Annotated in this window: 44 protein-coding genes and 2 pseudogenes (1 of these 46 running past the window's edge); 32 read left to right on the top strand and 14 right to left on the bottom strand. The window is 53.8% G+C overall.

Features of this window, described 5'->3' with window-relative positions; genetic code table 11:
* The 3 genes in view from urtC to urtE are tightly spaced (at most 12 nt apart) and all read left to right on the top strand, a layout consistent with a single transcriptional unit that may run on beyond the window.
* Positions 1 to 649 carry the 3' portion of an urea ABC transporter permease subunit UrtC gene (gene urtC / locus QQZ17_RS07065; protein WP_152404750.1) on the top strand. 425 nt of this gene lie to the left of the window's left edge, so only the last 649 of its 1,074 coding nucleotides appear in the window; its start codon lies beyond the left edge, outside the window; its stop codon occupies positions 647 to 649.
* A complete protein-coding gene (urtD, locus tag QQZ17_RS07060) occupies positions 649 to 1,446 on the top strand; it encodes an urea ABC transporter ATP-binding protein UrtD (RefSeq protein WP_152404748.1) in 798 nt (265 codons plus the stop codon). The genes urtC and urtD overlap by 1 nt, the downstream gene beginning before the upstream one ends.
* A 12-nt stretch (positions 1,447 to 1,458) precedes the next feature.
* On the top strand, positions 1,459 to 2,157 hold the full coding sequence (urtE, locus tag QQZ17_RS07055) for an urea ABC transporter ATP-binding subunit UrtE (protein WP_152404746.1): 699 nt from the start codon (positions 1,459 to 1,461) through the stop codon (positions 2,155 to 2,157).
* 34 nt (positions 2,158 to 2,191) lie between these two features.
* Here the strand turns inward: urtE and ydeE are convergent, their stop codons facing one another.
* Positions 2,192 to 3,379: an efflux MFS transporter YdeE gene (gene ydeE / locus QQZ17_RS07050; protein WP_152404744.1), complete on the bottom strand. Its 1,188-nt coding sequence runs from the start codon at positions 3,377 to 3,379 to the stop codon at positions 2,192 to 2,194.
* A 196-nt stretch (positions 3,380 to 3,575) separates the two neighbouring features.
* On the opposite strand from ydeE, the gene eamA reads away from it, so the two are divergent.
* The gene (gene eamA, locus QQZ17_RS07045; protein ID WP_152404742.1) at positions 3,576 to 4,475 is read left to right on the top strand and encodes an O-acetylserine/cysteine exporter; all 900 of its coding nucleotides are present in this window, start codon (positions 3,576 to 3,578) and stop codon (positions 4,473 to 4,475) included.
* A 33-nt stretch (positions 4,476 to 4,508) separates the two neighbouring features.
* Here eamA and marB read toward each other — a convergent pair whose 3' ends face one another.
* Genes marB through marR form a run of 3 tightly spaced genes read right to left on the bottom strand, consistent with a single transcriptional unit; the run spans position 4,509 to position 5,595 of the window.
* Positions 4,509 to 4,727, bottom strand: coding sequence for a multiple antibiotic resistance protein MarB (gene marB, locus QQZ17_RS07040; protein ID WP_152404740.1), 219 nt, complete (start codon positions 4,725 to 4,727; stop codon positions 4,509 to 4,511).
* Between the two features lie 33 nt (positions 4,728 to 4,760).
* A complete protein-coding gene (gene marA / locus QQZ17_RS07035) occupies positions 4,761 to 5,141 on the bottom strand; it encodes an MDR efflux pump AcrAB transcriptional activator MarA (protein WP_152404738.1) in 381 nt (126 codons plus the stop codon).
* Positions 5,142 to 5,160: 19 nt separating this feature from the next.
* The gene (marR, locus tag QQZ17_RS07030; RefSeq protein ID WP_046480788.1) at positions 5,161 to 5,595 is read right to left on the bottom strand and encodes a multiple antibiotic resistance transcriptional regulator MarR; all 435 of its coding nucleotides are present in this window, start codon (positions 5,593 to 5,595) and stop codon (positions 5,161 to 5,163) included.
* 258 nt (positions 5,596 to 5,853) lie between these two features.
* Between marR and QQZ17_RS07025 the strand changes: the two genes are divergently transcribed.
* On the top strand, positions 5,854 to 6,516 hold the full coding sequence (locus QQZ17_RS07025; RefSeq protein WP_152404736.1) for a MarC family NAAT transporter: 663 nt from the start codon (positions 5,854 to 5,856) through the stop codon (positions 6,514 to 6,516).
* Between the two features lie 33 nt (positions 6,517 to 6,549).
* On the opposite strand, the gene QQZ17_RS07020 is transcribed toward QQZ17_RS07025, so the two are convergent.
* Together QQZ17_RS07020 and ptrR are read right to left on the bottom strand one after the other, a co-directional pair.
* The gene (locus tag QQZ17_RS07020) at positions 6,550 to 7,746 is read right to left on the bottom strand and encodes a sugar transporter (RefSeq protein ID WP_152404734.1); all 1,197 of its coding nucleotides are present in this window, start codon (positions 7,744 to 7,746) and stop codon (positions 6,550 to 6,552) included.
* Between the two features lie 94 nt (positions 7,747 to 7,840).
* Positions 7,841 to 8,701 (bottom strand): putrescine utilization regulator PtrR, encoded by an 861-nt coding sequence (ptrR, locus tag QQZ17_RS07015; RefSeq protein ID WP_152404732.1) that lies wholly within the window; start codon positions 8,699 to 8,701, stop codon positions 7,841 to 7,843.
* A gap of 99 nt (positions 8,702 to 8,800) precedes the next feature.
* Between ptrR and sad the strand changes: the two genes are divergently transcribed.
* The 8 genes from sad (at position 8,801) to QQZ17_RS06975 (ending at position 18,141) form a co-directional block, all read left to right on the top strand.
* Entirely contained in the window at positions 8,801 to 10,189 is a 1,389-nt protein-coding gene (gene sad / locus QQZ17_RS07010; protein WP_152404730.1) for a succinate-semialdehyde dehydrogenase, read from the top strand.
* Between the two features lie 101 nt (positions 10,190 to 10,290).
* Positions 10,291 to 11,880 carry a methyl-accepting chemotaxis protein gene (locus QQZ17_RS07005; RefSeq protein ID WP_152404728.1) on the top strand — a complete coding sequence of 530 codons (1,590 nt, stop codon included), beginning with the start codon at positions 10,291 to 10,293 and terminating at the stop codon, positions 11,878 to 11,880.
* A 63-nt stretch (positions 11,881 to 11,943) separates the two neighbouring features.
* Positions 11,944 to 12,870: a glutaminase B gene (glsB, locus tag QQZ17_RS07000; protein WP_152404726.1), complete on the top strand. Its 927-nt coding sequence runs from the start codon at positions 11,944 to 11,946 to the stop codon at positions 12,868 to 12,870.
* Positions 12,870 to 13,229, top strand: a complete 360-nt coding sequence (locus tag QQZ17_RS06995; RefSeq protein WP_152404724.1) for a DUF4186 domain-containing protein — start codon at positions 12,870 to 12,872, stop codon at positions 13,227 to 13,229. Before glsB ends, QQZ17_RS06995 begins: the two co-directional genes overlap by 1 nt.
* A gap of 193 nt (positions 13,230 to 13,422) precedes the next feature.
* Positions 13,423 to 14,859, top strand: a complete 1,437-nt coding sequence (locus tag QQZ17_RS06990) for a GGDEF domain-containing protein (RefSeq protein WP_152404722.1) — start codon at positions 13,423 to 13,425, stop codon at positions 14,857 to 14,859.
* Between the two features lie 75 nt (positions 14,860 to 14,934).
* Complete coding sequence (locus QQZ17_RS06985) at positions 14,935 to 15,462, top strand: GNAT family N-acetyltransferase (RefSeq protein ID WP_152404720.1); 528 nt, start codon at positions 14,935 to 14,937, stop codon at positions 15,460 to 15,462.
* Between the two features lie 106 nt (positions 15,463 to 15,568).
* A complete protein-coding gene (locus QQZ17_RS06980; protein ID WP_152404718.1) occupies positions 15,569 to 17,020 on the top strand; it encodes a tagaturonate reductase in 1,452 nt (483 codons plus the stop codon).
* A 206-nt stretch (positions 17,021 to 17,226) separates the two neighbouring features.
* Positions 17,227 to 18,141 carry a bestrophin family protein gene (locus QQZ17_RS06975; protein ID WP_187696663.1) on the top strand — a complete coding sequence of 305 codons (915 nt, stop codon included), beginning with the start codon at positions 17,227 to 17,229 and terminating at the stop codon, positions 18,139 to 18,141.
* Positions 18,142 to 18,211: 70 nt separating this feature from the next.
* Here QQZ17_RS06975 and tam read toward each other — a convergent pair whose 3' ends face one another.
* Entirely contained in the window at positions 18,212 to 18,970 is a 759-nt protein-coding gene (gene tam, locus QQZ17_RS06970) for a trans-aconitate 2-methyltransferase (RefSeq protein ID WP_152406332.1), read from the bottom strand.
* Between the two features lie 91 nt (positions 18,971 to 19,061).
* Here tam and QQZ17_RS06965 point away from each other — a divergent pair, with 91 nt between their 5' ends.
* Complete coding sequence (locus QQZ17_RS06965) at positions 19,062 to 19,427, top strand: hypothetical protein (protein WP_152404714.1); 366 nt, start codon at positions 19,062 to 19,064, stop codon at positions 19,425 to 19,427.
* Positions 19,428 to 19,630: 203 nt separating this feature from the next.
* Here QQZ17_RS06965 and QQZ17_RS06960 read toward each other — a convergent pair whose 3' ends face one another.
* Entirely contained in the window at positions 19,631 to 20,884 is a 1,254-nt protein-coding gene (locus QQZ17_RS06960) for an enolase C-terminal domain-like protein (protein WP_284554126.1), read from the bottom strand.
* A 337-nt stretch (positions 20,885 to 21,221) separates the two neighbouring features.
* Here QQZ17_RS06960 and QQZ17_RS06955 point away from each other — a divergent pair, with 337 nt between their 5' ends.
* The 7 genes from QQZ17_RS06955 to QQZ17_RS06925 all read left to right on the top strand — a co-directional run bounded on the left by QQZ17_RS06955 (position 21,222) and on the right by QQZ17_RS06925 (position 41,510).
* Entirely contained in the window at positions 21,222 to 21,989 is a 768-nt protein-coding gene (locus QQZ17_RS06955) for an SDR family oxidoreductase (protein WP_284554125.1), read from the top strand.
* An 83-nt stretch (positions 21,990 to 22,072) separates the two neighbouring features.
* Positions 22,073 to 23,434, top strand: coding sequence for an MFS transporter (locus tag QQZ17_RS06950; protein ID WP_284554124.1), 1,362 nt, complete (start codon positions 22,073 to 22,075; stop codon positions 23,432 to 23,434).
* Complete coding sequence (gene idnD, locus QQZ17_RS06945) at positions 23,403 to 24,494, top strand: L-idonate 5-dehydrogenase (RefSeq protein WP_284554123.1); 1,092 nt, start codon at positions 23,403 to 23,405, stop codon at positions 24,492 to 24,494. The genes QQZ17_RS06950 and idnD overlap by 32 nt, the downstream gene beginning before the upstream one ends.
* 90 nt (positions 24,495 to 24,584) lie before the next feature.
* Positions 24,585 to 25,304: a FadR/GntR family transcriptional regulator gene (locus QQZ17_RS06940; RefSeq protein WP_178827004.1), complete on the top strand. Its 720-nt coding sequence runs from the start codon at positions 24,585 to 24,587 to the stop codon at positions 25,302 to 25,304.
* Between the two features lie 161 nt (positions 25,305 to 25,465).
* On the top strand, positions 25,466 to 38,149 hold the full coding sequence (locus tag QQZ17_RS06935) for an Ig-like domain-containing protein (protein ID WP_284554122.1): 12,684 nt from the start codon (positions 25,466 to 25,468) through the stop codon (positions 38,147 to 38,149).
* Between the two features lie 2 nt (positions 38,150 to 38,151).
* Entirely contained in the window at positions 38,152 to 40,338 is a 2,187-nt protein-coding gene (locus tag QQZ17_RS06930) for a type I secretion system permease/ATPase (protein ID WP_284554121.1), read from the top strand.
* Positions 40,335 to 41,510 (top strand): HlyD family type I secretion periplasmic adaptor subunit, encoded by a 1,176-nt coding sequence (locus QQZ17_RS06925; RefSeq protein ID WP_284554120.1) that lies wholly within the window; start codon positions 40,335 to 40,337, stop codon positions 41,508 to 41,510. Before QQZ17_RS06930 ends, QQZ17_RS06925 begins: the two co-directional genes overlap by 4 nt.
* A gap of 82 nt (positions 41,511 to 41,592) precedes the next feature.
* On the opposite strand, the gene QQZ17_RS06920 is transcribed toward QQZ17_RS06925, so the two are convergent.
* The gene (locus QQZ17_RS06920) at positions 41,593 to 42,204 is read right to left on the bottom strand and encodes a DJ-1/PfpI family protein (RefSeq protein ID WP_284554119.1); all 612 of its coding nucleotides are present in this window, start codon (positions 42,202 to 42,204) and stop codon (positions 41,593 to 41,595) included.
* Positions 42,205 to 42,415: 211 nt separating this feature from the next.
* On the opposite strand from QQZ17_RS06920, the pseudogene hipB reads away from it, so the two are divergent.
* The 6 genes and pseudogenes from hipB to qseC-like form a co-directional block, all read left to right on the top strand.
* A pseudogene (gene hipB, locus QQZ17_RS06915) lies at positions 42,416 to 42,577 on the top strand (type II toxin-antitoxin system antitoxin HipB); the annotation flags it as partial.
* A gap of 66 nt (positions 42,578 to 42,643) precedes the next feature.
* A complete protein-coding gene (locus tag QQZ17_RS06910; protein WP_001067855.1) occupies positions 42,644 to 43,348 on the top strand; it encodes an IS6-like element IS26 family transposase in 705 nt (234 codons plus the stop codon).
* A 51-nt stretch (positions 43,349 to 43,399) separates the two neighbouring features.
* Positions 43,400 to 44,308 (top strand): annotated as a pseudogene (locus QQZ17_RS06905) (IS481 family transposase); the annotation flags it as partial.
* Positions 44,241 to 45,266 (top strand): ExeA family protein, encoded by a 1,026-nt coding sequence (locus QQZ17_RS06900; RefSeq protein WP_077909719.1) that lies wholly within the window; start codon positions 44,241 to 44,243, stop codon positions 45,264 to 45,266. The pseudogene QQZ17_RS06905 and the gene QQZ17_RS06900, both read left to right, overlap by 68 nt.
* A gap of 193 nt (positions 45,267 to 45,459) precedes the next feature.
* Positions 45,460 to 46,128: a QseB-like response regulator transcription factor gene (gene qseB-like, locus QQZ17_RS06895; RefSeq protein ID WP_001572368.1), complete on the top strand. Its 669-nt coding sequence runs from the start codon at positions 45,460 to 45,462 to the stop codon at positions 46,126 to 46,128.
* Positions 46,104 to 47,453, top strand: a complete 1,350-nt coding sequence (gene qseC-like / locus QQZ17_RS06890; protein WP_001572371.1) for a QseC-like sensor histidine kinase — start codon at positions 46,104 to 46,106, stop codon at positions 47,451 to 47,453. The genes qseB-like and qseC-like overlap by 25 nt, the downstream gene beginning before the upstream one ends.
* 212 nt (positions 47,454 to 47,665) lie before the next feature.
* On the opposite strand, the gene QQZ17_RS06885 is transcribed toward qseC-like, so the two are convergent.
* The 3 genes from QQZ17_RS06885 to QQZ17_RS06875 all read right to left on the bottom strand — a co-directional run bounded on the left by QQZ17_RS06885 (position 47,666) and on the right by QQZ17_RS06875 (position 50,950).
* A complete protein-coding gene (locus QQZ17_RS06885) occupies positions 47,666 to 48,142 on the bottom strand; it encodes a WbuC family cupin fold metalloprotein (RefSeq protein WP_001572372.1) in 477 nt (158 codons plus the stop codon).
* Positions 48,143 to 48,218: 76 nt separating this feature from the next.
* Positions 48,219 to 49,838, bottom strand: a complete 1,620-nt coding sequence (locus QQZ17_RS06880) for a phosphoethanolamine--lipid A transferase MCR-9.1 (protein ID WP_001572373.1) — start codon at positions 49,836 to 49,838, stop codon at positions 48,219 to 48,221.
* Positions 49,839 to 50,026: 188 nt separating this feature from the next.
* On the bottom strand, positions 50,027 to 50,950 hold the full coding sequence (locus QQZ17_RS06875; protein WP_001572374.1) for an IS5-like element IS903B family transposase: 924 nt from the start codon (positions 50,948 to 50,950) through the stop codon (positions 50,027 to 50,029).
* An 83-nt stretch (positions 50,951 to 51,033) separates the two neighbouring features.
* On the opposite strand from QQZ17_RS06875, the gene pcoS reads away from it, so the two are divergent.
* Together pcoS and QQZ17_RS06865 are read left to right on the top strand one after the other, a co-directional pair.
* Positions 51,034 to 52,380 carry a copper resistance membrane spanning protein PcoS gene (gene pcoS, locus QQZ17_RS06870; protein WP_001572376.1) on the top strand — a complete coding sequence of 449 codons (1,347 nt, stop codon included), beginning with the start codon at positions 51,034 to 51,036 and terminating at the stop codon, positions 52,378 to 52,380.
* A gap of 217 nt (positions 52,381 to 52,597) precedes the next feature.
* Entirely contained in the window at positions 52,598 to 53,032 is a 435-nt protein-coding gene (locus QQZ17_RS06865; RefSeq protein ID WP_000723070.1) for a hypothetical protein, read from the top strand.
* Between the two features lie 257 nt (positions 53,033 to 53,289).
* Here QQZ17_RS06865 and QQZ17_RS06860 read toward each other — a convergent pair whose 3' ends face one another.
* Positions 53,290 to 54,405, bottom strand: a complete 1,116-nt coding sequence (locus QQZ17_RS06860) for a nickel/cobalt efflux protein RcnA (protein ID WP_001572377.1) — start codon at positions 54,403 to 54,405, stop codon at positions 53,290 to 53,292.
* A gap of 122 nt (positions 54,406 to 54,527) precedes the next feature.
* Between QQZ17_RS06860 and rcnR the strand changes: the two genes are divergently transcribed.
* From rcnR to QQZ17_RS06845, 3 genes are all read left to right on the top strand, one after another.
* Complete coding sequence (gene rcnR / locus QQZ17_RS06855; protein WP_000019951.1) at positions 54,528 to 54,800, top strand: Ni(II)/Co(II)-binding transcriptional repressor RcnR; 273 nt, start codon at positions 54,528 to 54,530, stop codon at positions 54,798 to 54,800.
* Between the two features lie 468 nt (positions 54,801 to 55,268).
* A complete protein-coding gene (locus QQZ17_RS06850) occupies positions 55,269 to 56,087 on the top strand; it encodes a DUF4942 domain-containing protein (protein WP_000193209.1) in 819 nt (272 codons plus the stop codon).
* Positions 56,084 to 57,289: a hypothetical protein gene (locus QQZ17_RS06845; protein ID WP_001572381.1), complete on the top strand. Its 1,206-nt coding sequence runs from the start codon at positions 56,084 to 56,086 to the stop codon at positions 57,287 to 57,289. The genes QQZ17_RS06850 and QQZ17_RS06845 overlap by 4 nt, the downstream gene beginning before the upstream one ends.
* A 273-nt stretch (positions 57,290 to 57,562) precedes the next feature.
* Here QQZ17_RS06845 and QQZ17_RS06840 read toward each other — a convergent pair.
* The coding region (locus QQZ17_RS06840; protein ID WP_131023897.1) for an IS3 family transposase at positions 57,563 to 57,671 on the bottom strand (109 nt) is incomplete at its 5' end.

Here is a 57,671-nt window from a genome sequence, read left to right as displayed (position 1 = left end):
CATCTTTGGCTATTTTGCCTTCCGCTCGAAAATTAAGGGCGTCTACTTTTCGATCATGACGCAGGCGCTGACCTTCGCCGGTATGCTGCTGTTCTTTCGTAATGAAACCGGCTTTGGCGGCAACAATGGCTTTACCGGATTTACCACTCTCCTCGGAATGCCGATCACCGCGACGACTACCCGCATTGGGCTGTTTCTGGCGACGCTATTACTGCTGATGCTGGCACTGTGGCTGGGATTTGCGCTGGCGCGCAGTAAATTTGGCCGGATCCTCACCGCCGTGCGCGACGCGGAAAACCGGCTGATGTTTTGCGGCTATGATCCGAAAGGCTTCAAGCTGCTGGTCTGGACGCTCTCCGCCGTGCTGTGCGGACTGGCGGGGGCGCTGTATGTGCCACAGGTCGGAATTATTAACCCCAGCGAAATGTCACCCACCAACTCTATCGAAGCCGCCATCTGGGTGGCGCTCGGCGGGCGCGGTTCGCTGATTGGCCCGGTCATCGGCGCGGTGACGGTGAACGGCGCTAAAAGCCTCTTCACCGTTATCATGCCGGAATACTGGCAGCTGTTTCTGGGGCTTATCTTTATCGGCGTCACGCTTTTTCTACCGCGCGGCGTGATAGGCCTGTTCCGCAAAGGAGAAAAATAATGCAGCCAGATGAAGGCCTTTTTACCCGCCAGGTTCCCGGCGATCGCTATCGCCAGCAGACGGACCCGGTGCTGCAACTGGAAAACATCAACGTCAGCTTTGATGGCTTTAAAGCGTTAACCGATCTCACGTTGAATATTGGCGTCGGCGAACTGCGCTGCATCATTGGCCCTAACGGCGCGGGGAAAACCACGCTGATGGATGTGATTACCGGGAAGACGCGTCCGCAAAGCGGCAAGGCGTTGTATGACCAGTCAACCGATCTGACCACGCTGGATCCGATCGCCATTGCCCGCCAGGGAATTGGCCGTAAGTTTCAAAAGCCGACGGTGTTCGAAGCGCTGACGGTGGAGGAAAACCTCGAACTGGCGATGAAAAACGACAAATCGGTGTGGGCGTCACTGCGCGCCAGGCTAAACAGCGAACAGCACGATCGCATCGATGAGATGCTGGGTCTGCTGCGCCTGCGGACAGAAAGAGGGCGTCGCGCCGGAATGTTGTCTCATGGTCAGAAGCAGTTTCTCGAGATCGGCATGCTGTTGGTGCAGGAGCCGCATCTGCTGCTGCTCGACGAACCCGCCGCCGGAATGACGGATGCAGAGACAGAATACACCGCAGAGCTGTTTCGCACGCTGGCGGGTAAGCATTCGCTGATGGTGGTGGAACATGATATGGGGTTTGTGGAAACCATTGCCGACCACGTCACGGTGCTCCATCAGGGACGGGTGCTGGCGCAGGGCAGTCTGCGCGACGTTCAGGCCAATGAGCAGGTGATTGATGTCTATCTTGGGCGCTAAGGAGTGCAGAAGATGCTACAGGTGAATGAACTGAATCAATACTACGGTGGCAGCCATATTCTGCGCGGCGTCACCTTTGACGCCAGGCCTGGTGAAGTGACCTGCCTGCTGGGGCGCAACGGCGTGGGTAAAACCACCTTGCTGAAGTGTCTGATGGGGTTGATCCCGGCACGTAGCGGAACGGTGACCTGGCAGGAGAAGAATATCACCCATCGTAAGCCGCACCAGCGGGTACAGGCGGGTATCGCGTATGTGCCACAGGGCCGCGAAATATTCCCGCGACTCACGGTCGAAGAAAACCTGCTGTTGGGGTTATCGCGTTTTTCGTCGCGTGAAGCCAAAACGGTACCGGAAGAGATCTACACGCTGTTCCCGGTACTGAAAGAGATGAAACAGCGACGCGGCGGCGATCTCTCGGGCGGTCAACAGCAGCAGCTGGCGATTGGTCGTGCGCTGGCGAGTCGTCCGCAATTGTTGATTCTCGATGAGCCGACGGAGGGCATTCAGCCTTCTGTTATCAAGGAGATAGGTCAGGTGATCGCCCAACTTGCCCGTCGCGGCGACATGGCGATTTTGCTGGTTGAGCAGTTCTACGACTTCGCGGCAGAACTGGCAGACAACTATTTGCTGATGTCGCGCGGCAGCATTATTCAACGCGGGCGTGGCGAAAATATGGCATCAGAAGGGGTACGCGGATTAGTGGCTATCTGACAATCGTGCAGGCCTGCGCCTGCACGACATCGGATCAGCACAGCGCCGCCTGGCCCCAGGGCCTGGCGCGCATGCCTTTAAGCATCAGCGCCCACGCGGCAATAATCGCTATCATCAGGACGACGAACAGCGTCCACGCGGGGAAAGAGGTCAGAATAACGCCGCTGGCCAGCGGGTTAACCGCCGCCCCCAACCAGCCCAGCGACTGCGCGGAGAAATAGCTGGCCTTCATGCCCGAAGGGGCGATGTTGTCGATCAGCATGTACTCACCTGGCGCGTAGATCACTTCGCCAAGGGTAAAGATCGCGGCGGATACACCCCATAACAGCAGGCTGTTGCCGGAGATCATGAACCCGCCGAGGCCAATGACAAAACAGACCGTGCCAAAGGCCATCAGAGGGCGAATGTTTCCCGGCGTCAGTCTGCGTCCCAGTGCGTACTGCAAGCTGACGACCACCGCGGCGTTAACGGGTAACACCACTGCCACCACTTTCTCCGCGAAGTTGCCGTCGGCAACGACCATAACGTACTGGGAGAGGCAGGATGCAAACGCGCCGCTCACAAACGAGGCCAGAAACGCTGACAGCGTAAACCAGAACAGCGCTTTATCATGCAGCAGCACGGAAGGCGACCAGGCGACGCTGTTTTCGCCGTCGACGGCGGCGACAGAGCGCTTGACCAGCAGTTGGATAAACACCAGCGGAAAGGCGGAGCAGATTGCCGCGAGCCAGAAGGGCAAGTTGATGCTCTGCATCACCAGCAGCGTGCCCAGCGGTGGGCCCACCGTCCAGCCGATATTCAGCACCGTATAGTTCAGTGAGAAGATTTTCGCCTTCGCGCCGGGTGAGAGATGGTCGGCAAACCATGCTTTCAGCACGGTGGCGAACACCGAGTATGCGCAATTAATCAGGGCAAAGAGCAGTACCACCAGCACCACGTTATGCACCAGTGGAATGGCGATAAAGCCAAAGGCAAAGGCGGAAATTGCCAGCAGCATGTAGCGCTTCTTGTCGAACTTATCCGCCAGAATGCCAAAACCGAGGCTAAAGACCACGCCGATGGTCAGCGCGATGGTCATGGCATAGCCGATCAGATCCACGCCCAGGTCGTACTGGCGATTCAGATAAATGGTCATGAAGGGCAGCGTTGCGCCGCGACCGATCGTCAACAACAGTGAGGAGGCGAGTAAAGCGAGGGTGGATCGTCTCAAAGTCTTGTTCATTTATCTGCCCGACAGTGCGATTCGTTATGTTTTTTTTAGATATGTAAAGGAATAGCACGGCAAAATTGTGATGTATAGCGGATAAATTGTTCTATTGTGCACTGTTATCCCTACCAGAATTTATGATCTGTTACGGGGAAGGGATTTCCGCTACTTTAACTTGTTTACAAAAATTTAAACTTCGCGGAGCCGTGGTATGACGCGCAAAGACGGGCTGTTGGCATTACTGGTGGTGGTGGTATGGGGGCTGAATTTTGTCGTCATTAAGGTCGGACTGCACGCGATGCCGCCGCTGATGCTGGCGGGGTTACGCTTTTTACTGGTGGCATTTCCGGCGATATTCTTTGTTGCGCGTCCGCGTATTCCGCTTTCGCTGCTGCTCGGTTACGGCCTGACGATAAGCTTCGGTCAGTTTGCCTTTCTGTTTTGCGCGATCAAATTCGGCATGCCGGCAGGGCTGGCGTCGCTGGTGTTGCAGGCGCAGGCCTTCTTCACCATCGTGCTCGGGGCATTTGCCTTTGGCGAACGTTTGCAGGGTAAACAAATTGCCGGGATTGCGCTCGCTGTCTTTGGCGTGCTGGTGCTGATTGAAGGCAGTCTCAATGGGCAGCATGTGGCGCTGCTCGGCTTTATGCTGACGCTGGCGGCGGCATTCAGCTGGGCCTGCGGCAATATCTTCAACAAAAAAATAATGGGTCATGCCTCGCGCCCGCCGGTGATGTCGCTGGTGGTCTGGAGCGCGCTGATCCCGATACTGCCGTTCTTTGCCGCCTCGCTGTTTCTCGACGGCGCGGCGCAAATCGTGCAAAGCCTTATCGCCATCGATCTGACAACGATCTTATCGCTGGTCTATCTGGCCTTTGTCGCCACAATTGTCGGCTACGGGATCTGGGGAACGCTGCTTGGTCGTTATGAAACCTGGCGTGTCGCGCCGCTCTCTCTGCTGGTGCCGGTGGTGGGACTGGCAAGCGCAGCGCTGCTGCTCGACGAAACGCTGAGCGCGCTGCAATTGTTTGGTGCGGTGCTGATTATGGCGGGTCTGTACATCAACGTGTTTGGCTTTCGCTGGCGCAAAACGGCGCAGGTGAGAGGGTAAAAAAAAGCCCTGCATGAGCAGGGCAAAAACGAATCACAGGCGGTGCCGGTTGTAATAAGGCACGCCCAGTTCGTCGGACTTATCGCTTCCCGCGCCCATATGGTTAAAATCAAACGGCGACTGTTCCAGAGAGGTGGGGACAATCATCGTGTCACGACTGTTCGTCGTGGTGGGCTGCGCGGATTGTTCCGCAACGCTCTGACCTGAGACAACAAGCAGCAGGGCCAGCATTGCAGAAGACAACAGTTTCATGATTTCCTCGATTACGTCGTTTACAGGCGATAGTTAGTTACAATGATTCAGCGGAAGCAAATAGCGCGATTCGCCGTGCATATTGGTAATACGGAATTTATGCGGCGGAACGTCGAAATAGTTTTTGAACGTCCGGGTCAGCGTCTGCTGCGACTCGAAACCGTAACGTTCCGCCAGATATAAAATCGGCTCGTTACTTTCTTTTAATTTTTGCGCTATTTCGGTCATTTTACGGCTGCGGATGTATTGGCCTAATGAATGGCCGGTCTCTTTTTTGAACATCCGTTGCAGGTGCCATTTGGAGTAACCTGAACGCTCAGACACTTTTTCCAGTGAGAGCGGCGATTCCAGGTTATCTTCGATCCAGTCCAAAATGCTATGAATGGTGATAGCGTCAGTATTGCGTCTGGACATCGTCATACCTCTTCTTGTTTTACGGCAGGACTTTCTTAAGCAAATGCTCAAGCGTTGCCACTTCGTCCGCCGTTAAGTTTTTTGTTAATTCCTGGTGCAGGTCTTGTCCTACTAATTGATGACATTGCTCACAAATTGCCGCGCCGTGCTCGGTGAGTTTCACCAGTACGCCGCGCTTGTCATTCGGGTTAGGAAGTCTGTCAATCCAGCCTTTGCAGACCAGACGATCGAGCATGCGCGTCAAGGCACCGAGATCGACAGACAGCACTTTTTTCAGTTCAACCGGGGTAATGCAGCCCGCACAGCGGATAGAGCAGAGCACTTTAAACTGTGCTGCTGTGATATCCAGCGGTGAGAGATAGTCGTTCAACAGACGATCTTTTTTCTGATTGACCATGTAGATCAAGCGCCCCAGTGGGATGATTTCATTGAATAAGTCACTGGTGCTTTTCACAATGGTTGCCCTGGCAAGTATTTAGTTACGGCAGATAATATTGCCCAGGCAACTATAAGTCAAACGAATGGATTTACCGATCACACGAATTGCTAAAAGGGAAAAGATGCGCCTTGCGTCACACTTTATTTAATTAATGATAATTACCGGTTATGCTTCTTACCGATAACGAATCCTTACAGCGCCAGAATGGCTAACTTCATGGTTTTACACTTATACTTGCCGCTAACACAGGGTTAAACAGGAATGGCAGTCAATATGATGGATTTGTTTAAAGCAATAGGACTGGGGCTGGTGGTGATTCTTCCTCTGGCAAATCCATTGACAACCATCGCGCTGTTTCTCGGCCTTGCCGGGAATATGAACAGTGCGGAACGCAATCACCAGTCGCTTATGGCTTCGGTTTACGTGTTCGCCATCATGATGGTGGCCTACTATGCGGGCCAGCTGGTGATGAATACCTTCGGCATCTCCATTCCAGGCCTGCGCATCGCCGGGGGCTTAATTGTGGCGTTTATCGGTTTCCGTATGCTATTTCCGCAGCAGAAAGCGCATGATTCGCCTGAGGCGCGGAGTAAGTCGGAAGAACTGGAAGACGAGCCGACCGCCAATATTGCCTTTGTGCCGCTGGCGATGCCAAGCACGGCGGGGCCGGGAACCATAGCGATGATCATCAGCTCCGCCTCAACGGTGCGTCACGGAACGGATTTTCCTGGCTGGGTGATTACCGTCGCGCCGCCGATCATCTTTGCGCTGGTGGCGGTGATCCTGTGGGGATGTTTACGCAGTTCCGGGGCGATTATGCGTCTGGTGGGTAAGGGCGGTATTGAAGCCATTTCCCGCCTGATGGGCTTTCTGCTGGTCTGTATGGGCGTGCAGTTTATTATTAACGGCGTGCTGGAAATTATTAAAACCTACTGAAAAAAAGCCCGGTCGTCGTGACCGGGCCGTCTGTCAGGAATGCTGTGGCTGCTCTTCCAGTGAGACTGGCCATTTACGAAAAATAATCACTGACCAGATAAGCGCAGCGAGGGCAGGAATGGCGCCCACATAACCAATCGTTGACATCGACCAGTGCAGACTCACCTGATTTCCCACCAGCGCGCCTGCGCCAATACCAATATTGAAAATGCCGGAGAACAGCGCCATCGCTACATCCGTGGCGTCCGGGGCCAGCGCGAGGACTTTTACCTGCATTCCCAGGCCAATGACCATGATGGCAATTCCCCAGAAGATACTCAGGACCGCCAGATGAGATTCACTGTCCGCGGCAGGTAACAGCAGCATCAGGCAGGCCAGCAGCAGTGCAATGGCAACGGTAATGAGCGCCGAAGCGTGGCGATTGCCAAGCTTACCAAAGATAACGCTGCCGATAATGCCTGCACCGCCCAGTACCAGTAACAGTACGGTGGCGAAATTGGCGCTTAGCCCGGCAACGGTCTGCACAAACGGTTCGATGTAGCTGTACGCGGTGTAGTGCGCTGTCACCACCACGACCGTCAACAGGTAGAGGCTCATCAGCGCCGGACGACGGAACAGCAGTGGCAGACTTTTCAGCGAACCCGAGTGTTCGCTTGGTAATTTTGGCAGCAGTTTGATCAGGCAAATCAGGGTGATTAGCGCTCCCATCCCGATAGCGAAGAACGTGGTTCGCCAGCCAAAATACTGGCCGACAATGCGCCCGAGCGGTAAGCCCAGCACCATCGCCAGCGCTGTTCCGGTGGCAAGTAAACTTAGTGCCTGAGCGCGTTTGCCCGCTGGGGCAAGGCGGATCGCTAGTGAGGCGGTAATCGACCAGAAGATTGCATGAGCAAAGGCAATCCCGATACGGCTTATCACCAGCACGGTAAAGTTCCACGCCAGGAATGAGAGCACATGGCTGACGATAAACAGTGCAAACAGGCAAATCAGCAAGTTACGCCGCTCAACCTGGCTGGTCAGCAGCATGAACGGCAGGGACATCAGCGCGACAACCCAGGCGTAGATCGTCAGCATGATCCCGACCTGCGCGGTCTGCATGTTAAAACTCTGCGCGATATCGGAGAGCAGGCCCACAGGGACAAATTCTGTGGTATTGAAAATAAACGCAGCAATAGCCAGCGTAACGACCCGTAACCATGCGACTTTGCGGGAGACCGTTTGAGTTGTCATAAAAATGAATCGGTTCGTTGCGAAAAAGGAGAGAAGGGGATCTTAAAACGTTTGCTGATGAAAAGACAACCGTTTTGTGACTCAGATCTCGTTTTCATTCCTGCTCAGCTAACAGCTCAATGAACGCTTCCAACTGTCGCATCATCGTACCGCGTCGCCAGACCAGCCATGTGGTCAGCCAGTGCCAGTTCTCGGCCAATGGCCAAGCTTCGACCTGCTGATGTCCGGGCATACTTTCAAGCATCGAGCGGGGGATCAGCGCGATACCGGCTCCAGCAATCACACAGGCCAGCATACCGTGATAGGACTCCATTTCGTGGATTGTGCCCGGCATCGCCCGATCGGCATGAAACCAGCTTTCGAAGTGGCGGCGGTAAGAGCAGTTGGCGCGAAAGGCGTAAATATTGCTGCCGTTGACCTCGCTGGCGCGAGTTACCGGCGCATGGCCGTGCGGAGTGACCACCATCATCTCTTCCTGATACACCGGCATCCCTTCAAGACCGGGGTGAGTAATCGGGCCGTCAACAAAGGCGGCGTTGAGATGACCCTCAAGCACGCCGTCCAGCATCGTGCCAGAAGGGCCGGTCGCCAGGGAGAACTGGATTTTGGGGTAGCGCTGATTGTAGCGGGCAAGCGTGGCCGGAATACGCACGGCTGCCGTACTCTCCAGCGCACCCAGTGAGAATAATCCCTGGGGTTCATCACCAGCGACGACCATCCGCGCCTCGTCAACCAGCGCAAGGATCTGCTGACTGTAGCGCAGAAAGTTATGCCCGGCGGGAGAAAGTCGCAGTCGCTGGTTCTCACGAATAAACAGATCGACGCCGAGGTCCGCCTCCAGTTGGCGAATACGGGTGGTGAGATTGGAAGGGACGCGATGCACCTTCGCCGCCGCCTGGGTGATGCTGCCCGTTTCGGCAACCGCGTTAAACATCTCTAGTTGGGTCAGATCCATAGCATTCTCTCATAGTGAATAGTTTCGTTAATATTATTCATTTTTCGGAAAGAGTAAACGCGTCCATGATGATGACATCAAGAACCACGGAGAGACAGTATGACGATTTCATCGGCAACCCATGCCATTTCCACCAACCCGCATAATGGCGAACACCTTTCGGCGCTGCCGTGGTCTACGGCTCAGGAAATCGAGCAGGCGCTACAGCGTGCTGCTGCGGGATTGCGCGGCTGGAAACTGACGACGCCAGCGCATCGGGCGCAGAAATTACGCGACATCGGCGAGGCCTTACGTGCGCGTGGCGAAGAGATGGCGCAGTGCATTACCCGCGAGATGGGCAAACCCATTAAGCAGGCGCATGCGGAGGTCGCCAAATCGGCGGCGCTGTGCGACTGGTATGCGGAACACGGTCCGGCGATGCTGGCCGCCGAACCGACACAGGTGGAAAACCATCAGGCGGTGATTGAGTATCGTCCCTTAGGCACCGTGCTGGCGGTCATGCCGTGGAATTTTCCTTTGTGGCAGGTACTGCGTGGTGCGGTGCCGATTTTACTGGCCGGGAATGGGTATTTGCTCAAGCCTGCACCCAACGTCACTGGCTGTGCGCAGATAATAAGCCAGGTCTTTGCCGACGCTGCGATCCCCGCTGGCGTTTACGGCTGGCTGAATGCGGATAATCAGGGCGTCAGTACGCTGATTCAGGATCCGCGAATTGCGGCGGTTACGGTGACCGGCAGCGTGCGAGCCGGGGCGGCCATTGGCGCTCAGGCCGGTGCGGCGCTGAAAAAATGCGTGCTGGAGTTGGGCGGTTCCGATCCGTTTATTGTGCTTAACGATGCCGATCTGGATCTGGCGGTGAAGGCGGCAGTGGCCGGGCGCTATCAGAATAGCGGACAGGTTTGCGCGGCGGCGAAACGCTTTATCCTCGAAGAGGGGATCGCGGAGCGCTTTATCGAGCGCTTTGTGGCGGCAGCGGGCGCGCTGAAGCAGGGCGATCCGCTGGCGGAGGAGACTGAACTCGGCCCAATGGCGCGTGCCGATCTGCGCGATGAATTGCACCAGCAGGTGCTGGCTACGATCGCCGAAGGCGCTCAGCTATTGCTTGGCGGCGAGAAGCCTTCCACCGGTGGGAGCTATTATCCGGTCACCGTGCTGGCGAATGTGACCCCAGAGATGACCGCGTTTCGTGAGGAACTCTTCGGGCCGGTTGCGGCGATCGGCGTGGCGAAGAGTGCCGAACACGCGCTGGAACTGGCAAACTGCAGTGATTTTGGTCTGTCCGCAACCCTCTTTACCGCCGATGAAGCCCGTGCACAGGAGATGGCTGCGCGTCTGGAATGCGGCGGTGTCTTCATTAACGGTTTTAGCGCCAGCGATGCCCGGGTCGCGTTTGGTGGCGTGAAGAAGAGCGGTTTTGGTCGCGAGCTCTCGCACTTTGGCCTGCATGAATTTTGTAACGTGCAGACCGTCTGGAAGAACCGACGCTGATCTTTCTGACGCCCTGCGGGGCGTCTTGTCACATTTCCGCCATAGTTTTGTCATTTACGCTTCGTAGACTCGCGATTAACGTGTTGATACTGAAGAATATTATGAACTTAACTCAAACTTTACGTCGCCAGGCGCGCCGTTTTTTACCGCAGCAGTTTGGCCTGTTGACCGGGATTTTTTGCATCATTGCGTTGTTTTCCGTACTGCAACTGACCTCGTCACTGATGCTGTCATTTTCAGTTAGCCAGGCCCGGGAAAATGAACAGCGTAACCAACTGGCGTTGCGTCAGCAGACAAAGGTCGAAGAGGCGCGGATTGCGCTACTGACGGCCAGCGATCTGCTCAACCGGGCGGGGGTCTACTTTATGCAGGACGCCGCCACGGGTTCTGAAGGAAGCTGGCAGCCGCTGATCGACGAAGCCCGACAGGCGTTAACCCAGTCGACAACCGCATGGCAGGCGTGGCGCGAGATGAACCCGCAGGCGGACGACGGGCTGGTCGACAGCTATCAGCGCTTTAGCGGCGGCATTCAGGAACAAGTGGCAGGATTAAGCCAGACGCAGTCGATTGATGCGTTCTTCGCCGTGCCCATTCAGGCATTTCAGGCCGACTTCAATGATAACTATGCCAGAGTGCAAAAGGTCAGCGCGCAGGCGCGGGAAAGCGGACGGCAGCAGTTGCTGGATCGCCTGTTGGATCTCCAGCATCTGTTTTTGGTACTGCCGGGGGTGCTGCTGGCTATTGCGGTTGCGGTCTGGTGGGGGATGTCGCGCTGGGTCATTTCTCCGCTGCGTCGGCTGATAGCGTTCATCGACATTCTGGCGGCTGGCGATCTTTCACAACCGCTTCCCGCAGTGTCCGGGGCGAACCGGGAAGTGTCGCAACTCCACGTGCGTATCGGTTCGATGCAGCAGGGACTGCGCGAGTTAGTCCGACAGGTCAGCAAGGCGACCACGGCGATGGCCGACAATATCGAAAGGCTGGCGCAGAACAATACGCGCCTGTATCAACAGTCCGAAAAACAGAACGAGGAGCTGAATAACGTTACCTCGCATATTTCTGTGCTGGAAACGCACGTTGAAGATAACAGCGGGTTTGCCCAACTGGCGAATCAGCGTGCGGAAGAAGCCCGTACCATTGCGGCTGGCGGTGACAGAATGATGGACACGGTGAATCGTTCGATGCAGGCGATCGTGACGCGATCGGCAGAGATGCGCGGGATTATTGCGCTGATTGATAACGTCGCCTTCCAGACCAACATCCTGGCGCTGAACGCGGCCATTGAAGCCGCCCATGCCGGTGAGCAAGGACGCGGCTTTGCGGTGGTGGCAAAAGAAGTGGGGCTGCTGGCGCGCAAGAGCAGTCAGTCTACGCAGGATATTCAGGCGCTGATCTATCATTCATTGCAGGGAATAGAAGAAGGGTCGAGTGCGGTGACGCATCTGGAAGAAAATCTGCAACAGGTGATCGCACTGGTGGAGAATTTGGGCGCCTCGCTGAATGATATCTCAGCCGCAACGCTGCATCAGGGAACCCGAATCCACCAGATGACGCGTCAGTTGCAGGCGCTGAATCTGGTTGCCCGCGACACCCGCGAGCTGGTGGATACCGCATCGGCCTCTTCACGGCAGTTGCATAATGAATCGCATCAGTTGATTCACGCCGTGGCGAGATTCCGTCTTCCGGCCTGACGCGAGGTATTTAGCTCTGCTATACTCGCAGCCCTTTTCAGACCGGCAGGCAAGGAGTGTGGTGTGGCAATCACCCTGGACAATTCAATTTTAGAGACCATTCTGACAGAGGTTCGCCCGCTGATTGGTCAGGGCAACGTGGCGGATTATATTCCTGCGCTTGCTTCGGTTGAGGGTTCCCGACTGGGTATTGCGATTTGCACCGTGGAGGGACAGCTCTGGCATGCCGGAGATGCGACAGAACGCTTTTCCATTCAGTCGATTTCGAAGGTGCTCAGTCTGGTGGTGGCGATGCGTCACTATTCAGAGGATGAGATCTGGCAACGGGTGGGGAAAGATCCGTCCGGCTCGCCGTTTAACTCGCTGGTACAGTTAGAAATGGAACACGGCATCCCGCGCAATCCGTTTATTAATGCCGGGGCGCTGGTCGTCTGCGACATGTTGCAGGGACGACTCAGCGCACCGCGTCAACGTATGCTGGAAGTCGTGCGGGCGCTGAGCGGCGTGGCCGATATCGCTTATGATGCGGTGGTGGCCCGTTCGGAGTTCGAACATTCCGCCCGCAATGCCGCCATCGCCTGGCTGATGAAATCCTTCGGCAATTTTCACCATGACGTCACGACGGTCCTGCAAAACTATTTTCATTACTGCGCGCTGAAAATGAGCTGTGTGGAGCTGGCGAAGACCTTTGTCTTTCTTGCTAACCAGGGAAAAGCGTTTCATCTCGATGAGCCCGTGGTGACGCCGATGCAGGCGCGACAGATCAATGCGCTGATGGCGACCAGCGGAATGTATCAGAACGCCGGAGAGTTTGCGTGGCGCGTTGGTTTACCCGCGAAGTCGGGCGTTGGTGGGGGAATTGTCGCGATTGTGCCGCATGAGATGGCGATCGCCGTCTGGAGCCCGGAACTGGATCCAACCGGTAATTCGCTGGCAGGCATTGCGGTTCTGGAACAACTCACTCAACGATTAGGACGCTCAGTGTACTGATGAACTCGTTTGATCCACTTTTTGCCCGTCTGTCGCGCTCAACGTTTCGTTCCCGTTTTCGTCTGGGAACAAAAGAGAGACAGTATTGCTGGGATAAAGGGGCTGAGGTTATCGACAGGCATGCTGCGGATTTTGTGGCGCAGCGGCTTGCTCCGGCGATGCCTGTCAATGATGGCAAGCAAACGCCGATGCGCGGTCATCCGGTGTTTATCGCCCAGCACGCCACGGCGACCTGCTGTCGCGGTTGTCTTGCTAAATGGCATAATATCGCGCAGGGACAGCCGCTGAGCGATGAGCAACAACGGTATGTGGTCGCTGTTATCCATCACTGGTTAGTTATCCAAATGAATAAACAGTAATAATTAAATGGTTACAACCGCCCCCTGAAAATACCCATTTAATAACCAGGGTTAATGGTGGGGGATTTAACAAAATAATAGGTTAACGCAGCGGGGGATGACTATCTTTGAGAATAATTCATGCTATTCTCTTAAATAATATAATCATTACCCAGAGATAATTGCCAACGGCAATTATATGGATAGATATTTAATGCACGCACTCCACATTCCGTCTTTCCGGTTGTTTCAGGAAGGCCATCCACTGCGTAACGCCAGCGCTATTTTTGCTTTAACGACACTGTTCTACTTTATTGGTGCGGAACTGCGTCTGGTGCATGAACTTTCTCTGTTCTGGCCGCTAAACGGCGTGATCGCCGGGGTTTTTGCCCGCTATGTCTGGCTTAATAAACTGCATTATTATGCCGTCAGCTACGTTGCGATGTTGGGTTATGATGCGATCACCACCGAATGGGGTTGGGTGTCGCTTGTCATTAATCTCTCCAACATGGTGTTTATCGTGGTTGTCGCCCAACTGGTGATCCGCGATAAACGACTGGGGAAAAATAAATATGAGCCCATCAGTGCCTTACGTTTATTTAATTACTGTCTGGTAGCGGCGCTGCTCTGCGCAATATTGGGGGCGATGGGGTCCGTTGGCATCGACCGACTTTCATTCTGGCCGCTGGTTGCTGACTGGTTTAGCGAACAATTTTCGACAGGGGTGCTGATTGTGCCCTGTATGCTGACGCTGGGTATTCCCGGTGCGGTCAAACGCTTTAAGCCTGAACAACTGATGCCGGTGGCGGCGTTAATTATCTCGGTACTGGCGTCGGTCATTATTGGCGGTGCCGGAAGCCTGGCTTTTCCGCTGCCGGCGCTGATCTGGTGTGCGGTACGTTATACGCCGCAGGTCACCTGTCTGCTGACCTTTCTTACCGGTGCCGTTGAAATCGTGCTGGTGGCAAATTCGATTATCAATATCGCGGTGGAGTCGCCATTGTCTACGCCGCAGATGTTCTCTGCACGACTGGGAATTGCCACGATGGCGATTTGTCCCATTATGGTTTCAGTCAGCGTAGCGGCGATTAATTCCTTGATGAAGCAGGTTTCCCTGCGCGCCGATTTCGATTTTCTCACCCAGGTCTATTCCCGTTCCGGACTCTATGAAGCGCTGAAGCGGCAGGAATATCCGCGCTCACAGCATATTACCGTCATGCTGCTGGATATCGACTATTTCAAGAGCATCAATGACAACTTCGGCCATGAATGTGGCGATCTGGTGCTGAGCGTGTTTGCGCAGCGTATTCAGCAGATTGTCGGTGACCGGGGACTGGTGGCGCGTATGGGAGGGGAAGAGTTTGTCGTCGTGGTACCTTCGACGCACCCTGAAGAGGGAATGCTTCTGGCGGAAAACATCCGTAAAGCGGTGGCGCAGCAACCCTTCACCTGGAACCAGCAGAACATCTATATGACGGTGAGCATTGGCCTGGGGAACGGCAGTATCGGCCCCCATTTGCTGACGGACGTATTTAACAAATTGATGGTTGAAGCGGATGAGTGCCTCTACCGTTCGAAGAACGAAGGCCGAAATCGTACCAGCGACCGCCGGTCCGGCAGTGCAGTCTTTACCGAAAGCGATCTGGCATAACAATATCCTATGTTATTCCCCGTTGTGTTATCACAATGTTAAGTGCATGGTGTTGTCTCAATTTAAGGAGACAACATGCCCCCATCAAAACCCTGTTATGTGCTGGACGTAGGAGCCATCGAGGCAAGAATTGATGAGCTCTGTGACGTCCTGATCGACTGCGTGACGCGCGGCGCATCGGTCAGTTTTGTTTTACCGTTTGAACCGTCAAAAGCGCGTGCGTTCTGGCATGGCGTCGCGCAAAGCGTGAGTAGAGGAGAGCGCGTCGTTCTTGCGGTCGACAACGCTTCTGGCGTAATTGTCGGTACGGTTCAACTCATTGTCCAGCAACCGGAAAATCAACCTCATCGCGCGGACGTCGCGAAACTTCTCGTTCACTCCAGCGCCCGTCGTCAGGGACTTGCCCGCCAGCTCATGATGGCGCTGGAAGCGAGCGCAGCACAACAGCACAAAACACAGCTGGTGCTGGATACGGCAACGGGAAGCGATGCTGAGTTGTTCTACCACTCTTGTGGCTGGCTCAAAGCGGGTGAGATCCCGAACTATGCGCTGATGCCTGATGGAAAGCTGACCGGCACCACGATTTTCTATAAATCTCTATAAATAGTCGTCATGAATTGATCAAAACAGGGTTTTACTCTCGTAAAGTTTTGCTAACCTGTTCTACCAATTTAATCAGGTTGTATGACTAATCGAAAGGGAACCCATTGTGAAAACACTTAACCGTCGCGATTTTCCCGGTGCTCACTATCCTGAACGCATTATTCAGTTTGGTGAAGGTAACTTCCTTCGCGCCTTTGTTGACTGGCAAGTAGATCTCCTGAATGAACATACCGATCTGAATTCTGGTGTGGTCATTGTTCGACCTATTGAAAGCACATTCCCACCGTCACTCAGTACACAGGATGGCCTCTACACCACAATCATTCGTGGTCTGAATGAACAGGGAGAAGCCGTCAGCGATGCCCGCCTGATTCGTTCAGTGAATCGTGAAATCAGCGTTTACGGTGATTACGATGCGTTCCTGAAACTGGCGCACAATCCTGAGATGCGTTTTGTGTTCTCTAACACCACGGAAGCGGGCATCAGCTATCACGCTGGCGATAAATTTGATGATGCGCCGGCGGTAAGTTATCCGGCGAAACTGACGCGTCTGCTGTTCGAACGCTACAGCCATTTCAACGGCGCGCAGGATAAAGGCTGGATTATCATCCCTTGCGAACTGATTGATTATAATGGTGATGCGCTGCGTGAACTGGTGCTGCGCTATGCGCAGGAGTGGGCGCTGCCTGCGGCATTTATTACCTGGCTGGATCGGGCAAACGTCTTCTGTTCTACGCTGGTGGACCGTATCGTCACCGGTTACCCGCGCGATGAAGCGGCGCAGCTGGAAGCTGACCTTGGCTATCACGATGGTTTCCTCGATACCGCCGAACACTTCTATCTGTTTGTCATTCAGGGGCCGAAATCACTGGCCGCAGAACTGCGTCTCGACAAATATCCGCTTAACGTTTTGATTGTCGACGATATCAAACCGTATAAAGAGCGCAAAGTCGCCATCCTCAACGGTGCACACACCGCGCTGGTGCCGGTGGCATTCCAGGCCGGACTGGATACGGTCGGCGAGGCGATGAATGACGCAGAGATCTGCGCCTTTGTTGAAAAAGCGATTTATGACGAGATCATCCCGGTTCTCGATCTGCCGCGTGATGAACTGGAATCATTTGCCAGCGCGGTAACCGGACGTTTCCGCAACCCGTACATCAAGCATCAGTTGCTGTCGATTGCGCTAAACGGGATGACCAAATTCCGTACCCGTATTCTCCCGCAGTTACTGGCAGGGCAGAAGGCGAACGGCAAACTGCCGGCTCGTCTGACATTCGCCTTAGCCGCGCTGATTGCGTTTTATCGCGGTGAGCGTAACGGGGAATCTTATCCGGTTCAGGATGATGCGCACTGGCTAACCCGTTTCCAACAGCTCTGGAGCCAGCATGGCGATCGCCAGATCGGTACTCAGCAACTGGTGAGTAACGTTCTGGCAGTAGAAGCGCACTGGGAGCAAGACCTGACGAAGGTGGCGGGGCTGGTTGAGCAGGTGACGGCCGATCTCGATGCCATTCTGACGAAGGGAATGCGCGAAGCGGTGAAACCGCTGTGCTAATACAGGACCCGGCTAAGGCCGGGTTTCTTAGCAGAACTATGTAGTTACAACATACAATGTAGTTAACTAATTATCCCGTCTGTAAGTCCTGCGCTGAAAAGAGCCCGTCCAGCATTAAGCCAGTGACAATGTCACTTTTAACTCGCTTGAATGTTTGATCCAGATCACGTTTAATGGTCAGATTCGTCTCTTTCCAGAACACCGTCATGATCGTTCGTCCACAACAGCACTGGTTACGCCTGATATTCGTCTGGCATGGTTCCGTGTTAGCAAAAATCTCTTCTCGTTTACTGCTCAATTTCCTGCTGTCTATTGCCGTGATCGTCCTGCTGCCGTGGTACACGATGCTGGGCATCAAATTTACTCTCGCACCGTTTAGCATACTCGGCGTGGCGATCGCTATCTTTTTGGGCTTTCGCAATAACGCCTGTTACTCCCGTTATGTCGAGGCGCGTCAACTCTGGGGGCAACTGATGATCGCTTCCCGTTCGTTGCTGCGGGAGGTCAAAACGGTTTTACCGGATGACCGCGAGGTAGGGCAGTTTGTCCGCCTACAAATCGCCTTTGCTCACTGCCTGCGCATGACGCTGCGGCGCAAACCACAGGCTGGGCCGATAGCGAAGTATCTTAGCGCGGAAGATCTGCAGCGCGTGTTTGCTGCTCACTCTCCGGCAAACCGAATTTTGCTGATGATGGGGGAATGGCTGGCGACGCGTCGACGCGACGGACAGCTATCGGATATCTTATTTCATAGTCTGAACAATCGGTTAAACGACATGTCCGCCGTGCTTGCCGGATGCGAAAGAATTGCCAATACGCCCGTGCCGTTTGCCTATACGCTGATCCTCCATCGTACGGTTTATCTGTTTTGCATCATGCTGCCTTTTGCCCTGGTGGTTGACCTGCACTACATGACTCCCTTTATTTCGGTACTCATCTCCTACACTTTTATTTCTCTGGACGCGCTGGCAGAAGAGCTGGAGGATCCATTCGGCACCGAAAATAATGATTTGCCCCTTGATGCCATTTGCAACGCTATCGAAATTGACCTCTTGCAGATGAATGATGAATCGGCCATTCCGCCGAAACGGATGCCGGACAAACACTACCAGTTGACGTAAAGAGTGACAGACCGAAACAGGAAGCAAAACTGGCCGCCAGGAAAGCGGTCAGTACACTGAGAGACTGAGATCAGGACTGGCGACGCGCAACCATAAACAGGCGGGGAAATGCCAGCAGTATCTGGCCATCTTCCTGCAGCGGGTATTGCTCCTGTAGCAGTTGATGATAGCGATTCAGAAATTGTTGCTGTTCGTGTGCATTCAGATCCTGCAGCCAGGGGCGCAATCCCGTCGCGCTGACCCAGTCAATGATCGCCTGATGCGAACGCATTTTGTGATAATAGGTCGTGCGCCAGATGTCCACGTCGCATCCAGCCTCGCTCAGAATGTCGTAATACGCGTGAACGCCGGGCAGGGCGTCGCGACCACGATTTGGATAATCCTGTTCATAAGCCACCTCCCGCATCAGCACATGCGAAGGCTCAAGCATGTTATCCGGCATTTGAACGGCCAGAATGCCATTATCTTTAAGCAGGGCGACCAGCCGGGGAAATAACTCATAATGATCGGGGATCCACTGCAGTGAGGCATTTGCGTAAATGACATCGGGCGGCGTAACGGGCTGAAACTGACGAATGTCTGCTTCAACGAAATGACAATTAGGCAAGGCATTTCGCGCCTCATCCAGCATCGCCGGGGAGGTATCCACGCCGGTAATACTCGCGCCAGGCCAGCGCTGTTGCAGTAACGCCGTACTGTTACCGGGCCCGCAACCCAAATCCACCACAGAAGAGACATGCTCAAGTTGAATTCTGGCCAGCAGCTCAGCGGCGGGTCTTGAGCGTTCTGCACCGTACTGCATATATAGCGCCGGATTCCAGTCGGACATCATCAATTCTCCTGTGATGGGTTAGCTAAGCGGGCACACCGTATGAACTATACTAGTTTAGTATTGCCCGCCATCGGTAAGGAAATTCCTTATGAATAAACCAGATATCAGAGGTGGTATAGACATCGCGATGAAGGTGCCATCACATCAGTATCAACAGACGATTGATTTTTATCGGAACATTATTGAGCTGCCTGAAATTACCGATAAGCCGCCAGCGGTCGGATTCGAACTCGGACCGAACAAACTCTGGATTGATGAAGCGCCGGGACTCAGTCAGGCTGAACTCTGGCTGGAATTATTCACGCCCCATTTCAGTGCCGCAGAAGAATACGCCGAACAATGCGGCGTCGTACGCTGTGATGCAGTAGAGCCGTTACCCGACGGCTTCAACGGCGGCTGGATCATGAATCCGTGCAACATCGTCCATATGCTAAGAGAGCCAGAAGCCTGGTGAGTCAGCCGTACAGGACGTACCACTACGGGAACTGATTCGGCGGCATTGCGGCGGTATGGGCCAGAGACCGTAGCAAATGTATATCTAAACGCTATACATTGAAGAAGGGAGAGTAGATGTCATGCGATGAGCAGAGGTTGAAAGACAGTTAAAACGACCCGGCAATCATCAACCGGGTCATCATTATTTACGGATTTACGGATTTACGGTCTTGAGGCCGTACCGTCAGGCGTACGCGCCATTGTCCAGGACGGGATCCCTCCCTCGCACGGATATTTTGCTGCTTTGGCTTCATCGATATCGATACCCAGCCCCGGCTTATCGTTCAGGTACGCATAACCCTGGTCTATCTCCGGGCAGCCAGGGAAGACATCGCGCAGCGCGTCGTTCATTGGCGTGTACTCCTGAATGCCAAAGTTCGGCGAGCTCAAATCAAGATGCATATTAGCGCTGACCCCGACCGGGGAGATGTCTCCTGGCCCGTGCCATGCAGTACGTACGCCGTTCAGTTCGCTGTAGACGGCGAGTTTCTTCGCTGGCGTAATCCCGCCGATGGTGCTCACGTGGCAGCGAATATAGTCGATCAGTTTGTTATCGATGAGCGGCTTCCACTCATTCACATTCACAAACAGCTCACCCATAGAAATCGGTGTTGAAGACTGCTGGCGCAGCATTTTAAGCCAGTCGATATTTTCCGGTGCGACCGGATCTTCAAGATAAAATAGCTGATACTGTTCGAGCGTTTTTGCCAGATTAACCGCGGTCACCGGCGTCACGCGCTCATGCACATCATGGATAAATTCGATACCAAAGCCGAGTTTGTTACGCAAATGCTCGAACAGGCGCGGAACGCTTTTTGCGTAGGCGTCCGGATCAAAATAGATACCGGCCGTTTTACTACGCGGTGAACGCTTCGGCTGAATGTTCTTCGCACGCGCCAGTTGTGTGGCGATCAGTTTGAGGTCGTCGGTCCCTGCGCCGCCGTACATGCCCATCTGACAGCGAACATACTGGTAGCCTTCTTCCATTCTGGCGCGGATGTTATCTTCCACTTCGACTTCATCGCCACCATCGGTGTGGCAGTACAGGGGGATCCCATCGCGACATTTGCCACCCAGCAGGTCGTAAACCGGCATGCCCGCCAGTTTACCCTTGATATCCCACAGCGCCATGTCCACACCGGACAACGCATTGTTCATGACAGGTCCATTGCGCCAGTAACCGCTCACCGCACCCGACTGCCAGATATCTTCAATACGCGTCGGATCTTTACCCATCAGAAAAGGGGCCATGTACTCATCGATCGCACTTTTTACCGCGAAGATACGTTGGGTAAATGTTGCGCATCCCAGACCATACAGTCCCGGCTCGTTGGTCTCAATCTTAACGACCGCCAGGTCAATTCCGCCGGGCGCCGTTAGAATCGTTTTTACATTGGTAATTTTCAGGTTACTCACTTTCACTCCTCAACTCAGCGTATTTACGGCATGTCATACTGTTAAAAATAACATGACCCTTATTTGTAAGTTGTCCTACAACTTGATGTTGTTATATCACGCTTCTTTTAGCGCGCGATATTGAAAGTGCCATTCTGTGACGATGATCAAATTGCCTGTGATTCTGAATTTTTAATTTCATTTAACTACATGATATATAATGATTTGAAGTGATGCGAATCGCAACTGTTTGTGATCTTTGTTGCAAATTCATGGGCGGGTTGTTGATTTTATCCAAGTGAAAATTCAACCTTAAATAAGATAGTCGTCATACAAATTAATCGAGGGAGAAAACAACATGAGCGCTTTATTTGACTTAACGGGGAAAACGGCACTGGTAACAGGATCTGCGCGTGGGCTGGGGTTTGCCTACGCGGAGGGGCTTGCCGCTGCGGGTGCCCGGGTCATTCTGAATGATATTCGCGATGCACTGCTGGCAGAGTCGGTGGATTCACTGGCAAGCAAAGGCTACGACGCGCACGGGGTGGCGTTTGACGTTACCGATGAACACGCCATTGAGGCCGCCTTCAGCAAACTGGATGCACAGGGAATCGATGTCGATATCCTGATCAATAACGCTGGCATCCAGTACCGTAAACCGATGGTCGAACTGGAGCTGGAAAACTGGCAGAAGGTTATCGATACCAACCTGACCAGCGCGTTTCTGGTCTCCCGCGCGGCGGCGAAACGGATGATTGCGCGTAACAGTGGCGGCAAAATTATTAATATCGGTTCCCTCACCAGTCAGGCGGCCCGTCCGACCGTTGCCCCGTACACCGCGGCGAAAGGGGGGATCAAAATGCTCACCTGCTCGATGGCAGCCGAATGGGCGCAGTTTAATATCCAGACCAATGCCATTGGGCCGGGTTACATTCTGACAGACATGAATACGGCGCTTATCGAGGACAAGCAGTTCGACAGTTGGGTGAAAAGCAGTAACCCCTCTCAGCGTTGGGGCCGTCCGGAAGAGTTAATCGGTACCGCTGTCTTCTTATCCTCTAAAGCATCTGATTACATCAACGGGCAAATTATTTATGTTGATGGTGGCTGGCTCGCCGTACTGTAAGCCGTAAGTACTCTAATGACTCGCCTTTAAAATTCACGGCATGTGTTTATTACTCAGCATGCCGATATAACACAGGTATTATTATGAAGGCTTCAAGATCACGACTCTTTATTCTCACATTGCTGTTTATTGTGACTGCAATTAATTATATGGATCGCGCCAATCTTGCCGTTGCGGGAACGAATATCCAGAATGACTTCAGTCTGACACCAACCCAATTGGGTTTGCTTTTCTCCATGTTTACCTGGGCCTATGCTGCCAGTCAAATTCCTGTCGGCTATGTCCTTGATCGCATTGGCTCACGAATTCTTTACGGTGGCGCGATTATTCTGTGGAGTATTTTTACCTTTATGATGGGATTTGCTTCGCATCATTTATTCGCAACAGCGACGGCGTCATTTGCGATGTTGCTGGCCTGTCGCGCATTAATCGGTGTTGCTGAAGCGCCGTCTTTCCCATCCAATACGAAAATAATTGCCACCTGGTTCCCGGATCATGAACGCGCACGTGCCACCGCGATTTACTCCAGCGCACAATATATCGGGCTGGCCTTACTGACGCCGGCACTCTCCTTCATTGTGGCCAATTACGGTTGGGAGATGTCTTTCTACCTGTCTGGCGGCGCGGGGATTCTGTTCGGTATCTACTGGTTATTGTATTATCGCGATCCGCAACACAGCACCTCCGTGAACCAGGCTGAACTGGACTACATTAAAGCGGGCGGTGGCTATGGTTCAGCCAACCAGTCCACCGTTAGCGAGAAAATCAGCTGGCATGACATTAAATTCTTTCTGAGCAAAAAGACTATCTGGGGACTGTTCATTACTCAGTTTGCCTGCTCGTCCACACTCTATTTTTTCCTGACCTGGTTTATTGTCTACCTGGAGAAAGGGCTGCACCTCTCAATTTCTAAAGCCGGTATTGGTGCCATGCTGCCCTATATTATGGCGATGTTTGGTGTTCTCTGCGCCGGCACTTTAAGCGATATGCTGCTTAAGAAGGGTAAATCCAGAACGCTGGCCCGAAAATTACCGGTGATGGCAGGACTGTGTGTCACGATGATTATTGGTCTGGTCAATTTCTTTGAAGACCAACCGGTCATTGCGATTGTAATTCTGTCAATCGCGTTCTTTGCTAATGCTTTTTCCAATCTGGGTTGGGTTGTCTGGAGTGATGTCATTCCGCGTAATTTCCTCGGCACCATGGGGGGATTTTTAAATATTTGCGGTAATCTTTCGGGGATCGTGAGTCCTATTGTCATTGGGGTTATTCTCCAGCGCACACAAAATTTCCAGTATGCCATGTGGTATATCGCAGGCATCGCCGGGCTGGGCTTATTAGCCTACATTTTCCTGGTCGGAAAAATTGAGGTGATCGTTCCCGAAAAAAAGAATGCCGACACCGTGGATAAGAATGCAATTAATCCGGCAACTGCCAACAAATAATGAGGTCATGATGAAAATGGAAAAAATAACCTGTAACGCTTGCCTGGCCCATGCGGAAAAAGACGTACGTTTTGAATCACGCGAAATAGAACATGGAGAAAATGACGTTGTTGTGAAGGTGGCCTGTGGCGGTATCTGTGGCTCTGATATTCACTACTACCAGCATGGTCGGGCAGGGATGTCGATTCTCAAACACCCCATGGTGATTGGTCATGAGTTTGTCGGCGTGGTCAGCAAAGTCCCGGCAGGAAGCAATCTGACTGTCGGTCAGGCGGTTGCGGTGAATCCATCCAGCCCTTGTAATCAGTGCGAAATGTGCCTTTCCGGTCATCAAAACCTGTGTGGATCGATGCGATTTATGGGCAGTGCGCAGTTCAATCCTCATGTGAATGGCGGTTTTTCTGAATTTGTGGTGGTGAAACCGGAGCAATGTGTTCCGTACGATAGCCGCATTCCTGCGAACGTGATGGCTTTTTCAGAACCGCTGGCGGTCGCTATTCACGCGGTAAAAGTGGCAGGGCAGTTGACCGGAAAACGCGTACTGGTGATAGGCGCGGGTCCCATTGGTTGTCTGATTCTTGCCGCTGCGCGCAGTGCTGGCGCGTCTGAACTGGTGGCCTCCGATCTCAGTCCGCGCTGCCTGGAACTGGCACGTCAGATGGGGGCAACTGCCACGATGGATCCACGAGATGAAGAGCAGGTAGCGGATTATCAGCAACATAAAGGTTATTTCGACGTTGTGTTTGAGGCCTCTGGCGCACCGAGCGCCGTGGCATCAACCGTGGATTTCACTCGTCCTGCCGGAACCATTGTCCAGGTAGGGATGGGAGCAAGCCCGGTCAGTTGGCCGGTCTCATCCATGCTTGTCAAAGAGATCAACTGGGTAGGTTCATTCCGCTTTATCGGCGAATTCGTGACTGCGGTCCGCTGGCTGGAAGACGGGCGTGTTGATCCTCGTCCTCTCATTAGCGCAGAGTTTCCTCCCCAGCAAATCGAGGATGCCCTGATTACCGCCACAGACAAGAATGTCTCTGCTAAGGTACTCATTCGCTTTGATTAACGGAGTGAAGCGCCCGATTGGGCGCTTTGTTCTTAAAAGTGAAATGTTATACAATGAAAAACCTGAGCGACATCGTAGCGGATACCCATCTTGAGCATAAAATCCATTCAAAAACAAAATGTTGTAAATGAAATTTATGATCAGATAAGCGGTAAACTGCTGGACGGCAGTTGGGCGCCGGGTAGCCGTCTGCCTTCAGAAGCGGAGATGACCGCCTCATTTAACGTCAGCCGGGTCAGCGTTCGCAGCGCGGTACAACGTTTTCGCGACCTGGGGATTGTGGTGACACGTCAGGGCAGCGGCAGCTACGTCAGCGAAAACTTCACCCCGCAGATGTTAAGTAACGATCCCCGCCCAATCATGCACCTCAGCCGCGAAGAGTTTCACGATATGATGATTTTCCGTCAGACTGTGGAGTTTAAATGCGTGGAACTCGCCGTCGCACACGCCACTGATGACGACATCCGTGAACTCGGCGACGCGCTGGACAATATGCTGATCAACAAGGGCGACTACAAGAAATACTCGGAAGCGGACTACGCATTTCATCTGGCGATTGTCAGGGCCTCGCACAACAGCGTGTTTTACAACGTAATGTACTCAATTAAAGACATCTATTACTACTACCTTGAAGAGCTTAACCGTGCGCTGGGGATCACCCTTGAGAGCGTGGAAGCCCACATCAAAGTTTATATGTCGATTAAGAACCGCGATGCCAGCACGGCCGTAGAAGTCCTCAACGAAGCGATGTCGGACAATATTGTTGCCATCGAAAAAATGAAATCGACAGAGACATCCGGAACGAAGTGACAACCGTCAGGGTATGCACTTTGGCGCTAACCATTCAGCCAGGCGATGTTGTACCGACGGCGCGCGATGAATTTCTGGCAATAAATTCATCTATATAATCTTTCCTGCAAGAAATAACGTGTTCAATACTTTATCCACGCGACAAGATGTCGGGTGCATCGGTGTCGAATGATAAGACCGGGCACCTTATCGCAACGACCTCTCCAGATTACAGTACTGAAAGTCACCCTGTTACGGTTGTCGTTTATGAGCCATCTGTCGTGCAGGTTCATGCCGCCGTATCATCGGTCGCGCGTTATGTCCGCCAGGGAAATGACCTGCTGATTTATATGAAAGATGGAACGGTGATCCGCTGTAATGGCTATTTTGTGGAGGCACCCGATACGCATCAGCAATCGGAACTGGTGTTAGAGGACGGACAGGGACTGACCCATGTTACGTTTTCACCAACGGGAGACGTGGCGGGAATGGCGCCAGTGGACCTGGTCGCCCAGACATCTTCCGTCGACAGCATCACCCCCTTTCTTAGTACGGTCCATGAGGCAAGCGACATCCCCTGGGGCTGGATAGCCGGTGCCGTAGCCGGAGGCGGTGCGCTGGGGGCGCTGTTAGCCGGAGGAAATGGCGGCGGCGGGTCGCATACCGAAGTGGTCAATAATCCTGGCGAACCCGGAACGGCAACCCCATCCTTCCTGGCCATTGATAAACAGGGGGATAAGCAGGGTATCCTGGCTGCCAATGAGACCACCGATGATACCACGCCGACATTTACGGGCACCGGACAGGCCGGGGCGACCATCCAGATTAAGGACAGCAACGGGAATACGATAGCCAGTACCATGGTGGGAAGCAACGGGACCTGGACCGTAGACCTTCCTGAACAGACGGCGGGGCAACATACCTGGTCGGTTGTGCAGATCGTCGGGAGCGACGTCACATCGGCAGGGTCGATTACGCTGTCGATACAGAGCGCACAGGCGTCGGTCACGCTGGCAACCACCGCCACAGATAACATTATCAATGCCAGTGAACAGGCGTCAGGCTTCACCCTGGCCGGGCAAAGTCAGAGCCTGGCGCAAGGCACCCCACTTATCGTCACGCTGAATGGTAAAACCTACAGCACTGAAGTGCAGGCCGGCGGTACGTGGCAGGTTAACGTTCCGACGACCGATACCACCGCGCTGGGCCAGGGGAACCAGACAGTGACGGTCTCCGGTAAGGATGCTGCCGGGAATACAGTGACAGGCTCACAGACCCTGAATGTGGATACTGTTGCGCCAGTACTCACGGTGAATACGATTGCACAGGACAATATTGTCAACACTGCGGAACATGCGCTTCCTCTGGTGATTGGCGGTAATACCGATGCCGGGGCGGGACAGGTGGTTACTCTGGTGGTCAATGGTCACTCCCATACCGCAACGGTCGGGAATGACGGGACGTGGCAACTGAGCCTGAGTGCGGGCGAGGTTCAGGCGCTGGCCGATGGGGCGTATACCCTGACGGCAAGCGTCAGTGATAAAGCGGGAAACAAGACCAGCACAACCGCCGGGTTTAGCGTAGATACGCAAACCCCTGTCATCACCGTCAATACCGTTGCCGGTGATGATGTACTGAATCTGAGCGAGCAGACGGTTGCACATGTGATTTCCGGGCGGGCTGACGGGGCATCGGCAGGCGATATTGTCACTGTGACTCTCGGCAGCCACACCCTGACAGGGGTCGTGCTGGCAAACGGAACCTGGAATGTCGCGCTGGATCCCTCTGTCACCGGAACACTTGGGTTGGGGGCTCGCGTGATTACCGTATCCGTTACAGATGCGGCAGGGAATACCGGCACAGCAACACATACGATCACCCTGAGTGGCGTTGCGCCACAACTGGCGATCGATCCCATCAGTCAGGATAACATCCTGAATGCGCAGGAGGCCCAGCAACCGCTGACGCTGAGTGGCACCAGCAGTTTGCCGGATGGCAGCACGGTGACAATTGTGCTGAACAGCATTACGTATACTGCGCAAGTTACCGGCAACACCTGGTCTGTTCAGGTGCCGGTGACCGATGTTCTGGGGCTTGCCAATACCACCTATACCGTGACGGCCAGTGGTTCTGACATTGCGGGCAATACCGGGACGGCGCAAGGCAGTCTGCTGGTCGATACTGTGCTGCCACAGGTCATTATCAATACCTTCGCGGGTGACAACGTGGTCAACAACGCGGAAGCACTGGCGGGGCAGATGCTGAGTGGTCGGGTCGTGGGCGCGGCACAGGGCGATACCGTGACTGTCACGATCGCGGGCAATACTTACAGCGCCACGGTCGGCAGTAATCTGACCTGGAGCCTCACCGTCCCGGCCGCCGATCTACAGGCGTTGGGTGACGGACCGCTGACATTCACCGCATCGGTGACCAACAGCCACGGCAACACCGGTAGTGGCGAGCGAGACATCACCATTAACGCCACGCTCCCGGGACTGCGCATCAATACCATTTCCGGTGATGACGTCATCAACGCGGTGGAACAGCAACAGGATTTGACCATTACCGGCAGTAGCAGTCATCTGGCTGCGGGTACCGTCATTACGGTGACAATCAACGGCGTCGACTACACCACGGCGACGACAAGCAACGGTAGCTGGCAGATAGGTGTGCCTGCAGCCGATCTTCAGAGCTGGACCCCAGGGACGGTGGTGGTCACCGCCAGCGCAGTTGATTCCGCAAGCAATCCTGTTTCGGCGAGCCATAACGTTGAGCTTGATTTACGTTCAGTGGCGATCACCATCAATACCATTTCCGGTGATGACATCATCAATGCGGCAGAAAAAAGTGCGGATCTGACCCTTAATGGTCAGACTCAGGCGGTCGAAGCCGGTCAGACCGTGGTGGTGAAAATCGCCGGGCAGACCTTCACCACTCAGGTCCAGAGTGATGGCTCATGGAGTCTGAGCATCCCCGCGAACATGCTGTCCACTTTACCGGATGGCGCCGTAGACATTAGCGCAACGGTCACCAGTGTGAGTGGCAATTCAGCCGATACCACCCGCAGCGTGACGGTGGATTCGCAGGCCCCCACAATAAGCATCGATCCCCTGACCAGCGATAACATCATTAATGCGACTGAGGCCGGGCAAGCCTTGCAGATCACCGGGATGTCGGATACCCAACCGGGTCAGGTGGTGACCATCACACTGAACGGAAAAAATTACACCGCGACGGTTCAGTCTGACGGAACCTGGAATACGACGATCCCCGCACCCGATGTCGGGGCGCTGAGCGACGGCAATACCACCGTGACGGCTCGCGTCAGCGATGTGGCAGGGAATAGCGGGAGTACATCGCGGACCACCCTGGTGGATGCCACTTCCCCAGTGGTGACCATTAATCCCGTCGCCGGGGATAACATCATCAACGGTTCAGAACACCTGCAGGCGCAGATCCTGAGCGGCACGGCGACGGGGGCTGCCGCCGGAGATGTGGTGACTATCACCCTGAACAGCGTGACCTACACCACGGTGGTAGATGGCTCGGGCAACTGGAGTCTGGGGCTGCCTGCCTCGGTTGTCAGCGCACTTCTCGATGGGACTTATCCCGTCACCGTCTCTGTCACCGATCGGGCGGGTAACGAAGGCAGTAACGCGCTGAATGTGGTGGTCAATACCACAACGCCGGTGCTCGGCATCAACACCATTGCCGGGGATGACATCATCAACGCCGGCGAGAAGGGGGCCAGTCTGCTGATTTCCGGGACCAGTGACCTGCCGTCGGGCACGCGGGTCAGCGTCACCCTCAACGGACAGAGCTATCAGGGAACCACCGACGCCGCCGGTAACTGGAGCGTGACGGTCCCGGCTTCCGCCGTCGGGGCGCTGGGGCAGGCAACCTATACGGTGACCGCGCAGGCCACCGACAGCCAGGGCAACAGCGGCTCTGCCAGCCACAGCGTGCAGGTCGACAGCGCCCTGCCGGGCGTCACCATCAGCGTGGTGGCCGGTGACGATGTGATCAACGCCGGGGAGGTGGCCACCGGGCAGACGATCGGCGGACGGGTGACCGGGGCCGCAGACGGTGACACGGTGACTGTCACCCTTGGCGGAAAGACCTACATCACCACGGTGCAGGCGGATCTGAGCTGGCGCGTGATCGTCCCGTCGGCTGACCTGACGGCGCTTGGCAACGGCCCGCTGACGGTGGCTGTCTCGGTCACCAACGGGCAGGGCAACACCGGCAGCGGCACGCGGGAGATCGGCATCGATGCCAGCCTGCCGGGGCTGCGGGTGGACACCGTCGCCGGAGATGACGTGGTCAACAGTATCGAACACGGCCAGGCGCTGGTGATCAGCGGCAGCAGCAGCGGTCTGTCCTCCGGGGCGGCCCTGACGGTGACCGTCAACGGCGTGGCTTACGCGGCGAGCGTGCGGGCAGACGGCAGCTGGAGCGTGGGGGTACCGGCGGGCGACGTGAGCGCCTGGCCGGCCGGGACGGTGACCGTCGCGGTGTCAGGCAACAGCAGCGCCGGGAACCCGGTGAGCGTCAGCCATGACGTGACGGTGGATCTGACGCCGCTGGCGATCGGCATCAGTCCGGTCACCGCCGATGACGTGATCAACGCCGCCGAGAAGGGCGCGGCCCTGGTGCTGTCCGGCAGCACCGCGAACGTGGAAACCGGCCAGACGGTGACGGTGACCTTCGGCGGGAAAAGTTACACCACCACGGTACAGAGCGGCGGCGGCTGGAGCGTGACCGTTCCGGCGGGTGACATGGCCGCCCTGCGTGACGGCGACGCCACGGTACAGGCCAGCGTCAGCAACCTGAACGGTAACACGGCCTCGGCCTCCCACGGTTACAGCGTGGACGCCACTGCGCCCACGATCACCATCAGCACCGTGGCGGGAGACGATATTCTCAATGCCGGTGAGGCCGGCAGCGCGCTGATCCTCAGCGGCAGCAGTACGGCGGAAGCCGGTCAGACGGTGACCGTCACCCTGAATAATCAGACGTATACAACAACGGTCGGGAGCGACGGCAGCTGGAGCGTCAGCGTGCCGCCCGCCGACCTGAGCGCCCTGACGGGCAGCAGCTACAGCGTGACGGCCACGGTCAGCGACAAGGCCGGGAATCCGGCCAGTGCCGCCCATTCGCTGGCAGTGGACACCACGGTGCCGGTTATCACCATCAGCACCGTGGCGGGTGATGATGTGATCAACATGACCGAACACGGCCAGGCGCTGGTGATCAGCGGCAGCGTCACGGGAGCCGCCGCCGGGGATGTGGTGACGGTGACCCTGAACGGGAAGCCTTACACCACCACGCTGGATTCATCGGGCAACTGGAGCGTCGGCGTACCGGCGGCGGACGTCAGCGCGCTGGGCGGCGGCAGTCAGACGATCTCGGTGACGCTGACGGACCGGGCGGGTAACAGCGACACCGCCACCCGTACGGTCAGTGTCGATCTGACCGCGCCAGTGCTCGGCATCAACACCATTGCCGGGGATGACATCATCAACGCCGGCGAGAAAGGGGCCAGTCTGCAGATCTCCGGGACCAGCGACCTGCCGTCGGGCTCGCGGGTCAGCGTCACCCTTAACGGGCAGAGTTATCAGGGAACCACCGACGCCGCCGGCAACTGGAGCGTGACGGTCCCGGCTTCTGCCGTCGGGGCACTGGGGCAGGCAACCTATACGGTGACCGCGCAGGCCACCGACAGCCAGGGCAACAGCGGCTCTGCCAGCCACAGCGTGCAGGTCGACAGCGCCCTGCCGGGCGTCACCATCAGCGTGGTGGCCGGTGACGATGTGATCAACGCCGGGGAGGTGGCCACCGGGCAGACGATCGGCGGACGGGTGACCGGGGCCGCAGACGGTGACACGGTGACTGTCACCCTTGGCGGAAAGACCTACATCACCACGGTGCAGGCGGATCTGAGCTGGCGCGTGATCGTCCCGTCGGCTGACCTGACGGCGCTTGGCAACGGCCCGCTGACGGTGGCTGTCTCGGTCACCAACGGGCAGGGCAACACCGGCAGCGGCACGCGGGAGATCGGCATCGATGCCAGCCTGCCGGGGCTGCGGGTGGACACCGTCGCCGGAGATGACGTGGTCAACAGTATCGAACACGGCCAGGCGCTGGTGATCAGCGGCAGCAGCAGCGGTCTGTCCTCCGGGGCGGCCCTGACGGTGACCGTCAACGGCGTGGCTTACGCGGCGAGCGTGCGGGCAGACGGCAGCTGGAGCGTGGGGGTACCGGCGGGCGACGTGAGCGCCTGGCCGGCCGGGACGGTGACCGTCGCGGTGTCAGGCAACAGCAGCGCCGGGAACCCGGTGAGCGTCAGCCATGACGTGACGGTGGATCTGACGCCGCTGGCGATCGGCATCAGTCCGGTCACCGCCGATGACGTGATCAACGCCGCCGAGAAGGGCGCGGCCCTGGTGCTGTCCGGCAGCACCGCGAACGTGGAAACCGGCCAGACGGTGACGGTGACCTTCGGCGGAAAAAGTTACACCACCACGGTGCAGAGCGGCGGCAGCTGGAGCGTGACCGTTCCGGCGGGTGACATGGCCGCCCTGCGTGACGGCGACGCCACGGTACAGGCCAGCGTCAGCAACCTGAACGGCAACACGACCTCGGCCTCCCACGGCTACAGCGTGGACGCCACCGCGCCCACGATCACCATCAACACCGTGGCGACAGACAATATCATCAATGCCAGCGAGGCAGCCGCAGGGGTGGCGATCTCCGGCATCAGTACGGCGCAAGCCGGGCAGACGGTAACGGTCACCCTGAATAATCAGACGTATACGGCAACCGTTCAGACGGATGGAAGCTGGAGCCTGACGGTTCCCGCCAGCGTTCTGACCGCAATGGCGGACAGTGGTTATACCCTGCAAGCCACGGTCAGCGATAAGGCCGGTAATTCGGCAAACGCCAGTAAAGCGATCGCGCTGGATGCGACGGCTCCGGTAGTGAGTTTCAACGTGGTGGCCGGTGATGATGTGATTAACAGTACCGAGCACATGCAGGCCCAGATCATCAGCGGTACGGCAACCGGGGCGACGGCCGGTGACAGACTGGTGGTGACGGTAGGTTCTCAGCAGTACACCACCACGACCGACGCCAACGGCAACTGGAGTATTGGCGTGCCGGCGAGCGTGATTTCCGCGCTGCAGGATGGAACGGTTACGCTCACTGCCACCATTACCGACAGCGCGGGGAACAGCAGCACCCAGACACATAACGTGCAGGTGAATACGGCGGTGGTGTCGCTGGCGGTGAACCCGGTCAGTACCGATAACGTGATCAATGCGGCGGAAGCCAGCAGCACGTTAACCATTAGTGGAACAGGCAGCTATTTTGCAGCGGGGACGCTGGTCACCCTTTTACTCAACGGTAAAGGCTACACCGCGACCATTCTCAGCAATGGCACCTGGAGCACCACCGTTCCGGCGGCAGATGTGGCTGCGCTCAGCGATGGGCAAAACTATGCGATCACCGTTTCGGCTCAGGACAGCGCAGGTAACAGCGCCACGACATCCCGTACGATTGGCGTCGATCTGACCGCGCCGGTCATCAGTATCAACACGGTGGCAGGCGACGATCTGCTGAATGCCGTGGAACAGCAGCAGCCATTGTCGATTAGCGGTGCAACCAGTGCGGAAGTCGGACAGACCGTCACCGTCACGCTGGGCGGGAAATCCTACACGGCTACCGTCTCGGCGAACGGCACCTGGCTTGTGAACGTCCCGGCAAGCGATCTGTCTTCTCTGGGACAGGGCACGCAGACCATCACAGCCAGCGTTAATGACCGTGCGGGTAATCCGGGTCAGAGTACACACGGAATGACCGTCGATACCGTTGCGCCTGTCGTGACGATCAACACGGTGGCGGGTGATGACATTATCAATAACACGGAGCAACAGGCAGGGCAGACGATCAGCGGAACCACCACCGCCGAGCAGGGCCAGACGGTCACGGTGACGTTTAACGGACAGAGCTGGACGGCGACGGTCGGTACTGGCGGTACCTGGTCCATTGTGATCCCCGGACAACAGTTCTCGGGGCTGGCTGATGGCAGCTATAACATTACCGCGACCGTTACCGATAAGGCGGGTAACCCGGGAAACAGCAGTCATACCGTCACGCTAAATGGCGATGCCCCGGCGATTGTGATTAATACCTTCGCGACGGATGACATTGTCAGTGCTGCGGAACACTCTACACCTCTGGTGATCGGTGGTACGACAACCGCCCCGGCGGGTCAGACCGTGACGATTACGCTTAATGGCAATACCTGGACGACAACCGTACAGAGTAATGGCGCCTGGAGTTACACGATTGGCAGTGCCGATGTGGCGGCGCTGGCAGACGGTGGGGCGTATGTTATTAACGCCCAGGTCAGCAATCTGATTGGTAACACGAGCAGTAGCAACCACACTATCACCGTCGATCTCAACGCCCCGACGATGGGCATCAACATTGATTCTTTGCAAAGCGACACCGGTCTGAGTAGCACGGATTTTATTACCAGCACGACGCCTGTGGTGGTGAACGGTTCGCTTACGGCAATTCTGACCGCAACGGAAAAAGCACAGATCAGTATCGATGGTGGCGTCACCTGGAGCGATCTTACCGTTACAGGTACGTCGTGGCGCTATAACGACAGTCGCGCGCTTACCGACGGTAGCTATGTTTATCAGGTTCGGGTGATTGATACCGCGGGTAACGTGGGGGCAACGGACAGCCAGAATGTGGTCATCGATACTACCGCGCCGGACGCGGCGGTTAAAACGCTCACGATTGATGCGATCACCACCGATACGGGGTTGCAGAGCAATGACTTTATCACCAGTGATACCACTCTGGTGCTGAATGGCAGACTGGGCGCCGCGCTGGCAACGGGCGAGTTTGCGCAAATCAGTATCGATGGCGGGACCACCTGGCAGAACGTATCCGTGAGTGGGCTGAACTGGACCTGGATCGACAACCGGACTCTGGCGGACGGCAACTATAACTACATGGTGCGGGTCGTGGATGTGGCCGGGAATATCGGGGCGACGGCAAATCAGCTCGTGACCGTCGATACCACCAGCCCGCTGGCAAGTAAAACCATCGCCATCACCTCTATCAGCGATGATACGGGGCTCAGCAGCAGTGATTTTGTGACCCGGGATACCACCCTGACGGTACACGGTACGCTGGGAGCCGTACTGGCCGCCGATGAGCGGGCGCAGATCAGTCTCGATAACGGTGTGACCTGGCAGACCCTGACGGTCACCGGGACCACCTGGAATTATGCCGATGGGCGTACGCTGACCGACGGGACGTACACCTATATGGTCAGGGTGGTGGATCTGGCCGGGAATGTGGGACAGTCAGGATCGCAGAATGTGGTGATCGACACGATAAACCCGGAAGCTGCGAAGAGTATCTCAGTAACGGGTATCAGCGATGATACCGGTGTCAGTAACACTGATTTCATCACCAGTGATACCTCGTTGACCTTGCGCGGCGTGCTGGGCAGTGCGCTGGCCAGCAACGAATTTGCCCAAATCAGCACCGATAACGGCGTAACCTGGGGTAATGTCACCGTCGCCGCCAACGGTCTGGACTGGACATATATTGATGGGCGAACGCTGAGCGATGGCAACTGGACATGGCAGGTTCGGGTGGTGGATCTCGCCGGAAACGTGGGCGCGACCGGTAGTCAGACGGTGCTGATTGATACCGTCAGACCGGCACAGGTGCTGACCATCGACAGCATCAGTACCGATTCAGGCAGTTCTGCCACCGATTTCATTACCAGTGATACTTCGCTGACGATTAATGGTTCGCTGGGAAGTGGCCTGGCAAGTGGTGAAATCGCGCAGGTCAGCGTCAATAATGGCGCGACCTGGACGACGCTGGTCACCTCCGGCAGTCAGTGGAGCTATACCGATGGACGTACATTAACCGATGGCAGTTACGTTTATCAGGTTCGGGTGCTTGACGCCGCGGGAAATACGGGCCCGGTGGTATCAAAAACGGTTGTTATTGATACCATCAGCCCAAGCGCCGCGCCAACCATTGTTTCCTATACCGACGATGTCGGGCAGCGTCAGGGCACGCTGAGCAACAGCTTAGCCACTGATGATACCGCACCGGTTCTGAATGGCGTGCTGTCGGGACCGCTCGCCAGTGGAGAGACGGTTTATTTGTACCGCAATGGCATTTTGCTGGGTGCGGTAACGATGGTCGGTGCGCTGAACTGGACCTATGCCGACAGTGGGCTGCTCAGCGGATCGTATACCTACAGCGCACGCGTCATTGATCTGGCCGGTAATGTCACCTCGTCATCCGATTATCTGCTGGCGGTAGACACCTCGCTGCCGACGACCCTGGCGCAAGTGACTGCGCAGACAACACGCGACACTACGCCGATCCTGAGCGGGGTGATCACCGGCGCACTGACCAGCGGGCAGTATGTTGAAGTGACGGTAAACGGCAAAACGTACACCTCGCAATCCGGCGGCGCGGTGGTGGTTGATCCTCTGCATAACACCTGGTATGTCCAGGTGCCGGATACCGACCTGCTGGCTGCTTCGTCAACGGCATACAACGTAACGGCGCAGGTGAAAAGTTCGGCCGGGAACGGCAATAACGCCAACGTCGGAAGTGGTCTGCTCACGGTGAATGCCGCGGTGGACTATACCCCGGCATGGACCACCACAAATAAAACCACTGCCTATGGTCTGACATATGGTCTGGACAGTCACGGGATGTGGACGGTGCTGGCGAACCAACAGATGATGCAGTCCACCGATCCGCTGACGTGGTCGAAAACGGCACTGACCCTGTATGCGTCAGGGAATAACTACGCCACCAGTTCGATGGCGGATTTTGACCGTAACGGAACGGCCGATCTCTTCATCATGCGTGATGATTACGGCTCGGGGTACGTGAACGGATTCACGAATAACGGTGACGGTACGTTCTCAAGCGCTTATCAGGTCCTGGTGGGAACGCTGGTGTGGTATGGATCCATTGTCGCTTTTGACCGTGAGGGCGATGGCTACCTCGACTTCTGGATGGGAGACGCCGGGGGGCCGGATTCTAATACCTTTGTCTGGAATAACGCCGGTACCCTGACGAGCGCCTCCACCACCGGTAATACTGGCGGAACCGCCACAACCGGCGGTCTGGTAGGGGCCTACTATTCCCTCAGTGAAGGTTCCGGTGTGGATCTGAACAACGACGGAAAAATCGATCTGGCGCAGCATACCTACAACCTCAATAACTATTACACCCTGTCGACCCTGATTAATCAGGGGAATGGGACCTTTGTCTGGGGCCAGAACACAACGAACGTGTTCAACGGTGGGGCGGGAAGTGGTGCGGCCACCCTGGGCGTTTCCATGACGTGGGCGGATTTCAATGGCGACGGATTTATGGACTTGTTCCTGCCGGCAACGCAGACGCGGACCACCTCCGGCTCGCTGTTTCTCAACAACGGCAGTGGGGGGCTCGGTAATGCCATTGCGGTGGGGGCGACAGGCACCACTTACGCCGGTCAGTACAGCCTGGCGGTGGACTGGAACATGGATGGCATGATGGACATTGCGCGCATTGCCCAGACTGGACAGTCTTATCTCTTTACAAACGTGGGCAACAGCAGCAACTGGACGCAGTCCGTACTGGGCGCCAGCATGACCGGGACAACCAGCGGTGTGGCGGCAATGGATTACGACTGGGACGGCGCGGTTGACGTGCTGGTCACCAAACAGTCTGGCAGCGTTTTCCTGATCCGCAACACCAATACCGTCAGTTACGGGACCTCCCTGCATCTGCGAATTGAAGATGGCAATGGGATTAACGCCTACTATGGCAATACTGTGCAACTGTATAACTCATCTGGCATTCTGGTCGGCACGCAAATTATTAACCCGCAGTCCGGGATGGGCGTGAATGACACGTCAGCACTGGTGAGCTTCTACGGGTTGTCGGCCAGTGAAACCTACCATGCCGTGCTGGTGAATACGGTAAGCAACGTCAGTTCGAATATCGACCAGAGCGTCAATACCAGTTGGGGGGGACTGAAAGCGACCGACGCCACTCACGCCTATGACCTCAGTGCGGAAGTCGGGAGTTCGGTGCACAACGGGAAATTCGTGGGGACAGGCTATAACGATACCTTCTTTGCGACGGCAGGCACCGATACTTACGATGGGGCCGGCGGCTGGACATATACCTCTGGCACAGGCGTATGGAGCGCAACCGGCGGGATGGATGTGGTTGATTTCCGCTTATCTACGGTGGCTATCACGGCCAATCTGAGCGTTTCTACTGCGCAAAGTACAGGATTTAACACCTCCACATTTACCAACATTGAGGGGATCACCGGATCGAACTTCAGCGATGTGATCACCGGCAGCAGCGGTGATAACCAGTTTGAGGGGCGGGGCGGCAACGACACCTTTAATATTGGCAACGGGGGCCATGATACGTTGCTGTATAAACTGCTCACCGCCAGTGATGCCACCGGGGGAAATGGTTCCGATACGGTGAATGGTTTCACGGTAGGGACATGGGAAGGAACCAGTGACACCGACCGCATTGATATCCGTGAACTGTTACAAGGCAGTGGCTATACCGGTAACGGGAAGGCCAGCTATGTCAACGGAGTGGCGACTCTGGACTCGCAGGCCGGAAATATCACGGACTTTGTCAAAGTGAACCAGAGCGGTAGCGACACGGTGATTCAAATTGATCGTGATGGTACGGGGGGAACCTTTACTCCCACGAATGTGGTGACGCTGACAGGCGTACATACCGATCTTGCCACCTTGCTGGCGAATCATCAGTTGATGGTGGTGTAGCGATGAAGAACTCAGTCCCTTCTGTTGAAGCATGGCTTGACGCGATGATCACCGTCGCCCGGCATTACCGTCTGGATTTCTCGCGAGAGAATGTCCGCACAACGGTTAACTGGGAACGAGACAGTCAGCGCGAGGAACTCCTGACGGATATGGCCCGCCAGTTAGGGATGGGGCTGCGCCTGATGCCTTTCTCATCCGACTCGCTGACCCCCTGGCGTCTGCCGCTTGTCGCCGTGTTTGACGATGGAGAACTCGGCGTCATTACCCGTCGGGACGCTCAGGGCAATATCAGTGTGCAATTTAGCGGCGATGACCGGCTGGAAACGACGCTGGACGTGGAGACGATTGACGGGCGAATCGCGGAACTTGCGTTATTACGCCCGTTAAGCGCGGTGCCTGATGCGAGGGTGGACGATTATATTCAGCCTTACCAGGCCAGTTGGTTCTGGAATATCGCCCTGAAGGACTGGCGGCGCTATGGCGATATTATGCTGGCGTCACTGGTGGCAAACGTACTGGCCTTAGCCGGAATGCTCTTTTCCATGCAGGTTTATGATCGCGTCGTGCCTGCGCAGTCTTATTCCACGCTATGGGTGCTGTTTGGTGGGGTGATGCTGGCCATTCTGTTTGAATTTACGATGCGGATGGTCCGCACGCACTTGTCAGATGTGATTGGTAAGCGGGCGGATCTACGGATTTCCGATCGGGTCTTCGGTCATGCCATGCGCCTGAAAAACAGCGCCCGTTCCAAATCTACCGGTTCTTTTATCTCGCAAATCAGAGAGCTGGAGTCGGTCAGGGAGTTAATCACCTCTACGACCATCAGTGCGGTGGCTGACTTACCCTTTTTCTTCCTGTTTGTGCTGATTTTGTGGCTGATTGGCGGCTGGCTTGTTCTCGTCGTCTTGCTGGCAATACCGTTACTCCTGATACCGGGACTGTTGATACAGCGACCGCTGGCGCAGCTATCCAATGAGGGGATGCGTGAATCTGCCGTGCGCAACGCCACGCTGGTCGAAGTCGTTGAATCCTTCGAAGACATCAAACTGCTGCGCGCTGAGCAACGCTTTCAGAACCAGTGGAACCATACCAATGACGTCGCTGCCACAATCAGTATGAAGCAGCGTTTTCTGACCGGCCTGTTGCTCACCTGGACGCAGGAGGTGCAATCGATCGTTTATGTGGTGGTACTGCTGGTTGGTTGCTTCATGGTGATGAACGGCGATATGACCACCGGCGCACTGGTAGGGACGACCATTCTTGCCTCCCGGACGATTGCGCCGCTGTCACAAATCTCTGGCGTACTCTCGCGCTGGCAACAGGCAAAAGTGGCCCGTAAAGGACTGGATGAGTTGATGAAGCGTCCTGTCGATCAGCCAGAACACAGCAAACGGGTCCACAAAGCGGCGTTACACGGTCACTATCAGTTTAACAATGCGGTCTTCTGGTACGATGAGGAAGAGAAAATTGCTGATGTCACCATCAACGCTCTTACTATCCGCGCGGGCGAAAAAGTCGCCATCCTCGGGCGAAACGGGGCGGGAAAATCCACACTGTTGCAAATGATGGCCGGGATGCATATTGCCCAACAGGGGCAAGTCCTGCTTGATAACATCAGTATCAGCCAACTGGATCCCGCTGATTTGCGTCGCGATATGGGATTACTCAGCCAGACCGCACGTCTGTTTTTCGGCTCCGTCAGGGAGAACATCACGATGGGAATGCCCGAGGCGTCAGATGAAGAGATTGAACGCGCACTCACGATGAGTGGTGCCATGCCGTTTGTGCAGAAACAGAAAAACGGGCTCAACTATCAGATTCAGGAAGGGGGCTTTGGTCTCTCCGGTGGACAACGCCAGACCCTGTTATTGGCGCGCTTGCTGCTTACGCAACCCAATATCGTCCTGCTGGATGAACCCAGCGCCTCGCTGGATGAAATGACGGAAGAATTCCTGATCGATCAGTTGAAACAGTGGACGACACGCCGCACGCTGATCATCGCGACGCACCGAACGGCAATGTTACAGCTGGTCGACAGGATAATCGTGATGGATCAAGGACGTGTTGTTATGGATGGGCCGAAAGAGGCCATCCTGCGTGAACATGCCGGCGCGCCTCCGACGCCCTCAGTCAGACGGATTATGTTGCAGGATAATCCTGTTCGCTCAGATAAGGGGACCGCAGCATGAGCCGGCAAATTCAACACAACCCCGGACTCAGCGAGCCGCGTCTACCGCGATCCACCCTGGTCGTACGACTCACCGCACTGATGCTGCTCTGTTTTCTGGGCTGGGCATATTTTTTTGAACTTGATGAAGTGACGACCGGGACCGGCACGGTTGAACCGTCCGGACACGAGCAAACGATCCAGTCGCTGGAAGGGGGGATCCTCTCTCATCTGAATGTGAAAGTGGGCGATATCGTTGAGCAGGGGCAACCGCTGGCGCAACTGAACAGGACCAAATCCGAATCGGATGTTCAGGAGGCATTGTCGCGGTTATATTCTGCCCTGGCGACCTCTGCGCGACTGAGTGCAGAAGTCAGCGATAAGCCGCTGACGTTTCCTGGCGAGCTCAGCCACTTGCCAGAACTGACCGCCTCTGAAACCGCGCTATACAACACGCGCCGGGAAGGATTACGTCAGTCTGTCAGCGGACTGGAGGAGGGGATCCAACTGGTCACCCGGGAACTCAACATGACGCGCCCGTTAGTCAGGCAGGGGGCAGCCAGCAGCGTTGAAGTTCTGCGCCTGCAGCGTCAACTGAACGAACTGGCTAACAAAGTCACTGATATTCGGACGCAGTATTATGTCCGGGCTCGCGAAGAACTGGCGAAAGCGAATGCCGATGCGGATGCGCAACGTGCGGTGATCCGCGGACGAGAGGACTCGTTGAGCCGACTGGACTTTGTGGCACCGGTCAGAGGGATCGTAAAAGAGATTGATGTGACCACGGTTGGTGGGGTGATCCCGCCCGGCGGCAAACTGATGACCCTTGTCCCACTGGATGAGCAACTGCTGATTGAAACAAAAATCTCTCCGCGTGATGTGGCCTTTATTCATCCGGGACAAGAAGCACTTGTCAAAATAACCGCTTACGATTATTCCATTTATGGCGGCATGAACGGAAAAGTGGCGGTGATCTCACCGGATACCCTCCAGGATGAGGTCCGTCGCGATGTGTATTACTACCGTGTGTATATCAGGACGACCAGTAATCATCTTGAAAATAAAGATAAAAAACAGTTTCCCATCTTTCCGGGAATGGTCGCCACCGTGGATGTCAAAACCGGAAAGAAAAGTGTGCTCGACTATCTTCTGAAGCCGTTTAATAAGGCCAGAGAAGCGCTACGCGAGCGTTAATATTCCGGGAAGGCGATGCTCCGTGTGGGTGATGAACACGGAGCATTTTCAGACATAATGCCTGGTTAAGAGGGGAAAAGTGTCAAATTTCGGGGAAAATACCCGAGGTAAACGCCTCTCTGATCCCCTCAATATTTGCTTCATCGGTGACGTTCAGTGCGGCCAGTACGTTGCAGGTAAAACTGAGAAACCCACACCCGCTGGCGGTAATCAGATTGCCGTCGCGAACCGAAGGTACAGCCTGATATCTCGCCGCCCCGGTGTAGGCTGAACCGGCTCGCTCCTTGAGATAGGCCAGCCCATTGGAGGTATGACTGACGTCATTAAGAAAGCCGTTGGCCCCCATAAAGGCTGACGCATCGCAAATCGCGCCTACTACTTTTTTCCTTGCCAGCGCCTGTTGCACGATGGGGACGACGCGCTTTGCCTCTTCCCCCCACCAGTTCGTGCCTCCGACCAGGATCAGCGCGGCGTAATCTGCCGGCATGGAATCAAACGTGTAATCCGGCAGGCAGCGAAAGCCTCCCAGCGACATCACTGGCCCTTCATCAGGCGCCACAACCTTAACGTCGTACTGTGGGGCCCAGATTCCGAATCCCCGACGCAATCCAGGCGCCAGTAAGGCGAACTCCCAGTCTGCATATTCTGGAATAAGCAGAAACAGCACTTCACTCGATGTACTCTCTGAGTTCATATGTCCTCCTGTGTCATTACGCAATATTATCGCGGGAGTCGTTGCCTGTGACACACGCTCATTAATATTTTCCTTTTATCCGCGATCGCGGATATCTCTTCACTTATCCCGTATAGCGGATAAAATGAGTTTACAGATTGACTTTATCCTCGAGAAGGGATAAAACTCTTAATATCCCCTTTCGCGGATAATTTTCCTGTGGACGAATGACATGAAGAGCTTACCGATGATCTACAGCCCAACGCAATTAGCGAATGCAATGAAACTGGTTCGTCAGCAAAATGGCTGGACGCAGAGCGAGCTGGCGAAAAAAATCGGCATAAAGCAGGCAACCATTTCCAATTTCGAAAATAACCCTGACAACACCACATTGATGGGCACTGTTGCAAATAGTCGGTGGTGATAAACTTATCATCCCCTTTTGCTGATGGAGCTGCACATGAACCCATTCAAAGGCCGGCATTTTCAGCGTGACATCATTCTGTGGGCCGTACGCTGGTACTGCAAATACGGCATCAGTTACCGTGAGCTGCAGGAGATGCTGGCTGAACGCGGAGTGAATGTCGATCACTCCACGATTTACCGCTGGGTTCAGCGTTATGCGCCTGAAATGGAAAAACGGCTGCGCTGGTACTGGCGTAACCCTTCCGATCTTTGCCCGTGGCACATGGATGAAACCTACGTGAAGGTCAATGGCCGCTGGGCGTATCTGTACCGGGCCGTCGACAGCCGGGGCCGCACTGTCGATTTTTATCTCTCCTCCCGTCGTAACAGCAAAGCTGCATACCGGTTTCTGGGTAAAATCCTCAACAACGTGAAGAAGTGGCAGATCCCGCGATTCATCAACACGGATAAAGCGCCCGCCTATGGTCGCGCGCTTGCTCTGCTCAAACGCGAAGGCCGGTGCCCGTCTGACGTTGAACACCGACAGATTAAGTACCGGAACAACGTGATTGAATGCGATCATGGCAAACTGAAACGGATAATCGGCGCCACGCTGGGATTTAAATCCATGAAGACGGCTTACGCCACCATCAAAGGTATTGAGGTGATGCGTGCACTACGCAAAGGCCAGGCCTCAGCATTTTATTATGGTGATCCCCTGGGCGAAATGCGCCTGGTAAGCAGAGTTTTTGAAATGTAAGGCCTTTGAATAAGACAAAAGGCTGCCTCATCGCTAACTTTGCAACAGTGCCAAAGCCATGTATTCCAGAATGTGATGCAGTCCCTGAAAGTTGACTGGCTGACGCATACACCGGCAGGTAAGGATGGCACCCGGACAACGGCACGGTCCAAAGGTAAAGTAGAGCGTCCTTTCAGGACCGTTAAAGAGGCACATGAAACCCTGTACCATTTCCATAAACCGGAGACGGAGCTGCAGGCCAACGAATGGCTCTGGAACTATCTGAGTCGTTACAATGCGCAGCAACACCGCAGCGAGAAACACTCGCGCCTGGAGGACTGGCTGGCAAATATCCCCCGGGACGGCGTGAGAGATATGTGCAGCTGGGAACAATACGGTCGGTTCGCCCGGGAGCCGGAATCCCGCAAGGTGGGTGTTGATGCGCGGGTAACGATAGACGGCACCGCATGGGAAGTTGAACCGGATATGGCGGGGGAAATCGTCATTCTGCTGTGGGGGTTGTTTGACGAAGAGATGTATGTGGAGTTTACCGGTGAAACATGGGGGCCTTATTATCCGGTATCGGGGCCTGTGCCACTACACCGTTATCGGACGTTCAGGCGTGGCAAAGCGGCTGAACGGGCCGATCGTATTCATGCTCTGGCCAGACAGCTGAACATCCCCATCAGCGCGTTGTCCGGAAGCGATCTCCGCGTGGTCAGTGATGACACCCAGCAGCGCATTGATGAATTGCCACATCAGCCCTTTGATGCCCGAAAATTTGAATACCACTTTCCCACCGTTATTGCGGCAAAACTGGCTATTGCCGACGATCTGGCCATTCCGCTGGCCAGAATGCCGGATGAAGACCGGGCGTTTATCGACAGTATTCTGGCTGAGACGCTAAACCGTAATGAAGTACTCGCCCGCATCAGAGACTATTTTCGTAACAGACAACCAGGAGAAGACCATGCGGGTTGAAGTGATGGAGCATTATGGGCTGACGCAGTCTATTGAACAGGCCAGGTATTATGAAACTGCTCACCATAAGCAGTTGATGAAAGACATTAAAGGGGCGATACGCGAAGGGCGTCTGATAGCCGTCTGTGGTGTGGTCGGAAGTGGCAAAACAGTCACTCTGCGACGCCTGCAGCAGCAACTGATGGATGAAAACAAAATCATTGTCGCCCGTTCCCTGTCGGTCGACAAACAGAGTGTCCGGCTCGCCACGCTGATTAACGCCCTGTTTTACGACCTGGCGCAGGATAAGCAGGTGCAGATCCCCAAGCAGGGTGAACGTCGCGAGCGGGAACTGCAGGAGCTGGTCAAAAAAGGTAAACGCCCGGTGGCGCTGTTTGTTGATGAGGCGCATGACCTGAACGGTAATACACTGACGGGGCTCAAACGGTTGATGGAAGTGGTTGAAGACGGCGGAGGACGGCTATCTGTCGTTCTGGCAGGTCACCCTAAACTGCGTAATGACCTGCGTCGTCCGACGATGGAGGAAATCGGTTATCGTACCGATATTTTTACGCTGGACGGGATCACCGGCAGCCAGCGCGAATATATCCAGTGGTTGCTGAAAACCAGCACCGGCAAGGGTAAGCCGGAAGATATTCTGACGACCGAAGCAGTTGACCTGTTGGCGATGAAACTTCGTACACCGCTGCAGGTCCAGTTGCACCTGACGCTGGCGATGGAAGCAGGATACCAGACAGGTGAAAAGCCGATTACCGCCACGCTGGTTGAATCCGTACTGTCACGTCAACTGGATGACCTGGAACCGACACTCACGCGGCATGGTTACCGGCTGAAAGATATGGTGGAGCAGTTTGATGCAAAACCTGCTGAAATCAGGGCATTATTTAACAATCAGTTAGACCCTGCCCGCACAGCCGAGCTACGCGACAGAATGTTGGCGGTCGGCCTACCGATATGACGATGTCTATTTGCAGTTATTGTGAGCCCGGCGGACTGGATTGCGAGTCCGTCTGGCTGATTGCGAGCCCATTGTCACTTAATGTGAGTCGGGGGCGTTTTTCATTTGCAGTTAATGTGAGCCGAAATATGCGCTGATTGCGAGTCGGAGGGATTTCGATTGCGAGCCACTACACATAGGGATTATCAACGCGATGAGAATTTTACTGGTTGAAGATGATCTGATGATCGGCGACGTGGTGGCGAATTCGTTACGCGATGCGTCGTATGCGGTGGACTGGATGAAAAATGGCAATGATGCGCTGGCCAGTTGCTTCGCGCAGCATTATGACATTGTGCTCCTGGATCTTGGGCTGCCGGGACAGGACGGCTTTAGCGTCATGAACGCACTTCGCCGTCAGGGATCATCCGTACCGGTGGTGATTGTCACCGCGCGGGATGCCCTTACGGACAGACTTCACGGCCTCGACAGTGGAGCAGACGATTACCTAATTAAACCGTTCGAGTTCAGCGAACTGCTCGCGCGGATACGCGCTGTTTTGCGACGACATAACGGCAACAGTGATCGATTGCTGAGTAACGGTGTGCTCAGCCTGAACCCGGTCAGTCACGAAGTGTGTTTGTTGGCCAGCGGAGAGAACTTTTTACTTTCGAAGCGCGAGTATGCTCTTCTGGAAGCACTCATGCAGCGCCCCGGCGGTATTCTCTCTCGCAGCGATCTTGAAGACCGTATTTATGGCTGGGGGGATGAGATTGAAAGTAACGCTGTTGAGTATTTCATCCACGCTCTACGTAAAAAGCTCGGCCGGAATGCCATCAAAAATGTCAGGGGGGTCGGATGGCTGGTTTCCAAAAGCGAGTGAAAAACTCTCTGAAGCTACAGCTCTCGGTAGCCCTGAGCGTCGCCATTTTATTTACCGCAGTTATTTCCTGTGGTCTTACCTTCTATTTTGCACTCGACGAAGCCCATGAACTACAGGATGGCACCCTGACCCAAATCGCCAGTGTGATATATGACAACCCTGACTCGCAGACTCTTGTTAAGCAACTGGATGGTGATAATGATTCCCGAGTGGTGGTGGAATTCATATCGGAAAACGGTAATTCCCTGCAGGCCCGCGACCCCACTTTTCAGCTGGAAACGCCCATGCATGAAGGTTTTCAGAACGTAATTTCCGGCGGAGAATCGTATCGTGTATTGGTGCATCGACTTTCACCCACCCAATTGGTCGCCATTGGTCAGCAGCTTGACGTACGCGACGAAATCTCATTTGAAAGCGCACTGCGCACGTTGATCCCGCTCAGTCTGCTGTTGCCGATACTGTTGCTGGTTGCGACTGATCTGATCCGGAAAGCCTTTCGCCCCGTTTCACTCCTTGCCGATGAGGTGCATCAGCGAGATGAACGCAATTTGACGCCGTTCCCTGAAGATGCCATTCCTGATGAAATTCGTCCATTTGTGGGTGGTATCAATAAATTGTTGCACAAAGTTAACGATGCCATGCAGACACAGTCACGTTTTATCGCCGATGCGGCCCATGAGTTACGTACCCCGCTAACGGCATTGTCGCTACAGGCGGAGCGGCTGTCGGCGAGCGAAATGTCGCCCGAAGCGCAATTCCGGCTGAACAGCCTGCAACAAGGGTTAAGCCGAACCAAAAACTTGTTAGAACAGCTGCTTCTGCTTGCCCGCGAACAGCAAAATACGCGGCAAGGAAATAATCAGCCTCTGCTCATTACACAGTTATTCAGGGAGGTGATTGAATCCCTGCATCCACTTGCTCTGGAAAAAAGTATTGATATTGGCGTACTGGAAACTGCCAGTGCGAGTCAGCTGGTTTACACCGATAAATACACACTCACTATTATCGTGAAAAATCTGGTAGAAAACGCAATCCGCTATATACCGGAACACGGACAAATTGATCTCAGCGTGATGGTATCGCAGCACGAAGCGATCATTAAAGTTGAAGATAACGGTCCCGGTATTGCCGCAGAAGAAAGGATGCGCGTGTTCGATGCATTTTATCGCCCTGAAGGCGTGACCCAACCCGGCTCTGGGTTGGGCTTAGCGATAGTCAAAGCATGCGTCACGCGGCTGGGTGGGAAAGTTACTTTAGCCCCTGCCAGCCAGTTTACCTCAGGCGTACTGGTCAGCATTGTCCTGCCACTGCAATCTGCGCGATAAAATGTAGATGAAAATTGTACTCTTACTGGAGATACTTTGCGTTCTGCTGGTGTTTTGCCTGCATCCCGACCTCGGTAAGGATATTGCCTGTTATTTGCATAAGATGATTTTCTACTCTTGCCACAGGTTTACGAGTAGGTGATTTGGGAGGAAGCGTCTTAGCCTTTGAAGTTGGCGCGAAGGAGAGAATGGCACTCCGTGCAACGCATTAATTACCGCGGATATCCGCCATCACCTACTTGCGCCTGTGTGTACCATTTCATCAGCTCTGCAGTTCCCGGCTCGTTTTCGGCGGGGGCCCATGGGGCGGCATCTTGATCAGCAACAGGCTGGTACCTACCGTGTTTTACCTCAAAAATAACGCCGCCTTCATCCAGTGACAATACGGTATGCCAGGTGCCTGCATCCATCTCCAGCACTTTACAGTCCTCACCTAACACGACGCGCTGGGTCAGGTTACCCAGGTCATCAAAGTTCAATACCAAAAAGCGACCGGTAAGGGATGTCAGCAGTTCAAAAGTATGCGGGTGGCGATGAGGGCGAACATAAGTTCCCGGTTCCATAGCAATAGCCAGACGCTGCACCGGGTCGCTCAATTCAGGGTGGAAATTATGATGGGCACGTAAGCGGGGGGAATTTGCGGCTTGTGCGCTTTGCTTGCGTAGGTCGTTGAAAGTAAGTTGTTTCATATTATAAGCCTTATTGCATTCTTGCAGCTTACGGCAACCAGGTTGCCGTAAGGCTTTTTGTTATACTAACAATCGATTAGCCACGGCATTCGCGGAACAAATCGCGGTCAGGATTATAGACGCTGGTGCTTACGTCCCACAGCCCCAAAATCGATGAGAACAGGTTGTCGTGGGAATATGATTTTTTCGCCGCATTATTTTCAAGGCAAGACATGTTGATGTGTTTCCCGGCGATAAAGCCCGGTGACATCCAGACCTGCATCGGAATATGCGTCTGCTGATCCGGTGCCAGTTTGTACGGCGTGCCGTGCAGATATAGCCCGCTTTCGCCCAATGATTCACCATGATCGGACACATAAAGCAGCACGGTGTTGTACTGATCGCTGTAATTTTTTAGCTTTTCAATCATCTCAGCTAATACATAGTCTGTATAACGAAGGGTGTTGTCGTAGGTGTTGACCAATTGTTCCTGAGTACAGTTTTCGATATCGCTACGTGCACATTCGGGCATGAAGTGGCGATGCTCAGCCGGATAACGCAGGTAATAAGTCGGTCCATGGCTGCCAATGATATGGAAGGCGACAAGCTTATCACCTGGCATTTTGGCGATTTCATCATCAAGGTTTTCCAGCATCACCTCGTCATGGCACGTTTTGCCATCGCACAGTTTCGGGTTATCACTAGGCTTAATTTCGACAGTCGGGATGCGGCTACATACGCCTTTACAACCGCCATCGTTCTCTTTCCATAACAGCGAGACACCGGTTTTCTGCACGATGTCGAGGAAATTTTCACTGTTAGATGCTTTTTTACTGTCGTACTCGGTGCGATTCATATTCGAGAACATGCACGGAACGGATATTGCGGTAGCGGTACCGCAGGAATGCATATTTTTAAACGAAATAACGCCGCCGGATTTGCTGGTAAAGGCATTGGTATCACGCGAATAACCGTTCATCGAGAAATTCTGGCTGCGTGCCGTTTCGCCAATCACCAGGAACATCAGCGTGGGTTTTTCGTGAGCGACGACGCGTTTAGCATCATTCCCCAGCGTCTGGAAAGGCACTTTAGTCGTAAAGTACGTATCCTTAACATACTGGAAAGTGCTGTAAGCGTAGTTCGCCGGGATGATCTCTTTATTCAATGTCGAGTTATTGCGGCCGACAGAGGCATAATCCTGATAATAAAGTGCGGCAACACCTGCAATCAAACTCAACGATGCCAGCACGGAGAGCAAACGGTAAGCAATGCCTTTATACCATTTTTCAGGATATTGAATTTTTATTGAAAAAAGGAGGATGGCAGGAAGGATACCGGTAAAGACGAACCATATAATAATTGAGCCATTAAGATAGGAATGCGCTTCCTGGGGGTTAGTTTCAATAATGTTTTGAATCATCGTTTGATCAAACATTACTTTATATTTTAGTGTCGAATAACTGACCAGTGAGCCAGTGATAAACAGTAAAGCAAAGAAAGGTTTCAGCAGAAAACGAACTGAGAAAGGCATAAAAACAACGTTAAGCGCCGCAACCAGAACAAAGGGAATAGAAATGACAAAACCAATTTTGACATGCTCTAAATGCGACAAAATCTCGTAAAAATGCAGCAATATTGGCCAGTTAAGTAAAAACGCAAAGATCATTGCCAGAAGTAAAACCAGCGGAATAACTTTCACCCTGAAAAGTACAGGCATTAACACCTCCGGAAAATAGTAAACCAGTAAAAACATTGATGATAATTACAACAATTCAATCTAATATTATGATTGCCTTATTCGCTGCAAAGCAGAGATTATCATTCTGAAATCTTAGGTTAACCTTAACGAGGCTTTGTTGAATAAATCAGATTTCGGGTAAGTCTCCCCCGTAGCGGGTTGTGTTTTCAGGCAATACGCACGCTTTCAGGCATACCTGCTTTCGTCATTTTGTTCAGCGCTCGTACCAGGGCCATAGCCTCCGCAACCTGACCATCGTAGTCACGCAGCGTCAGTGAACCCCCGAACAGCTGTTTTACCCGGTACATCGCCGTTTCCGCTATCGAGCGACGGTTGTAATCTGTTGTCCATTTCCACCGCGCATTACTCCCGGTCATTCGCTGATTAGCCACTGCACGGTTACGGTCTGCATATTCACCGGGCCAGTAACCCGCACCTTTTCGGGGAGGGATAAGCGCGCTGATTTTCTTATGCCGCAGTTCATCGTGACATAGCCGGGTATCGTAAGCGCCATCGGCGGCGGCTGACCTGATTTTCCGGTGGGTTTGCCGGATTAACCCGGGGAAGGCCTCTGAGTCCGTAACGTTGTTCAGCGACAGGTCAGCGCAGATGATTTCATGTGTTTTACTGTCAACGGCGAGATGCAGCTTACGCCAGATACGGCGGCGTTCCTGGCCATGCTTTTTGACTTTCCACTCGCCTTCACCGAAGACCTTCAGCCCGGTGGAATCAATTACCAGGTGTGCGATTTCACCCCGGGTGGGCGTTTTGAAACTGACATTAACCGACTTTGCCCGCCTGCTGACACAGCTGTAATCCGGGCAGCGTAGCGGAACGTTCATCAGAGAAAAAATGGAATCAATAAAGCCCTGCGCAGCGCGCAGGGTCAGCCTGAATACGCGTTTAATGACCAGCACAGTCGTGATGGCAAGGTCAGAATAGCGCTGAGGTCTGCCTCGTGAAGAAGGCGCTGCCGACTCATACCAGGCCTGAATAGCTTCATCATCCAGCCAGAAAGTTATGGAGCCACGGTTGATGAGGGCTTTATTGTAGGTGGGCCAGTTGGTGATTTTGAACTTTTGCTTTGCCACGGAACGGTCTGCGTTGTCGGGAAGATGCGTGATCTGATCCTTCAACTCAGCAAAAGTTCGATTTATTCAACAAAGCCGCGGTGATGCTTACGGTATGGTGGTTATCAAGTTTTATCCTGATTAGCACCCTTAATGGCTATTTCGATAATCAGGACCGCGATTTTCTGACAGGTAAACTTCAGCTCACCGAAGAGTTTCTTAAAACAGAGACGTTCCGGAACAAAACGGATATTAAGTCATTATCAGAAAAAATAAACGATGCGATGGTAGGGCACAATGGTTTATTCATTTCTATAAAAAACATGGAAAATGAAAAAATTGTTGAACTCTATGCCAAAAATTCTGTTGTTCCAGCGGTCCTGCTTAATAAGTCGGGTGATATTCTCGACTATATGATCCAGACGGAAGAAAATAACACCGTGTACCGCAGTATCTCGCGGCGGGTTGCCGTGACGCCGGAACAGGGTAAAAGCAAACATGTCATCATTACGGTTGCCACGGATACTGGGTATCACACCCTGTTTATGGATAAGCTCAGTACCTGGCTGTTCTGGTTCAATATCGGTCTGGTCTTTATTTCTGTTTTTCTGGGCTGGCTGACCACACGTATTGGTCTGAAACCGCTACGGGAAATGACCAGTCTGGCTTCCTCCATGACCGTACACAGCCTGGATCAGCGTCTTAATCCCGATTTGGCTCCGCCGGAAATTTCTGAGACCATGCAGGAGTTCAATAACATGTTCGATCGCCTGGAGGGGTCATTCCGGAAACTGTCAGATTTCTCGTCTGACATCGCGCATGAGCTGCGCACACCGGTCAGTAATCTGATGATGCAGACGCAGTTTGCACTGGCTAAGGAAAGGGATGTTTCGCATTACCGCGAAATCTTATTCGCTTACCTGGAAGAACTGAAAAGGTTGTCACGAATGACCAGTGATATGCTTTTTCTGGCACGTTCAGAGCATGGTCTGCTGCAGCTGGATAAACATGATGTGGATCTGGCCGCCGAACTGAATGAATTACGTGAGCTGTTCGAGCCTCTGGCAGACGAAACAGGAAAGACAATCACCGTTGAAGGAGAGGGCGTTGTTGCCGGAGACAGCGATATGCTGCGACGTGCTTTCAGTAACCTGCTTTCCAATGCAATCAAGTATTCTCCCGATAACACCTGTACAGCGATACACCTTGAGCGTGACAGTGACTGTGTGAACGTGATGATTACGAATACGATGTCCGGCCAGGTTCCCGCTAATCTGGAACGTTTGTTTGATCGGTTCTATCGAGCTGATTCATCAAGGGTCCACAACACGGAAGGCGCGGGGCTGGGATTATCAATTACAAGGTCGATCATTCATGCTCATGGCGGCGAGCTGTCAGCAGAACAGCAGGGGCGGGAAATTGTGTTCAGTGTGCGCCTGTTAATGGATTAATCCCGTTCTTCAGGAGAAACCTGGAAGGTGACAAAATTGTCATCATTCAGTCACGCGATAAACAGAGGCGGTTTTTTATAATCATACATAAATCAGGAGCAGAGTGATAACGCAATCGCCTGGTTCCTGGAGTGATGAATAACCCGCCCTGAGATCAAATGCTTTCTCTGTTATAAGCCGTTGATTGTTTGGGTATGAAAACACCGGAGACCCAACCATGAAAAAGATCCTTGTATCATTTGTTGCCATTATGGCTGTCGCTTCATCCGCCATGGCTGCAGAGACAATGAACATGCATGACCAGGTAAATAATGCCCAGGCACCCGCCCATCAGATGCAGTCAACCTCTGAAAAAAGCGCTGTTCAGGGAGACAGTATGACAATGATGGATATGAGCGGACACGATCAGGCTGCAATGTCCCATGAAATGATGCAAAACGGCAACGCTTCTGCCCACCAGGACATGGCGGAGATGCATAAAAAAATGATGAAAGGCAAACCAGGGGCCACCAACGAATCAGCAACGTCATTTTCAGAAATGAACGAGCATGAAAAAGCCGCTGTTGTGCACGAGAAGGCGAATAATGGTCAGTCTTCCGTTATTCATCAGCAGCAGGCTGAAAAGCATCGCAGCCAGATCACCCAGAATTAACCCGCAGCTCCACTTGTTAGACCCTCATTTGACGCCGAAGTCACTGGCTTACGCTCCCGTCCGGGAGCGTTTTTTTTATTCTTTCATTTATCATTGAGTCTTATGGGAATGGATTTAATCAGTTACTTAATCCCTGCCTCAGCAACAAGTCCCGGAAAGAGCAGCTTTATATTCCGGGTTTTTCTGCTCATAACCTCAACGGTGGCGCTTAGGATGTACTTTGTAAGTACCCAGAGTGTGTGTCATCAGTACCGGTGTTAATGCACCAGCCCATTCCAGCCATGTATACCCATGTAAATCCCAACAGCAGCAATCAGGGCGCTTGAAATATAGGGGGCTCTTCTGGCGATGGTATTGAAGCCACTCCAGCGTTTGGCGACCTGACGAACGCTGATCGCCGCACCCACTCCAACCGTTACGAGGGTCAATGCCAGGCCGATACTGAAACAAACAACCAGTGTGGCACCCAGCGTAAGCGCTTTAAGCTGAAGGCAGATCAACAATACAGTTATAGCTGCCGGGCAAGGGATAAGCCCTCCTGTCAGTCCAAATATCAGGATTTGCCCGTTGGTTACTTCTTTCCCGTCGAAGCGGCGTTTTATGTCATTGGCATGAGCCAGTTCGTGAGCGTCCTGATACTCTTTCGAATTCACATCCAGCCCATCAAGCTCAGAGTGGTCATGGTCATGGTCGTGTTCAGCGAACGCCACATCATAGTCATGGACATGACCACGATGTCCCAGAGACAGACGTACGTTGAAACTGTGAGGCTCAGGGATGGGAGATGTTGACTCCAGATAATCACCATGATCAACAAATTCAAAAGTCTGAGAGATCGTACTGTTTTCCCGAAGTGTGGTTAATGAGATATCTTCAGAAGCCCATCTTTGGCCACTAAGAGTGCGTAGCCGCCAGTGGGGAAGTTGTCCTTCTTCAAAAATGGACAGTTCAACTTTTCCATGGCCAGTATCGATCAACCTTGTTTCGTCATGGTGATGATGTTCATTCTCCTGCATTCCCTCCAGCCAGTTTTTCTCACCGCTCCAGGTTCGCCAGAACATCCAAAAAGCCGTACCAAGGATGATCACTGAAGAGACCATCTGTAGCCAGGGTTCGGCTGATTCTGCGGTAAATTTATTACTGATATACATCCCTCCAAAAGCAATCAGCCATACGACTGCAGTGTGCGACAATGTTGCCGCGACACCCAGCATCACGGCCTGACGTACGGTGCCTTTTATAGCAATGATGAATGCTGCCATCATTGTTTTGGAGTGCCCGGGCTCCAGTCCATGAAGCGCGCCAAGCAGAATGGCGCTGGGGATGAAAAACCATGCGTTGCCTTGCTGAAGAAGTGTCGTAAATTCGTTCATGAGAATCATTCTTGGTTATTAAGTGTAGGCCGGATTCTACTCCCCCCCAGTAAAATATACTACCCCCCAGTAGAATAACGCTGGTATAGTTACATAAAATATCCAGGAGAGTGAGAGCCCACATGTCACATACCATCCGCGATAAACAAAAACTGAAAGCACGTACAAGCAAGATCCAGGGGCAGGTTGCTGCGCTGAAAAAAATGCTTGATGAACCTCACGAATGTGCCGCTGTACTGCAACAAATAGCCGCCATACGTGGTGCCGTGAATGGTTTATTGCGTGAAGTGATTAAAGGACATTTGACTGAACATATTGTTCATGAAAGTGAAGAACAGAAACGAGAAGAAGACCTGGACGTTGTGCTGAAGGTTCTGGATTCTTACATCAAGTGACAGTTTGGCTAAAAGCCCTGAGCATTAATTTATCTAAATAACACGTTATCAAGTGACGGTTTTGGGCTGTTTGTAGCGGCATAGTGAGTTTGTTTAATCAATGAGCTTTAAGATGCCCCCCTTCATGCAAGGCAACGCGTACATTTCTGGTACATCTACTTCCCTTACTTTGCTCAGGGCAACCCACATTGTTAAAGCCTCTACTCGCTGACCATCAAAATCACCCAACGTCAGATAATGGAAAAAAATTTTGGATGACATTTTGAAACGTGTCCTCTGCTGTGAACGTCGAGAGATGCTACGCGAGAAAGGAGATGACCTACTTAGTATCCTGTTAAGTAGGTCTATCTGAAGAAGTAGACAACTTTAAAGTCTTTTTCATGTTAAAGGAGACAACTTTAATGTCTGTGTACAGGTCCTACCTTTGCTCAAATCAAAATGTTCTGACATACCAAAATGGAGTGTAAAATGACTCAAAACCAGGGTTCTGAGCCAGTACCGGCGAGCCGGACAGGGCAGCTCATCAGCGCCCGGGATATGGCCATGCAGAAATTCGAAGAAGGGATGCGGTTAATCTCGGAAGCGTCGGAACTGTGCGGTCTCTCTCTCTTCACCAGCAGAATTATGCAGCCCAACGCATTTGGTCTTCCGTCGTCACTGGATCGCACCATCGAGGAGGGGCGTAAGGAAATTGACCGTAAAACGTGGAAAAGGCTCTTTGAAGAAACAGGTATGGACCGGTACTGGAACCATAAGCAAAAAGAAGCCTTTAACGAATCCCTTCGTACGGATCCGCCCGTCGCTTCCCTGGAGATTGTTAAGGGAACATTACAGCATGCACTGGCTAACAGACGAGACACCCTTGCAGAAGGTTTCGTTGATGTTCTCAACAAGCTTGACCGAAGTTTCAAAAGCAATGCCAGGCAATATACAATGCCAAAAAAGCTTGTTCTTCGGGGGATTTTTCCTGGTGTGAACGTGCTGAGGTACAACGGTTTCTCGCAGGACAATCACTTTTGTTTACGCGACTTTGAGAATATTGTATGCATCTGTTCTGATACTCCAACACCTGCAACCGGCGGTGGGCTGAGTATGGTCGACAGGCTGACGGCCATGAGAAATACAGAATTCACAGGCGAGGTCAGTGATGAGAATGGCTGGCGGTGTCGCCTGTTTGAGAATGGAAACGTTCATATTTGCATCGACAGTATCTCGCTTCTGAATGCTCTGAACGATCTTATCAGCATATATTTTGCAAACCAGCTTCCGGCCGCAGGAAAAAAATGATGATTGAAAATGATAAAGAAAAAAGCCTGAACGATGCTACCCCGCCAGAGGTGCAGAATGACATCCGCAGCGAATCCACTGAAAAATCAAAGGAAATGGGTCGTTCAAGGTACTCATCTATCGCGATGATCGATTACTTCAATGCAATCGAACGTCTGTGCAAAGAGAAAGAAATTAACCCGGAAAATATCGATCTGAGCTTCAAAGTTCACTGGCTCAGAAACGCTGTTGGCGGCTCGTTTGCAAGGTCACAGGAGATGTTCGCGGAGTACCAGAAGTATGTTAAAGAGGTTCCTGAAGAGGCCCGTTACCTGGATATACCCGATGAGGTAAAGGTTGCACTCGGCGATATTATCTCGTACATCACCTGGCACTACCGTAGAAGCTATACCGCAATACAGAATGATAGTGTTAAAAAAGCTGAAGCACGTAGCATGCAGCTGGAGGAGGAGGTAACGCAGCTGTTACAGCGGCTTGAGCAAAGCGCTACCGATATGGATGAGCTGAAACTTGAGAATCAGGCACTACAGGGTCGATTAGAGATCCGGGACAGTACCGTCAAGGAGTTAGAAACAAGGCTGAATGTTGCCGAAGCAGAACTCGAAACCTGCCATCACCAGTTAGATAGCACACGGCATGAATTGAGCCTCGCACAGCAGTCAAATGACTCACTCTCCCAGCAACTGGCTGAACGTAAAACAGAGATCGCTGGTCACCTTGAATATCAAAAAAAGCTGAACGAAGAGATCAACACGCAGCGTTCTGATAACGCCGGTCTTTCCAGACAATGCGACCAGTTAAGTCAGACTGTGTCAGATACAAAGGCAGAGAGGGACAGGTTTGAACAGGAATTGATTGCTGCACAGAACCTTTGTACTGAGCTGAAAAGTGCACTGTCCGGGAAAGAGGGTGACCTGGTGGCGGTGAATGCCGAGCTTACTGAACTCCATAAACTAAACGAGTCGCTGAGCGCCGACCTGAATAAAGTAACTTTGGTCAGCCAGGGCTATGAAGCGGAAGTGGCTGAACAAAGCAATGAACTCAAAACGCTCCAGGCCAAAGTAATGAAGCTGGAAGCTACCCTGGAGGCGGAGAAAACAATCTCAGAATCCCTAAAAGGCACCATTGATACATTAACTGGTGCAATGGCAGGGGGAGGTACTGGAAAGTCAAAACAGCCGCGTAGCAGAAAAACATCATGATAAATGAAGCCAGGTTGATACACTTCTCTGCATCCCCTGGCACATAAGAACTTCTGCGGACATTCAGCCCGTCCGCAGGAGTTTTCGTCCTTCAGTCAACAAATGCACTACCTTTTTTGAGTCTCCACTTTCCAGAGCAGAAAACACGTTACCGATTCTACCAACAGCTTGTATCTGAGTGATAACCCCAGTCTTGTAATCATCTAGGATCCCTGACAGGAAAGCGTTCAGTTTTGTCTGTTCGCTTAGCGAAAGTGAATCGCCACGGATAATCTAGACACTTCCGAGCCGTTGATAATACTGGTTTTCATATTCTGTCGGTGACATCTGATCGCTAGAACCATGCCGACGCTTACTGTTATAAAACATTTCGATGTAATCA

The sequence above is a fragment of the Citrobacter sp. T1.2D-1 genome, assembly GCF_950098555.1.
Taxonomy (GTDB): Bacteria; Pseudomonadota; Gammaproteobacteria; order Enterobacterales; family Enterobacteriaceae; genus Citrobacter_A; species Citrobacter_A telavivensis.
This window is presented reverse-complemented; position numbering and strand designations above follow the sequence as displayed.

Bases quoted from the DNA above. Each gene is read 5' to 3' on its own strand.
- urtD (WP_152404748.1), top strand. From the start codon at position 649: ATGCAGCCAGATGAAGGCCTTTTTACCCGCCAGGTTCCCGGCGATCGC.
- urtE (WP_152404746.1), top strand. From the start codon at position 1,459: ATGCTACAGGTGAATGAACTGAATCAATACTACGGTGGCAGCCATATT.
- ydeE (WP_152404744.1), bottom strand. From the start codon at position 3,379: ATGAACAAGACTTTGAGACGATCCACCCTCGCTTTACTCGCCTCCTCA.
- eamA (WP_152404742.1), top strand. From the start codon at position 3,576: ATGACGCGCAAAGACGGGCTGTTGGCATTACTGGTGGTGGTGGTATGG.
- marB (WP_152404740.1), bottom strand. From the start codon at position 4,727: ATGAAACTGTTGTCTTCTGCAATGCTGGCCCTGCTGCTTGTTGTCTCA.
- marA (WP_152404738.1), bottom strand. From the start codon at position 5,141: ATGTCCAGACGCAATACTGACGCTATCACCATTCATAGCATTTTGGAC.
- QQZ17_RS07025 (WP_152404736.1), top strand. From the start codon at position 5,854: ATGATGGATTTGTTTAAAGCAATAGGACTGGGGCTGGTGGTGATTCTT.
- QQZ17_RS07020 (WP_152404734.1), bottom strand. From the start codon at position 7,746: ATGACAACTCAAACGGTCTCCCGCAAAGTCGCATGGTTACGGGTCGTT.
- ptrR (WP_152404732.1), bottom strand. From the start codon at position 8,701: ATGGATCTGACCCAACTAGAGATGTTTAACGCGGTTGCCGAAACGGGC.
- sad (WP_152404730.1), top strand. From the start codon at position 8,801: ATGACGATTTCATCGGCAACCCATGCCATTTCCACCAACCCGCATAAT.
- QQZ17_RS07005 (WP_152404728.1), top strand. From the start codon at position 10,291: ATGAACTTAACTCAAACTTTACGTCGCCAGGCGCGCCGTTTTTTACCG.
- QQZ17_RS06995 (WP_152404724.1), top strand. From the start codon at position 12,870: ATGAACTCGTTTGATCCACTTTTTGCCCGTCTGTCGCGCTCAACGTTT.
- QQZ17_RS06990 (WP_152404722.1), top strand. From the start codon at position 13,423: ATGCACGCACTCCACATTCCGTCTTTCCGGTTGTTTCAGGAAGGCCAT.
- QQZ17_RS06985 (WP_152404720.1), top strand. From the start codon at position 14,935: ATGCCCCCATCAAAACCCTGTTATGTGCTGGACGTAGGAGCCATCGAG.
- QQZ17_RS06975 (WP_187696663.1), top strand. From the start codon at position 17,227: ATGATCGTTCGTCCACAACAGCACTGGTTACGCCTGATATTCGTCTGG.
- tam (WP_152406332.1), bottom strand. From the start codon at position 18,970: ATGTCCGACTGGAATCCGGCGCTATATATGCAGTACGGTGCAGAACGC.
- QQZ17_RS06965 (WP_152404714.1), top strand. From the start codon at position 19,062: ATGAATAAACCAGATATCAGAGGTGGTATAGACATCGCGATGAAGGTG.
- QQZ17_RS06955 (WP_284554125.1), top strand. From the start codon at position 21,222: ATGAGCGCTTTATTTGACTTAACGGGGAAAACGGCACTGGTAACAGGA.
- QQZ17_RS06950 (WP_284554124.1), top strand. From the start codon at position 22,073: ATGAAGGCTTCAAGATCACGACTCTTTATTCTCACATTGCTGTTTATT.
- idnD (WP_284554123.1), top strand. From the start codon at position 23,403: ATGCAATTAATCCGGCAACTGCCAACAAATAATGAGGTCATGATGAAA.
- QQZ17_RS06930 (WP_284554121.1), top strand. From the start codon at position 38,152: ATGAAGAACTCAGTCCCTTCTGTTGAAGCATGGCTTGACGCGATGATC.
- QQZ17_RS06925 (WP_284554120.1), top strand. From the start codon at position 40,335: ATGAGCCGGCAAATTCAACACAACCCCGGACTCAGCGAGCCGCGTCTA.
- QQZ17_RS06920 (WP_284554119.1), bottom strand. From the start codon at position 42,204: ATGAACTCAGAGAGTACATCGAGTGAAGTGCTGTTTCTGCTTATTCCA.
- QQZ17_RS06910 (WP_001067855.1), top strand. From the start codon at position 42,644: ATGAACCCATTCAAAGGCCGGCATTTTCAGCGTGACATCATTCTGTGG.
- QQZ17_RS06900 (WP_077909719.1), top strand. From the start codon at position 44,241: ATGAAGTACTCGCCCGCATCAGAGACTATTTTCGTAACAGACAACCAG.
- qseB-like (WP_001572368.1), top strand. From the start codon at position 45,460: ATGAGAATTTTACTGGTTGAAGATGATCTGATGATCGGCGACGTGGTG.
- qseC-like (WP_001572371.1), top strand. From the start codon at position 46,104: ATGGCTGGTTTCCAAAAGCGAGTGAAAAACTCTCTGAAGCTACAGCTC.
- QQZ17_RS06885 (WP_001572372.1), bottom strand. From the start codon at position 48,142: ATGAAACAACTTACTTTCAACGACCTACGCAAGCAAAGCGCACAAGCC.
- QQZ17_RS06880 (WP_001572373.1), bottom strand. From the start codon at position 49,838: ATGCCTGTACTTTTCAGGGTGAAAGTTATTCCGCTGGTTTTACTTCTG.
- pcoS (WP_001572376.1), top strand. From the start codon at position 51,034: ATGCTTACGGTATGGTGGTTATCAAGTTTTATCCTGATTAGCACCCTT.
- QQZ17_RS06865 (WP_000723070.1), top strand. From the start codon at position 52,598: ATGAAAAAGATCCTTGTATCATTTGTTGCCATTATGGCTGTCGCTTCA.
- QQZ17_RS06860 (WP_001572377.1), bottom strand. From the start codon at position 54,405: ATGAACGAATTTACGACACTTCTTCAGCAAGGCAACGCATGGTTTTTC.
- rcnR (WP_000019951.1), top strand. From the start codon at position 54,528: ATGTCACATACCATCCGCGATAAACAAAAACTGAAAGCACGTACAAGC.
- QQZ17_RS06850 (WP_000193209.1), top strand. From the start codon at position 55,269: ATGACTCAAAACCAGGGTTCTGAGCCAGTACCGGCGAGCCGGACAGGG.
- QQZ17_RS06845 (WP_001572381.1), top strand. From the start codon at position 56,084: ATGATGATTGAAAATGATAAAGAAAAAAGCCTGAACGATGCTACCCCG.